At 70.0% G+C, this 55,145-nt stretch carries 53 protein-coding genes and 4 tRNA genes (2 of these 57 cut by a window edge); 16 read left to right on the top strand and 41 right to left on the bottom strand.

Annotated elements, in window-relative coordinates; all coding sequences use genetic code 11:
- From rpoC to trpE, 20 genes are all read right to left on the bottom strand, one after another.
- Positions 1–1,541 carry the 5' portion of a DNA-directed RNA polymerase subunit beta' gene (gene rpoC / locus PE066_RS09970; RefSeq protein WP_271236389.1) on the bottom strand. The gene continues 2,686 nt to the left of window position 1, outside the view, so 1,541 of the gene's 4,227 nt are visible here — the first part of the coding sequence; its start codon is at positions 1,539–1,541; its stop codon lies off the left edge, out of view.
- Between the two features lie 19 nt (positions 1,542–1,560).
- A complete protein-coding gene (rpoB, locus tag PE066_RS09975) occupies positions 1,561–5,673 on the bottom strand; it encodes a DNA-directed RNA polymerase subunit beta (protein WP_271236390.1) in 4,113 nt (1,370 codons plus the stop codon).
- 281 nt (positions 5,674–5,954) lie between these two features.
- Positions 5,955–6,332, bottom strand: a complete 378-nt coding sequence (gene rplL, locus PE066_RS09980; protein ID WP_271236391.1) for a 50S ribosomal protein L7/L12 — start codon at positions 6,330–6,332, stop codon at positions 5,955–5,957.
- Between the two features lie 42 nt (positions 6,333–6,374).
- The gene (gene rplJ / locus PE066_RS09985; RefSeq protein WP_271236392.1) at positions 6,375–6,890 is read right to left on the bottom strand and encodes a 50S ribosomal protein L10; all 516 of its coding nucleotides are present in this window, start codon (positions 6,888–6,890) and stop codon (positions 6,375–6,377) included.
- A 264-nt stretch (positions 6,891–7,154) separates the two neighbouring features.
- Positions 7,155–7,850 carry a 50S ribosomal protein L1 gene (gene rplA, locus PE066_RS09990; protein ID WP_271236393.1) on the bottom strand — a complete coding sequence of 232 codons (696 nt, stop codon included), beginning with the start codon at positions 7,848–7,850 and terminating at the stop codon, positions 7,155–7,157.
- A complete protein-coding gene (gene rplK / locus PE066_RS09995; RefSeq protein ID WP_271236394.1) occupies positions 7,851–8,282 on the bottom strand; it encodes a 50S ribosomal protein L11 in 432 nt (143 codons plus the stop codon).
- A 139-nt stretch (positions 8,283–8,421) separates the two neighbouring features.
- Positions 8,422–9,009 carry a transcription termination/antitermination protein NusG gene (nusG, locus tag PE066_RS10000; protein WP_271236549.1) on the bottom strand — a complete coding sequence of 196 codons (588 nt, stop codon included), beginning with the start codon at positions 9,007–9,009 and terminating at the stop codon, positions 8,422–8,424.
- 18 nt (positions 9,010–9,027) lie between these two features.
- Positions 9,028–9,408 (bottom strand): preprotein translocase subunit SecE, encoded by a 381-nt coding sequence (gene secE, locus PE066_RS10005; RefSeq protein WP_271236395.1) that lies wholly within the window; start codon positions 9,406–9,408, stop codon positions 9,028–9,030.
- A 111-nt stretch (positions 9,409–9,519) separates the two neighbouring features.
- Positions 9,520–9,595: transfer RNA gene (locus PE066_RS10010), tRNA-Trp, on the bottom strand.
- 66 nt (positions 9,596–9,661) lie between these two features.
- On the bottom strand, positions 9,662–10,852 hold the full coding sequence (tuf, locus tag PE066_RS10015; RefSeq protein WP_271232854.1) for an elongation factor Tu: 1,191 nt from the start codon (positions 10,850–10,852) through the stop codon (positions 9,662–9,664).
- Positions 10,853–10,892: 40 nt separating this feature from the next.
- Positions 10,893–10,967 (bottom strand) — tRNA-Thr (locus PE066_RS10020).
- A gap of 30 nt (positions 10,968–10,997) precedes the next feature.
- Positions 10,998–11,071 (bottom strand) — tRNA-Gly (locus PE066_RS10025).
- 110 nt (positions 11,072–11,181) lie between these two features.
- A tRNA-Tyr gene (locus tag PE066_RS10030) sits at positions 11,182–11,267 on the bottom strand.
- Between the two features lie 77 nt (positions 11,268–11,344).
- Positions 11,345–12,103 carry a uracil-DNA glycosylase gene (locus PE066_RS10035; protein WP_440480593.1) on the bottom strand — a complete coding sequence of 253 codons (759 nt, stop codon included), beginning with the start codon at positions 12,101–12,103 and terminating at the stop codon, positions 11,345–11,347.
- A complete protein-coding gene (gene trpC, locus PE066_RS10040; RefSeq protein WP_271236396.1) occupies positions 12,100–12,888 on the bottom strand; it encodes an indole-3-glycerol phosphate synthase TrpC in 789 nt (262 codons plus the stop codon). Before trpC ends, PE066_RS10035 begins: the two co-directional genes overlap by 4 nt.
- A 3-nt stretch (positions 12,889–12,891) precedes the next feature.
- Positions 12,892–13,923 (bottom strand): anthranilate phosphoribosyltransferase, encoded by a 1,032-nt coding sequence (gene trpD / locus PE066_RS10045; protein WP_271236397.1) that lies wholly within the window; start codon positions 13,921–13,923, stop codon positions 12,892–12,894.
- Between the two features lie 31 nt (positions 13,924–13,954).
- Positions 13,955–14,605 carry a LysE family translocator gene (locus tag PE066_RS10050; RefSeq protein WP_271236398.1) on the bottom strand — a complete coding sequence of 217 codons (651 nt, stop codon included), beginning with the start codon at positions 14,603–14,605 and terminating at the stop codon, positions 13,955–13,957.
- An 8-nt stretch (positions 14,606–14,613) separates the two neighbouring features.
- Positions 14,614–15,603, bottom strand: coding sequence for a low-specificity L-threonine aldolase (ltaE, locus tag PE066_RS10055; RefSeq protein WP_271236551.1), 990 nt, complete (start codon positions 15,601–15,603; stop codon positions 14,614–14,616).
- A gap of 53 nt (positions 15,604–15,656) precedes the next feature.
- Entirely contained in the window at positions 15,657–16,229 is a 573-nt protein-coding gene (locus PE066_RS10060) for an anthranilate synthase component II (RefSeq protein WP_271236399.1), read from the bottom strand.
- On the bottom strand, positions 16,226–17,725 hold the full coding sequence (gene trpE / locus PE066_RS10065) for an anthranilate synthase component I (RefSeq protein WP_271236400.1): 1,500 nt from the start codon (positions 17,723–17,725) through the stop codon (positions 16,226–16,228). Before trpE ends, PE066_RS10060 begins: the two co-directional genes overlap by 4 nt.
- A 302-nt stretch (positions 17,726–18,027) precedes the next feature.
- Between trpE and PE066_RS10070 the strand changes: the two genes are divergently transcribed.
- Positions 18,028–18,615 carry a chalcone isomerase family protein gene (locus PE066_RS10070; protein WP_271236401.1) on the top strand — a complete coding sequence of 196 codons (588 nt, stop codon included), beginning with the start codon at positions 18,028–18,030 and terminating at the stop codon, positions 18,613–18,615.
- On the opposite strand, the gene gph is transcribed toward PE066_RS10070, so the two are convergent.
- From gph to rpe, 3 genes are all read right to left on the bottom strand, one after another.
- Entirely contained in the window at positions 18,612–19,274 is a 663-nt protein-coding gene (gene gph / locus PE066_RS10075; RefSeq protein WP_271236402.1) for a phosphoglycolate phosphatase, read from the bottom strand. The genes PE066_RS10070 and gph overlap by 4 nt on opposite strands.
- Positions 19,275–19,312: 38 nt before the next feature.
- Entirely contained in the window at positions 19,313–21,463 is a 2,151-nt protein-coding gene (locus PE066_RS10080; RefSeq protein WP_271236403.1) for a catalase, read from the bottom strand.
- Between the two features lie 367 nt (positions 21,464–21,830).
- Positions 21,831–22,514, bottom strand: a complete 684-nt coding sequence (gene rpe, locus PE066_RS10085; protein ID WP_271236404.1) for a ribulose-phosphate 3-epimerase — start codon at positions 22,512–22,514, stop codon at positions 21,831–21,833.
- 43 nt (positions 22,515–22,557) lie between these two features.
- Here rpe and apaG point away from each other — a divergent pair, with 43 nt between their 5' ends.
- The 3 genes from apaG to PE066_RS10100 are packed head-to-tail and all read left to right on the top strand — an operon-like array spanning position 22,558 to position 25,392.
- Positions 22,558–22,938 (top strand): Co2+/Mg2+ efflux protein ApaG, encoded by a 381-nt coding sequence (apaG, locus tag PE066_RS10090; protein ID WP_271236405.1) that lies wholly within the window; start codon positions 22,558–22,560, stop codon positions 22,936–22,938.
- 29 nt (positions 22,939–22,967) lie between these two features.
- Positions 22,968–24,221, top strand: coding sequence for a cation:proton antiporter (locus PE066_RS10095; protein ID WP_271236406.1), 1,254 nt, complete (start codon positions 22,968–22,970; stop codon positions 24,219–24,221).
- A 55-nt stretch (positions 24,222–24,276) separates the two neighbouring features.
- A complete protein-coding gene (locus tag PE066_RS10100) occupies positions 24,277–25,392 on the top strand; it encodes a YbdK family carboxylate-amine ligase (protein WP_271236552.1) in 1,116 nt (371 codons plus the stop codon).
- Positions 25,393–25,428: 36 nt separating this feature from the next.
- Here the strand turns inward: PE066_RS10100 and PE066_RS10105 are convergent, their stop codons facing one another.
- On the bottom strand, positions 25,429–26,706 hold the full coding sequence (locus tag PE066_RS10105; RefSeq protein ID WP_271236407.1) for a hypothetical protein: 1,278 nt from the start codon (positions 26,704–26,706) through the stop codon (positions 25,429–25,431).
- A gap of 2 nt (positions 26,707–26,708) precedes the next feature.
- Positions 26,709–27,695 carry a Bug family tripartite tricarboxylate transporter substrate binding protein gene (locus tag PE066_RS10110; RefSeq protein WP_271236408.1) on the bottom strand — a complete coding sequence of 329 codons (987 nt, stop codon included), beginning with the start codon at positions 27,693–27,695 and terminating at the stop codon, positions 26,709–26,711.
- 121 nt (positions 27,696–27,816) lie between these two features.
- On the opposite strand from PE066_RS10110, the gene PE066_RS10115 reads away from it, so the two are divergent.
- The 7 genes from PE066_RS10115 (at position 27,817) to PE066_RS10145 (ending at position 32,598) form a co-directional block, all read left to right on the top strand.
- Positions 27,817–28,710, top strand: a complete 894-nt coding sequence (locus PE066_RS10115) for a LysR substrate-binding domain-containing protein (RefSeq protein ID WP_271236409.1) — start codon at positions 27,817–27,819, stop codon at positions 28,708–28,710.
- 107 nt (positions 28,711–28,817) lie between these two features.
- Complete coding sequence (locus PE066_RS10120; RefSeq protein WP_271236410.1) at positions 28,818–29,075, top strand: GlsB/YeaQ/YmgE family stress response membrane protein; 258 nt, start codon at positions 28,818–28,820, stop codon at positions 29,073–29,075.
- Positions 29,076–29,129: 54 nt separating this feature from the next.
- Complete coding sequence (thiL, locus tag PE066_RS10125) at positions 29,130–30,116, top strand: thiamine-phosphate kinase (protein WP_271236411.1); 987 nt, start codon at positions 29,130–29,132, stop codon at positions 30,114–30,116.
- A 49-nt stretch (positions 30,117–30,165) separates the two neighbouring features.
- Positions 30,166–30,666, top strand: coding sequence for a thermonuclease family protein (locus tag PE066_RS10130; RefSeq protein ID WP_271236412.1), 501 nt, complete (start codon positions 30,166–30,168; stop codon positions 30,664–30,666).
- 36 nt (positions 30,667–30,702) lie between these two features.
- The gene (locus PE066_RS10135; protein ID WP_271236413.1) at positions 30,703–31,260 is read left to right on the top strand and encodes a phosphatidylglycerophosphatase A family protein; all 558 of its coding nucleotides are present in this window, start codon (positions 30,703–30,705) and stop codon (positions 31,258–31,260) included.
- On the top strand, positions 31,245–31,733 hold the full coding sequence (locus PE066_RS10140; protein ID WP_271236414.1) for a CinA family protein: 489 nt from the start codon (positions 31,245–31,247) through the stop codon (positions 31,731–31,733). Before PE066_RS10135 ends, PE066_RS10140 begins: the two co-directional genes overlap by 16 nt.
- A gap of 43 nt (positions 31,734–31,776) precedes the next feature.
- Positions 31,777–32,598: an isocitrate lyase/PEP mutase family protein gene (locus tag PE066_RS10145; protein ID WP_271236553.1), complete on the top strand. Its 822-nt coding sequence runs from the start codon at positions 31,777–31,779 to the stop codon at positions 32,596–32,598.
- Here PE066_RS10145 and PE066_RS10150 read toward each other — a convergent pair.
- The 10 genes from PE066_RS10150 to PE066_RS10195 form a co-directional block, all read right to left on the bottom strand.
- Positions 32,544–33,005: a putative toxin-antitoxin system toxin component, PIN family gene (locus PE066_RS10150; protein WP_336298457.1), complete on the bottom strand. Its 462-nt coding sequence runs from the start codon at positions 33,003–33,005 to the stop codon at positions 32,544–32,546. The two genes, PE066_RS10145 and PE066_RS10150, sit on opposite strands and share 55 nt — an antisense overlap.
- Positions 32,998–34,221 (bottom strand): THUMP domain-containing class I SAM-dependent RNA methyltransferase, encoded by a 1,224-nt coding sequence (locus PE066_RS10155; RefSeq protein WP_271236416.1) that lies wholly within the window; start codon positions 34,219–34,221, stop codon positions 32,998–33,000. Before PE066_RS10155 ends, PE066_RS10150 begins: the two co-directional genes overlap by 8 nt.
- Positions 34,222–34,224: 3 nt before the next feature.
- Positions 34,225–35,757: an RNA polymerase factor sigma-54 gene (locus PE066_RS10160; protein ID WP_271236417.1), complete on the bottom strand. Its 1,533-nt coding sequence runs from the start codon at positions 35,755–35,757 to the stop codon at positions 34,225–34,227.
- A 22-nt stretch (positions 35,758–35,779) separates the two neighbouring features.
- Positions 35,780–36,568 carry an LPS export ABC transporter ATP-binding protein gene (gene lptB / locus PE066_RS10165; protein ID WP_271236554.1) on the bottom strand — a complete coding sequence of 263 codons (789 nt, stop codon included), beginning with the start codon at positions 36,566–36,568 and terminating at the stop codon, positions 35,780–35,782.
- Between the two features lie 2 nt (positions 36,569–36,570).
- On the bottom strand, positions 36,571–37,182 hold the full coding sequence (gene lptA, locus PE066_RS10170; protein WP_271236418.1) for a lipopolysaccharide transport periplasmic protein LptA: 612 nt from the start codon (positions 37,180–37,182) through the stop codon (positions 36,571–36,573).
- A gap of 110 nt (positions 37,183–37,292) precedes the next feature.
- Positions 37,293–37,943: a thiol:disulfide interchange protein DsbA/DsbL gene (locus tag PE066_RS10175; protein WP_271236419.1), complete on the bottom strand. Its 651-nt coding sequence runs from the start codon at positions 37,941–37,943 to the stop codon at positions 37,293–37,295.
- 65 nt (positions 37,944–38,008) lie between these two features.
- Positions 38,009–38,614 (bottom strand): SPOR domain-containing protein, encoded by a 606-nt coding sequence (locus PE066_RS10180; RefSeq protein WP_271236420.1) that lies wholly within the window; start codon positions 38,612–38,614, stop codon positions 38,009–38,011.
- Between the two features lie 8 nt (positions 38,615–38,622).
- The gene (argS, locus tag PE066_RS10185) at positions 38,623–40,296 is read right to left on the bottom strand and encodes an arginine--tRNA ligase (RefSeq protein WP_271236421.1); all 1,674 of its coding nucleotides are present in this window, start codon (positions 40,294–40,296) and stop codon (positions 38,623–38,625) included.
- A 57-nt stretch (positions 40,297–40,353) separates the two neighbouring features.
- Positions 40,354–40,806, bottom strand: a complete 453-nt coding sequence (locus tag PE066_RS10190) for a DUF2214 family protein (RefSeq protein ID WP_271236422.1) — start codon at positions 40,804–40,806, stop codon at positions 40,354–40,356.
- A complete protein-coding gene (locus PE066_RS10195; protein ID WP_271236423.1) occupies positions 40,803–41,738 on the bottom strand; it encodes a LysR family transcriptional regulator in 936 nt (311 codons plus the stop codon). Before PE066_RS10195 ends, PE066_RS10190 begins: the two co-directional genes overlap by 4 nt.
- 158 nt (positions 41,739–41,896) lie before the next feature.
- On the opposite strand from PE066_RS10195, the gene PE066_RS10200 reads away from it, so the two are divergent.
- Positions 41,897–44,092, top strand: a complete 2,196-nt coding sequence (locus PE066_RS10200) for a malate synthase G (RefSeq protein WP_271236424.1) — start codon at positions 41,897–41,899, stop codon at positions 44,090–44,092.
- A 148-nt stretch (positions 44,093–44,240) separates the two neighbouring features.
- Here the strand turns inward: PE066_RS10200 and PE066_RS10205 are convergent, their stop codons facing one another.
- From PE066_RS10205 to PE066_RS10225, 5 genes are read right to left on the bottom strand one after another with little or no spacing between them, the layout of a single operon-like run.
- Positions 44,241–44,999: an ABC transporter ATP-binding protein gene (locus PE066_RS10205; RefSeq protein WP_271236425.1), complete on the bottom strand. Its 759-nt coding sequence runs from the start codon at positions 44,997–44,999 to the stop codon at positions 44,241–44,243.
- On the bottom strand, positions 44,996–45,751 hold the full coding sequence (locus tag PE066_RS10210) for an ABC transporter ATP-binding protein (protein WP_271236426.1): 756 nt from the start codon (positions 45,749–45,751) through the stop codon (positions 44,996–44,998). The genes PE066_RS10205 and PE066_RS10210 overlap by 4 nt, the downstream gene beginning before the upstream one ends.
- A gap of 10 nt (positions 45,752–45,761) precedes the next feature.
- Complete coding sequence (locus PE066_RS10215) at positions 45,762–46,982, bottom strand: branched-chain amino acid ABC transporter permease (protein WP_271236427.1); 1,221 nt, start codon at positions 46,980–46,982, stop codon at positions 45,762–45,764.
- Positions 46,983–46,984: 2 nt separating this feature from the next.
- Positions 46,985–48,001: a branched-chain amino acid ABC transporter permease gene (locus PE066_RS10220; protein WP_271236428.1), complete on the bottom strand. Its 1,017-nt coding sequence runs from the start codon at positions 47,999–48,001 to the stop codon at positions 46,985–46,987.
- A gap of 19 nt (positions 48,002–48,020) precedes the next feature.
- Entirely contained in the window at positions 48,021–49,352 is a 1,332-nt protein-coding gene (locus tag PE066_RS10225; RefSeq protein WP_271236429.1) for a substrate-binding protein, read from the bottom strand.
- A 215-nt stretch (positions 49,353–49,567) separates the two neighbouring features.
- Here PE066_RS10225 and PE066_RS10230 point away from each other — a divergent pair, with 215 nt between their 5' ends.
- From PE066_RS10230 to PE066_RS10245, 4 genes are read left to right on the top strand one after another with little or no spacing between them, the layout of a single operon-like run.
- On the top strand, positions 49,568–51,067 hold the full coding sequence (locus PE066_RS10230; RefSeq protein WP_271236430.1) for a helix-turn-helix domain-containing protein: 1,500 nt from the start codon (positions 49,568–49,570) through the stop codon (positions 51,065–51,067).
- 57 nt (positions 51,068–51,124) lie between these two features.
- Positions 51,125–51,490 carry a response regulator transcription factor gene (locus PE066_RS10235; RefSeq protein ID WP_271236431.1) on the top strand — a complete coding sequence of 122 codons (366 nt, stop codon included), beginning with the start codon at positions 51,125–51,127 and terminating at the stop codon, positions 51,488–51,490.
- Positions 51,487–51,723, top strand: coding sequence for a hypothetical protein (locus PE066_RS10240; protein WP_271236432.1), 237 nt, complete (start codon positions 51,487–51,489; stop codon positions 51,721–51,723). The genes PE066_RS10235 and PE066_RS10240 overlap by 4 nt, the downstream gene beginning before the upstream one ends.
- Positions 51,724–51,752: 29 nt before the next feature.
- The gene (locus PE066_RS10245) at positions 51,753–54,509 is read left to right on the top strand and encodes a sensor histidine kinase (protein ID WP_271236433.1); all 2,757 of its coding nucleotides are present in this window, start codon (positions 51,753–51,755) and stop codon (positions 54,507–54,509) included.
- 65 nt (positions 54,510–54,574) lie between these two features.
- Here PE066_RS10245 and PE066_RS10250 read toward each other — a convergent pair whose 3' ends face one another.
- Positions 54,575–55,145, bottom strand: the 3' portion of a protein-coding gene (locus PE066_RS10250) for a phosphopantetheine-binding protein (RefSeq protein WP_271236434.1). It continues 422 nt past the right edge of the window; 571 of the gene's 993 nt are visible here — the last part of the coding sequence; its start codon lies off the right edge, out of view; the stop codon is at positions 54,575–54,577.

Below are 55,145 nucleotides of genomic sequence, written 5' to 3' on the forward strand. Positions count from 1 at the left end.
TCGCGGGTGGTGTAGTACAGGCCCAGCACCACGTCCTGCGACGGCACGATGGACGGCTCGCCGTTGGCCGGGAACAGCACGTTGTTGGAGGCCAGCATCAGGGTGCGGGCTTCCATCTGCGCTTCCACCGACAGCGGCACGTGCACGGCCATCTGGTCGCCGTCGAAGTCGGCGTTGAAGGCGGCGCACACCAGGGGGTGCAGCTGGATCGCCTTGCCCTCGATCAGGATCGGCTCGAACGCCTGGATGCCCAGGCGGTGCAGCGTCGGGGCGCGGTTCAGCAGGACCGGGTGCTCCTTGATCACCTCTTCGAGGATGTCCCACACCACCGGGGTGCCGGATTCCACTTCCTTCTTGGCCGCCTTGATGGTGGTGGCGATGCCCATCGCCTCCAGGCGCGAGAAGATGAACGGCTTGAACAGCTCCAGCGCCATCAGCTTGGGCAGGCCGCACTGGTGCAGCTTCAGGGTCGGGCCCACCGTGATCACGGAGCGGCCCGAGTAGTCGACGCGCTTGCCCAGCAGGTTCTGGCGGAAGCGGCCGCTCTTGCCCTTGATCATGTCGGCCAGCGACTTCAGCGCGCGCTTGTTGGCGCCGGTCATCGCCTTGCCGCGGCGGCCGTTGTCCAGCAGGGAGTCGACGGCTTCCTGCAGCATGCGCTTTTCGTTGCGCGCGATGATCTCGGGGGCCTTGAGCTCCAGCAGGCGCTTGAGGCGCGAGTTGCGGTTGATGACCCGGCGGTACAGGTCGTTCAGGTCGGAGGTGGCGAAACGGCCGCCGTCCAGCGGCACCAGCGGACGCAGGTCCGGCGGCAGCACCGGCAGCACGTCCATCACCATCCACTCGGGCTTGATGCCCGACTTCTTGAAGGCCTCCAGCACCTTCAGGCGCTTGGCGTTCTTCTTGACCTTGACTTCCGAGCCGGTCAGGTCGCCGCGCAGCTTCTCGATCTCGATGTCGAGATCGATGCCCATCAGCAGGTCCTTGATGCCCTCGGCGCCCATCTTGGCGACGAACTCGTCACCGTGCTCCTTGCGCTTGGCCTCGTAGTCGTCCTCGGACATGATGCCGAACTTCTTCAGCGGGGTCATGCCGGGATCGGTGATCACGTAGGCTTCGAAGTACAGCACGCGCTCGATGTCGCGCAGCGTCATGTCCAGCACCAGGCCCAGGCGCGAAGGCAGCGACTTCAGGAACCAGATGTGGGCGCACGGCGCCGCCAGGTCGATGTGGCCCATGCGCTCGCGGCGCACCTTGGTCTGGGTCACTTCGACGCCGCACTTCTCGCAGATCACGCCGCGGTGCTTCAGGCGCTTGTACTTGCCGCACAGGCACTCGTAGTCCTTGATCGGGCCGAAGATCTTGGCGCAGAACAGGCCGTCGCGCTCCGGCTTGAAGGTGCGGTAGTTGATCGTCTCGGGCTTCTTGACTTCACCGAAGGACCAAGAGCGGATCTTCTCCGGCGAGGCCATGCCGATCTTGATGGCATCGAAGTGCTCGTCCGGAGTGAATTGCTTGAACAGGTCGAGTAGCGATTTCATTGCTCTTTACCTTCCCTAATTAAGACCGCTCGAGTTCCATGTCGAGACCCAGCGACCTGATTTCCTTGACCAGGACGTTGAACGACTCCGGCATGCCGGCGTCGATGGCGTGCTCGCCCTTGACGATGGACTCGTACACCTTGGTGCGGCCCTGCACGTCGTCGGACTTGACGGTCAGCATCTCCTGCAGCGTGTAGGCCGCGCCGTAGGCTTCCAGCGCCCACACTTCCATCTCGCCGAAGCGCTGGCCGCCGAACTGCGCCTTGCCGCCCAGCGGCTGCTGCGTGACCAGCGAGTACGGGCCGGTGGAGCGGGCGTGCATCTTGTCGTCCACCAGGTGGTGCAGCTTGAGCACGTGCATGTAGCCGACGGTGACCGGGCGCTCGAAGGCGTCGCCGGTGCGGCCGTCGTACAGGTGCGCCTGGGTGCGCGTGGCGGTCAGGCCCTTGCGCTGGGCCGCCTCGTCCGGGAACGCCAGCTGCAGCATGCTGCGGATCTCGGTCTCGGACGCGCCGTCGAACACCGGCGTGGCGAACGGCACGCCCTTGGCCAGCTCGCCGGCCATCTCCAGTACCTGCTCGTCGGACAGGCTGGCGATGTCCTCCTTGTGGCCGGAGCGGTTGTACAGCTCGTCCAGGAACTTGCGCAGCTCGGCCATTCGGGCCTCCTGCTGCAGCAGGTCGCCGATGCGCTGGCCGATGCCCTTGGCCGCCCAGCCCAGGTGCACTTCCAGCACCTGGCCCACGTTCATGCGCGAAGGCACGCCCAGCGGGTTGAGCACGATGTCGCACGGCGTGCCGTCGGCCATGTAGGGCATGTCTTCGACCGGGACGATCTTGGACACCACGCCCTTGTTGCCGTGGCGGCCGGCCATCTTGTCGCCGGGCTGCAGGCGGCGCTTGACGGCCAGGTACACCTTGACCATCTTGAGCACACCGGCCGGCAGCTCGTCGCCCTGCGTGAGCTTCTTGCGCTTTTCCTCGAAAGCCAGGTCGAAGTTGTGGCGCTGCTGCTCGATCGAGTTCTTGATCGACTCGAGCTGGGCGGCCACGTCATCGTCGGCCGGGCGGATGTCGAACCAGTGGTACTTCTCGATCGACTGCAGGTAGGCCTTGTCGATCGTGCTGCCGCGGGCCAGCTTCTGCGGGCCGCCGTTGGCGACCTTGCCGGCCAGCAGCTTCTCGATCCGGTCGAAGGCGTCGGCCTCGACGATGCGCAGCTGGTCGTTCAGGTCCAGGCGGAAGCGCTTGAGCTCGTCGTCGATGATCTGCTGGGCGCGCTTGTCGCGCTGGATGCCCTCGCGGGTGAACACCTGCACGTCGATCACCGTGCCCTGCGAGCCCTGGTCGACGCGCAGCGACGTGTCCTTCACGTCGGAGGCCTTCTCGCCGAAGATGGCGCGCAGCAGCTTTTCTTCCGGCGTCAGCGTGGTTTCGCCCTTGGGCGTGACCTTGCCCACCAGCGTGTCACCCGGCATGACCTCGGCGCCCACGTAGATGATGCCGCTCTCGTCCAGGCGGTTCAGTTGCTGCTCCGACAGGTTCGGGATGTCGCGGGTGATTTCCTCGGCACCCAGCTTGGTGTCGCGCGCCATCACCACCAGCTCCTCGATGTGGATCGAGGTGTAGCGGTCGTCGGCGACGACCCGCTCGCTGATCAGGATCGAGTCCTCGAAGTTGTAGCCGTTCCAGGGCATGAACGCCACCAGCATGTTCTGGCCGAGCGCGAGCTCGCCCAGGTCGGTGCTGGCGCCGTCGGCGACGACGTCACCCTTGGCGATCTTGTCGCCGCGCTTGACGATCGGCCGCTGGTGGATGTTGGTGTTCTGGTTGGAACGCTGGTACTTGATCAGGTTGTAGATGTCGACGCCGACTTCCCCGGCCTGGGCTTCCGCGTCGTTGACGCGCACCACGATGCGGGTGGCATCGACGTAGTCGACCACGCCGCCCCGGCTGGCCGTGACCACGGTGCCGGAGTCGATCGCGGACACGCGCTCGATGCCGGTGCCGACAAAGGCCTTTTCCGGGCGCAGCACGGGCACCGCCTGGCGCTGCATGTTGGCGCCCATCAGGGCGCGGTTGGCGTCGTCGTGCTCCAGGAACGGCACCAGCGAAGCCGCCACCGAGACGATCTGCGCCGGCGACACGTCCATGTACTGGATGCGGTCGGCCGAAACCAGGATCGATTCGCCGCGCTCGCGGGCCGACACCAGGTCGCCGGTCAGACGGCCCTGCTCGTCCAGCACCGCGTTGGCCTGGGCGATCACGTACTTGCCTTCTTCGATCGCCGACAGGTAGTCGATCTCGTCGGTCACCTTGCCGTCGGCTACGCGGCGGTACGGCGTCTCGATGAAGCCGTACTCGTTCAGGCGGGCGTACAGGGCCAGCGAGTTGATCAGGCCGATGTTCGGGCCTTCCGGCGTCTCGATCGGGCACACCCGTCCGTAGTGCGTGACGTGCACGTCACGCACCTCGAAGCCGGCGCGCTCGCGCGTCAGGCCGCCCGGGCCCAGCGCCGAGACGCGCCGCTTGTGCGTGATCTCGGACAGCGGGTTGGTCTGGTCCATGAACTGCGACAGCTGCGAGGCCCCGAAGAACTCCTTGAGCGCCGCGGAGATCGGCTTGGAGTTGATCAGGTCGTGCGGCATCAGCGGCTCTTGTTCCGCCTGGCCGAGGCGCTCCTTGACGGCCTTCTCGATGCGGGCCAGGCCGGTGCGGTACTGGTTCTCCGCCAGCTCGCCGACGCAGCGCACGCGGCGGTTGCCCAGGTGATCGATGTCGTCGACTTCGCCGCGGCCGTTGCGCAGGTCCACCAGGATCTTGACCACCGCGAGGATGTCCTCGTTGGTCAGCACCATCGGGCCGGTGCTCTCGTCGCGGCCGACCTTGGCGTTGAACTTCATGCGGCCCACGCGCGACAGGTCGTAGGTATCCGGGTTGTAGAACAGGCGCTGGAACAGGGCCTGCACCGCGTCCTCGGTGGGCGGCTCGCCGGGGCGCATCATGCGGTAGATGGCCACGCGCGCCTGGAATTCGTCGGCGGTCTCGTCGATGCGCAGGGTCTGGCTGATGTACGGGCCCTGGTCGAGCTCGTTGGTGTAGATCACCTGCAGGTCCTGCACGTGGGCGCTGCGCAGCTTCTTGAGCAGGGCCTCGGTCAGCTCGTCGTTGGCCTTGGCGATGATCTCGCCGGTGTCGGGGTCGACGACGGCGCGGGCCACCACGCGGCCGATCAGGAAGTCCTCCGGCACGCTGATGTGAGTGGTGCCGGACTGCTCCAGCTCACGGGTGTGGCGCGCGGTGACGCGCTTGTCCTTGGCGACGACGACCTTGCCGGCCTTGTCGGTGATGTCGAAGCGGGCCACCTCGCCGCGCAGGCGCTCGGGCACGAACTCCATCTGCGCGCCGCTGTCCATCAGGCGGAAGTTGTCGTTGACGAAGAAGTTCGCCAGGATCGACTCGGGCGTCAGGCCGATCGCCTTGAGCAGGATCGTCACCGGCATCTTGCGGCGGCGGTCGACGCGGAAGTACAGGATGTCCTTGGGGTCGAACTCGAAGTCGAGCCAGGAGCCGCGGTAGGGAATGATGCGGGCCGAGAACAGCAGCTTGCCCGAGCTGTGCGTCTTGCCCTTGTCGTGCTCGAAGAACACGCCCGGCGAGCGGTGCAGCTGCGACACGATCACGCGCTCGGTGCCGTTGATGATGAAGGAGCCCTTGTCGGTCATGAGCGGCACTTCGCCCATGTAGACCTCCTGCTCCTTGACTTCCTTGACCACCTTGGACTGCGGCGTGGAGGACTCGCGGTCGTAGATGATCAACTGGACCCGAGCGCGCACGGCCGAGGCGTAGGTCAGGCCGCGGGTCTGGCACTCGCGCACGTCGAACGCGGGCTTGGCCAGGTTGTATTCGATGAACTTCATCTCGACAAAGCCGTTGTGCGAGACGATCGGGAAGGCCGCGTCGAAGGCGGCCTGCAGGCCCTCGACGGTGCGCTTCGAAGGCGCAGCGTCGGCTTGGAGGAAGGCGGTGTACGCGTCCTTCTGCATCTGCAGCAGGTACGGCACGTCCAGCACGCTGTCGCGTTTGCCGAAGCTCTTGCGGATGCGCTTGCGTTCGGTATAAGAATAGGCCATGAGATCTCCGGGCTATTGAGCTCTTGCGCAACTGACGCGCCCGGCCCTGCGAGGGGACGGGCGTTGCTTGGCCGGTTGGCCACTACCAACCATGGCGGACGGCCGTGCATTGCACACGGCCCGAACCAAGGCATCTTCTGCAGTCGGGGTCAGAAGACACTCGAAAAAACTGGCGAACCCTCAATTAGGCCAGCTCTTTCGGGTGCATTCAGGCCACGCCTCAATAAGCACCAAAGGCTGGAGGCCCTTTGGGAGCCTCCAGCCTCGGCAGGTGGACGCAATTACTTGAGTTCGACCTTGGCGCCGGCTTCTTCCAGCTTCTTCTTGGCGGCCTCGGCGTCGGCCTTGGCAATGCCTTCCTTGACAGCCTTCGGCGCGCCATCGACCAGGTCCTTGGCTTCCTTCAGGCCCAGGCCGGTCAGCTCGCGCACCGCCTTGATGACCGACACCTTGTTGGCGCCGGCTTCCAGCAGCTGCACGGTGAACTCGGTCTTCTCTTCGGCGGCCGGGGCGGCAGCGCCGCCACCGCCGGCAGCAGGCGCGGCCATGGCGGCAGCGCTCACGCCGAACTTCTCTTCGATCGCCTTGACCAGGTCGTTGAGTTCCATGACCGTCATGCTGTCCAGCGCGGTCAGGAATGCGTCTTTGTCGAATGCCATTTGATGTGTTCCTTCAGAAAATGGGGTTGGTTCGCTGGCCGATCAGGCCGCCGCCGGGGCTGCTTCGTCGCCGCCGCCCTTCTTGGCGGCCAGCGCGCCCAGCACCACGGCCGTGCGCGAGATCGGCGACATCAGCAGGCCGCACAGCTGGGCCAGCAGCACTTCCTTGCTCGGGATGCTCGCCAGTTGCTTGACGCCGTTGACGTCCAGGGCCTTGCCTCCGAAGGCGCCGCCGCGGATGACCAGCTTGTCGTTGGTCTTCGCGAAATCGGCCACCACCTTGGCGGCGGCCACGGCATCCACGGAGAAGCCATAGATCAGCGGGCCGGTCATCTGGTCGGCCACCACTTCGAAGCTGCTGCCGCTCACCGCACGGCGGGCCAGCGTGTTCTTCAGAACACTCAGGCTCACGCCCTGCTTGCGCGCGTCGCTGCGCAGCCTCGTCATGTCGGCGACCGTGATGCCGCGGTACTCCGCCAACACCAGCGTCTGGGCCTGGGCGGCGAGACCGGTCACCTCTTCGACGACCGCTTGCTTCTCACTGCGATTCAGACTCAAGGTCTACTCCTTCCAATTGCGCCGCTTCGGCGGTTTTGCCGGCGCGGCGCGCCTTTGCTGCAGCGACCAAACCCAGAGGGAACTTCTCAACTCTCTCTCGGCGGGATCGCCATCTGCGCTGGCCCGGCTGCCGGGTTGCCCCGGCGGCCGCCGATTAAGCGCATTGCTGCGCGCCAGCGGTCTTGGATGGCCTGCCGGACTTCGCTTGCGCGGGGCCGGCAGCCCACCATGCCGGCCGGTCCTTTCGGCCCGGCCGGAATCTCTTTAGCTCGCGATGGTCTGGGTGTCGACCCGGACGCCCACGCCCATGGTCGAGGACACCGCCACCTTGCGCAGGTACACGCCCTTGCTGGAGGCCGGCTTGGCCTTGTTCAGCGCGTCGATCAGCGCGGCCAGGTTGCCCTGCAGCTTGTCGGCGTCGAACGAGCGGCGGCCGATCGTGCCGTGGATGATCCCGGCCTTGTCGACGCGGAACTGCACCTGGCCGGCCTTGGCGTTCTTCACCGCCGTGGCGACGTCGGGGGTCACCGTGCCGACCTTGGGGTTGGGCATCAGGCCACGCGGACCGAGGATCTGGCCCAGCGTGCCGACCACGCGCATCGCGTCGGGGGCCGCGATCACCACGTCGAACGGCATGTCGCCGGCCTTGACGCGCGCCGCCAGGTCGTCCATGCCGACCACGTCGGCGCCGGCCGCCTTGGCTTCCTCGGCCTTGGCGCCCTGGGCGAACACGGCCACGCGCTTGGTCTTGCCGGTGCCATTGGGCATGACGACGGCGCCGCGCACCACCTGGTCGGACTTCTTGGCGTCGATGCCCAGTTGCACGGCCACGTCGATCGACTCATCGAACTTGGCGGTGGCGGCCTCCTTGACGATGGCCAGGGCCTCGCCCAGCGGATACAGCTTGGTGCTGTCCACCTTGCCCTGCAGGGCTTTTTGCTTCTTGGTCAGCTTGGCCATTTACACGCCCTCCACGGTGACGCCCATCGAGCGGGCCGAGCCCGCCAGGGTCTTGATCGCGCCTTCCAGGTCGGCCGCGTTCATGTCCTTCAGCTTGGTCTTGGCGATCTCCTCGAGCTGGGCGCGGGTGATCTTGCCGACCTTGTCGGAATGCGCCTTGGCCGAGCCCTTGTCCAGCTTGATCGCCTTCTTGATCAGCACAGTCGCCGGCGGCGTCTTGATGACAAAGGTGAAGCTCTTGTCCGCGTAGGCGGTGATCACCACCGGCAGCGGCAGGCCCGGCTCGACACCCTGGGTCTGGGCGTTGAACGCCTTGCAGAACTCCATGATGTTCAGGCCGCGCTGGCCCAGCGCGGGGCCGATCGGGGGCGACGGGTTGGCCTTGCCAGCCGGCACTTGCAGCTTGACAAAACCGACGATCTTCTTCGCCATGGTTCAGGTACTCCTTGCGGGTGCAAACGCCTGGACGCGAACGCCTCGGCTCCCCGGGGTTGACGGCTCGGTACTGCTTGACCGTGGCGGCGAGCCGGAGGGCCGCCACGCGAAGGCGCCGGGGCAGCCCCGGCCTGCCTCAGGTTTTTTCGACTTGCGAGAACTCGAGCTCGACCGGCGTGGCACGGCCGAAGATGGTGACGGACACCCGCACCTTGCTCTTCTCGTAGTTGACTTCCTCGACGGTCCCGTTGAAGTCGGTGAACGGGCCGTCCTTGACGCGCACGTACTCGCCGACCACGAACTCGACCTTGTGGCGCGGCTTTTCCACGCCCTCTTCCATCTGGCCGAGGATCTTGGCGACCTCGTCCTCGGAGATCGGGGCCGGGCGGTTCTTGGCACCGCCGACGAAGCCGGTCACCTTGTTGGTGTGCTTGACCAGGTGCCAGGTGTCGTCGTTCATCACCATCTGCACCAGCACGTAGCCGGGGTAGAAGCGGCGCTCGGACGTGCGCTTCTGGCCGTTCTTGATCTCGACCACTTCCTCGGTGGGCACCAGGATCTCGCCGAACATGTCCTGCATGCCGGCGCGGTTGATGCGCTCGCGGATGTTGCGCTCGACGGATTTCTCCATGCCCGAGTAGGCATGGACGACGTACCAGCGCAAGTCGGGGTTGACCGGCTTGGCGGGCGGCGCGGCCGGCTCGGCGGCGTCGTTGCGGGGCATTTCGGTTTCGCTCATCTCTTACCTCCAGCCCAGGACCAGGTCGAAAATCGCCCACTCGAGGGACTTGTCGGTCAGCCACAGGAAGGCCGCCATGAGCACGACGAAGCCGAACACGTAGGCGGTCATCTGGATGGATTCCTTGCGGGTGGGCCAGACGACCTTCTTGACTTCCTTCCACGAATCGCGGCCGAACGCGGCGAAAGCCTTGCCCGATTCGGAGGTCATGAAGATCACGAACGCCGCAGCCAGGCCCAGCACCAGCGCGCCCCATTGGGCGACGGCGCCCTGGCGGCCCAGCAGGTAGTAGCCGGCCAGCCCGGCAATCACCAGGGCGACGGCCGCACCGAGCCGGGCCTTGTCGGCGCCAGTGGTGACGGTTTCAACTTGCGAAGAAGCCATGAAGGCGTGTTCCTGCTTGTGATTTCCACCGCTCTACGAACGGTGAAGCCCGTCACTTCGGACGGGCTTGGTTCGGGTCAGACCCGGAGGGCTTTGGCCGCCACCCTCAGGTGGCAGGGGCAGAGGGAATCGAACCCCCAACCTTCGGTTTTGGAGACCGACGCTCTGCCAATTGAGCTATACCCCTTCCGCGTCTTCCAGTCGGTCGAGGACCGGGCACTCGCTGCGCTTCGTGACCAGCCCCAACACACATTTACTCCATGATCTTGGCGACGACGCCGGCGCCGACGGTCTTGCCGCCCTCGCGGATGGCAAAGCGCAGGCCTTCTTCCATGGCAATCGGGGCGATCAGCTTGACGGTGATCGTCACGTTGTCGCCGGGCATCACCATTTCCTTGTCCTTGGGCAGCTCGATCGAGCCGGTCACGTCCGTCGTGCGGAAGTAGAACTGCGGGCGGTAGTTGTTGAAGAACGGCGTGTGGCGGCCGCCCTCGTCCTTGCTCAGCACGTACACCTCGGCCGAGAAGTGCGTGTGCGGCTTGATCGAGCCGGGCTTGCACAGCACCTGGCCGCGCTCGACGTCCTCGCGCTTGGTGCCGCGCAGCAGGATGCCGACGTTGTCGCCGGCCTGGCCCTGGTCGAGCAGCTTGCGGAACATCTCCACGCCCGTGCAGGTGGTCTTTTGCGTGGCCTTGATGCCCACGATCTCGATTTCCTCGCCGACCTTGACGATGCCGCGCTCCACGCGGCCGGTCACCACCGTGCCGCGCCCGGAGATGGAGAACACGTCCTCCACCGGCATCAGGAAGGCGCCGTCGACGGCCCGCTCGGGCGTCGGGATGTAGGTGTCCAGCGCCTCGGCCAGCTTCAGCACGGCCTGCTCGCCCAGCTCGCCCTTGTCGCCTTCCAGCGCCAGCTTGGCCGAGCCCTTGATGATCGGGGTGTCGTCGCCAGGGAAGTCGTACTTGCTCAGCAGCTCGCGCACTTCCATCTCCACCAGCTCCAGCAGCTCGGCGTCATCGACCATGTCGCACTTGTTGAGGAACACGATGATGTAGGGCACGCCCACCTGGCGCGCCAGCAGGATGTGCTCGCGCGTCTGGGGCATCGGGCCGTCGGCGGCCGAGCACACCAGAATGGCGCCGTCCATCTGGGCAGCGCCGGTGATCATGTTCTTGACGTAGTCGGCGTGGCCCGGGCAGTCCACGTGCGCATAGTGGCGCGCCGCCGTCTCGTACTCGACGTGCGAGGTGTTGATCGTGATGCCGCGCGCCTTTTCTTCCGGCGCCGCGTCGATCTGGTCGTAGGCCTTGGCTTCGCCGCCGAACTTGGCCGACAGCACCGTCGCGATCGCCGCCGTCAGCGTCGTCTTGCCGTGGTCCACGTGGCCGATCGTGCCCACGTTGACGTGCGGCTTGGTGCGCTCGAATTTACCTTTTGCCATTTTTTCGCCTTCCGAAAAAAGAACTGACGATCACTTCAACTGGTGCCCTTGGCGGGAATCGGACCCGCGACCTCTCCCTTACCAAGGGAGTGCTCTACCACTGAGCCACAAGGGCGAAATCTTTTCGCCGGCACAAGCCGATCGGTGGAGCGGGAGACGGGAATCGAACCCGCGTCATTAGCTTGGAAGGCTAAGGTTCTACCATTGAACTACTCCCGCAACGGGCGTGGTCCCTAGGCCCTGGCGGTGCCACCGGCCGAGCCGGTGGACGCTCCTTCTTCGCTGCCACTTCGATCACTTGCACTATCGCCGGGCTTCTCATCGAAGCCTGGTGGAGGAGGTTGGATTCGAACCAACGTAGGCGTAAGCCAACAGATTTACAGTCTGCCCCCTTTAGCCACTCGGGCACCCCTCCGGCGAACCGTCGAATATACCATGTTTCGGTTGCGCCAGCGCCTTCGACGCCTCGGCGATGGCGCAGATTGTCGCGTATCAGCCGAAGAAGCCGGGCTGGCCGCGCCGGGCCAGCCATTCGCGCGCCTGCGCGAAGTGGCCGCAGCCGAGGAACGGCACCGGCGGCCGGGCGGCCGACAGCGGCGATGGATGGTTGGCCTGCAGCAGCAGGGCCTCCCGGCCGTGGGCCCGTGCCGTGCGCTCGATCAGCCCGGCCTTGGCCTGGGCGTGAGCGCCCCAGAGCAGGTAGGCGCAGGGGCTGGCGGTGGCCGCCACCAGCGCCAGCAGCTCATCCGTCAGGAGTTCCCAGCCCTGGCGGGCATGGCTGCCCGGCTGGCCGTCCTCGACGGTCAGCGCCGCGTTGAGTAGCAGGACGCCGTGTTCGGCCCAGTGCACGAGCGAGCCGCTGACCGGCTGCGGCCGCTCGCTGCCGCAGCCCAGTTCCTTGAAGATGTTGCGCAGCGAAGGCGGGATGCGCACCCCCGCCGGCACCGAAAAAGCCAGCCCCTCGGCCTGTCCCACGCCGTGATAAGGGTCCTGGCCCAGGATCACGGCGTGCACCCGGTCGAGCGGGGTGGTCTCGAGCGCCCGCAGGGGCCGGGGCGGATAGATGGCCGCGCCCGCCGCCAGCCGCTGGCGGAGGAAAGCCGAAAGCTTGCGCCCGCTGTCGCCGGCAAAGAAGCGATCGACCACCGGCCGCCAGCCCGGCGCCAGCGCGAGGGTCGAGGGGTCCCAGTCGAGCAGCCGGGACGCCGGCTGGGGGGTCAGCGGCAGGGCCGCCTGGCGGCCCGCGCTCACGAGCCGAACAGCGCCGCCAGCGCCTCGCCCGGCTCCGGCGCGCGCATGAAGGCCTCGCCGACCAGGAAGGCATGGACGCCGGCGGCGCGCATGCGTTGCACGTCGGCCGGCGCCAGGATGCCGGACTCGGTGACCAGCAGCCGCTCCGGCGGCACCTGCGGCAACAGCGCCAGCGTGGTGTCGAGCGACACCTCGAAGCTGCGCAGGTTGCGGTTGTTGATGCCCACCAGCGGCGTCTTCAGCTTCAGGGCGCGCTCCAGCTCGGCGCCATCGTGCACCTCGACCAGCACCGCCATGTCCAGGCCGCGGGCGATCTGCTCCAGCTCGGCCATCGTGCCGTCGTCGAGGCAGGCCGCGATCAGCAGGATGCAGTCGGCCCCCATGGCGCGCGATTCATACACCTGGTACGGATCGACCATGAAGTCCTTGCGCAACACCGGCAGGTCGCACGAGGCCCGGGCCTGCTTGAGGTAGTCGGGGTGGCCCTGGAAGAACTGGCGGTCGGTCAGCACCGACAGGCAGGCCGCGCCATGCCCGGCATAGCTCTGTGCGATGTCGGCCGGCACGAAGTCGGGCCGCAGCACGCCCTTGCTGGGGCTGGCCTTCTTGACCTCGGCGATCACGGCGCTGGCGCCGGCGGCGATCTTGCGGCGCAGCGCGTCTTCGAAGTTGCGCGTGAGCACGCGGCTTTCCGCATCCGCGCGCATGGCCTCGAATGGCAGCTTCTTCTTCGCCGCCGCGACCTCTTCGCGCTTGACGGCAACGATCTTCTCGAGGATGTCCATGCGTCAGCCGCCCAGTTGGTGCGACAGCGCCACCAGTCGCTCGAGCTTGGCCTTGGCCGCACCCGAGGCGATCGCAGCGCGCGCGCGCCCGATGCCGTCTTGGATGCTGGCCACCACGTCGGCGGCGTACAGCGCCACCCCGGCATTGAACACCACGATGTCGCTGGCGGCGCCCGGCTGGCCGTCCAGCACGCCCAGCAGCATGGCGCGCGACTGCTCCGGCGTCTCCACCTTGAGCGCCCGGTTGCTGGCCATCGGCAGGCCGAAGTCCTCGGGATGGATCTCGTACTCCGTCACCTGCCCGTCCTTGAGTTCACCCACCAGGGTGGCGGCGCCTAGGCTGACCTCGTCCATGCCGTCGCGGCCATAGACCACCAGCGCGTGCTCGGCGCCCAGCCGCTGCAGCGCCCGCACCTGGATGCCCACCAGGTCGGGGTGGAACACCCCCATCAGGATGTTCGGCGCGCCGGCCGGGTTGGTCAGCGGCCCCAGGATGTTGAAGATGGTGCGCACGCCCAGCTCCTTGCGCACCGGCGCCACGTTCTTCATCGCCGGATGGTGGTTGGGCGCGAACATGAAGCCGATGCCAACGTCCTGCACGCAGCGTGCGATCGCCTCCGGCTTCAGGTTGATCTGCACGCCCAGGCTCTCCAGCACGTCGGCGCTGCCGGACTTGCTGCTGACGCTGCGGCCGCCATGCTTGCTGACCTTGGCGCCCGCTGCGGCGGCCACGAACATCGAGCAGGTCGAGATGTTGAAGGTGTGCGAGCCGTCGCCGCCGGTGCCCACGATGTCGACCAGGTTCATGCGGTCGGCGATGTGGACTTTGGTGGAGAACTCGCGCATCACCTCGGCGGCCGCGGTGATCTCGCCGATGGTTTCCTTCTTCACGCGCAGGCCGGTGATCAGCGCGGCGGTCATGACCGGCGACAGCTCGCCGCTCATGATCAGCCGCACGATCTTGAGCATCTCGTCGTGGAAGATCTCGCGGTGCTCGATGGTGCGCTGCAGCGCTTCCTGGGGGGTGATGGACATGGGGGCTCCTGAGAGGGGCGAAGGGCTGGGTTCAGGCGCTGCGCGGGGCGTCGGTGAGTGCCAGGCGCAGCCCGAAGGCAACGAACATGACGCCGGCGGCGCGGTCCAGCCAGTGCAGGCTGCGCTGGATCGACTGGCGGCGCGCCATCCAGGCAGCCGCCAGCGCCCAGCCGCTGTTGACCGGGATGCTGTTGAGGTTGAAGAGCACGCCCAGCAACACGAAGGCCCAGGCCTTGTGCGCGGCATCGGGCGCGATGAACTGCGGCACGAAGGCCAGGAAGAAGATCGCCACCTTGGGGTTGAGCACGTTGGTCCAGAAGCCGCCGAGGAAGACCGCGCGCAGGCTGGCCGGCTGCGACCGGGCCAGCGCCGCCAGGTCGGCCGTCGCCTGTGGCGCGCGGGCCAGCAGCAGCCGCGCGCCGATCCACAGCAGGTAGGCCGCACCCATCCATTTCAGCACGGCGAAGGCGGTGGCCGAGGCCGCCAGCAGCGCGCCCACGCCCACCGCCGCCGCGAACACGTGCACGAAGCAGCCGGCGGTGATGCCCAGGCCGGCGACGATGCCGGCGCGCGCACCGGAGCGCAGCGCGTTGCTGACGATGTAGAGCACGTCCGGCCCCGGGGTGAGGTTGAGCAGCCAGCCGGCGGCGATGAACAGCAGGAGGTGTTGCAGATCGGGCACGGAAGTCCTCAGCCGGCAAGGAAGCGGCGGACCGCGGCGGCGGCACGGTCGACGGCGGCCGCGTCCACGTCCAGGTGGGTGACGAAGCGCAGGCGGTACAGGCCCGTCGCCAGGACGCCTTCGGCTCGCAGCGCGGCCAGCAGGTCGGCCGAACGCTCGCGCGCGGCCCCCACCAGGTCGGCGAAAACCATGTTCGTTTGCGGCGGCTCCACCTGCAGGCCCTTGATGCCGGCCAGTCCCGCGGCCAGGCGCCGCGCCAGCGCGTGGTCCTGCGCCAGCCGCTCGACGTGGTGGTCCAGTGCATGGGAGGCGGCTGCGGCCAGCATCCCGGCCTGCCGCATTGCACCACCGGCCATCTTGCGGATGCGGCGGGCGCGGACAATCAGATCCTTCGAGCCGCACAGCGTCGACCCCGCGGGCGCACCCAGCCCCTTGCTGAAGCACACCGAGACCGAATCGAAGCGGCTGGCGATGCCGCGCGCCGCTGCCCGCGCATCCCCGCCTTCGCCGGCCATGGCGACCGCCGCATTGAACAGGCGCGCGCCATCCAGGTGCGTCGCCAGACCCCTGCTTCGCGCCAGCGCCGTCGCCCGCTCGATGTAATCCAGCGGTATCACCTTGCCGCCCAGCGTGTTCTCCAGCGCCAGCAGCCGGGTGCGGGCAAAGTGCGGATCGTCCGGCTTGATGGCGGCCTCGATGCCGGCCAGCGCCAGGGTGCCGTCGGCCTGATGCTCCAGCGGCTGCGGCTGCACGCTGCCGAACACGGCGGCGCCGCCGCCTTCCCAGCGGTAGCAGTGCTGCTGCTGGCCGACCAGGTACTCGTCGCCACGCTGGCAGTGGGCCAGCACGGCGCACAGGTTGGACTGGGTGCCGGTCGGCACGAACAGCGCAGCCTCGAACCCCAGCATCGACGCGATCTGTTCCTGCAGGGCATTGACGCTCGGATCGTCGCCGAACACGTCGTCGCCCAGCGGCGCGGTCGCCATCGCCTGGCGCATGGCCGCGGTCGGCCGCGTGACCGTGTCGCTGCGCAGGTCGACGACCGGGCGGTTCACGCGGCCTGCTCCAGGAAGTTCTTCAGCATCGCGTGGCCGTGCTCGGTGAGGATCGATTCGGGGTGGAACTGCACCCCCTGGATCGGCAGTTCGCGGTGCCGCACGCCCATGATCTCGCCGTCGCCGGTCCAGGCCGTGATGCGCAGCGATTCGGGACAGCCCTCCCGGGCGATCGACAGCGAGTGGTAACGGTTGACGGTGAAGCGCTCCGGCAAGCCGGCGAACACGCCTTCGCGGGTGGTCGTGATCTCGCTGGTCTTGCCGTGCATCAGCTGCGCGGCGCGCACGATGCGGCCACCGAAGGCCGCCCCGATGCTCTGGTGTCCCAGGCACACCCCCAGGATCGGCAGCTTGCCAGCGAAGTGCCGGATCGCCTCCACCGAGATCCCGGCCTCGGCCGGCGAACAGGGGCCGGGCGAGATCACCAGCCGGTCGGGCGCGCGCGCCGCCACGCCTTCGATCGTGATCTCGTCGTTGCGGAACACCTCCACCTGCGCCCCCAGCTCACCGAAGTACTGCACCAGGTTGTAGGTGAAGCTGTCGTAGTTGTCGATCATCAGCAGCTTCATTCCAGGCCCTCCTCGACCAGCTCGCTGGCGCGCAGCAGCGCGCGCGCCTTGGCTTCGGTCTCCTTCCATTCCAGCTCGGGCACCGAGTCGGCGACCACGCCGGCGGCGGCCTGCACGTACAAAGTCTGGTCCTTGACAATGCCGGTGCGGATGGCGATCGCGACGTCCATGTCGCCGGCGTAGCTGAGGTAGCCGCAGGCGCCGCCGTACAGGCCGCGCTTGCTCGGCTCGAGCTGGTCGATCAGCTCCATCGCATGCACCTTGGGCGCGCCGGTCAGGGTGCCGGCCGGGAAGGTGGCCTTGAGCACGTCGATGCTGCTCATGCCCTCCTCGAGCAGGCCTTCGACGTTGCTGACGATGTGCATCACGTGGCTGTAGCGTTCGACTGCGAAGGCCTCGGTCACCTTGACGCTGCCGACCTGGGCGATGCGGCCGATGTCGTTGCGGGCCAGGTCGATCAGCATCACGTGCTCGGCCCGCTCCTTCGGATCATTGACCAGCTCCTGCTCGATCGCCTTGTCCTGCTCCGGCGTGGCGCCGCGCGGCCGGGTGCCGGCCAGCGGCCGGATGGTGATCTTGCGGCCCTGCTCGACCTGCTCCTGCCGCACCAGGATCTCCGGCGAGGCGCCCACCACCTGGAACTCGCCAAAGTCGTAGTAGTACATGTAGGGGCTGGGATTGAGCGAGCGCAGCGCCCGGTACAGCGATAGCGGCGACTCCGTGTAGCGCTTCTTGATGCGCTGGCCGACCTGCACCTGCATGAAGTCGCCGGCGGCGATCAGCTCCTTGGCGCGCTCCACCGCCTTGAGGTAGTCGGCCTTGGCGAACTCGCGCTCGGCCGGAAAGCCCGCCGAGGGCCGCACCGGCGGCGCGCTGACCGAGTACTTGAGCTGCTCCTTGAGCTCGCGCAGCCGCTTCTTGCCATTGCTGAAGGCTTCCGGGCGGGCCGGGTCGGCATAGACGATCAGGTACAGCTTGCCCGACAGGTTGTCGATGACCGCCAGCTCCTCGCACTGCAGCAGCAGGATGTCGGGGCAGCCCAGGGTGTCGGGCGGACAGGTCTTCTCCAGCTTCTTTTCGATGTGGCGCACCACGTCGTAGCCGAAATAGCCAGCCAGCCCGCCGCAAAAGCGCGGCAACCCGGGCCGCAGCGCCACCTTGAAGCGCTGCTGGTAGGCCGCGACGAAATCGAGCGGATTGCCGCGGGCGCGCTCGACCACGTTGCCGTCGGTGACCACCTCGGTGATCGCGTCGGCGCCGAAGCCGCTGGCGCGCAGCAGCGTGCGCGCGGGCAGGCCGATGAAGCTGTAGCGGCCGAAGCGCTCGCCGCCGACAACCGACTCCAGCAGGAAGCTGTGGCGGCCGTTGCCGCGCCCGTGGGCCAGCTTCAGGTACAGCGACAGCGGGGTTTCGAGGTCGGCGAACGCTTCCGCAATGAGGGGGATGCGGTTGTAGCCCTGCAATGCAAGGCTCTTGAACTCAAGTTCGGTGATCACGGGGTGAGCCTCCACAAGCTCGCGCGGCACGGGGCCGCTTTTCCATTCGGGGGTTGTCCCAGCGGGTGGGACAGCGGGGGCACGGGGAGTGCCCCGTGCAGATCAGGAACGCACGTTGACTGGCTTGCGCCAGGGCCAGGCTCCCCGGCCGGAGCTGCCTGTCAGAAGGGTGCGGTGGATGGACATTGCGGGCCAGTGTAGCAAAGCCCTTTCACCGCAGAAACCCTGTTGCCCCGGCTCGAACCCGGTTGCAACAATCGGTTAACCAAAACGAACGATCGTTCTTTTCAAGGAGAAACGCCATGAAAGTCTTCCGGTCGCTCGCCGCCGTCCTGGCGGCACTCGTGCTCTGCGCGGTGGCGCAGGCCGAACCCGTGACCCTGTCGGGCGTGAAGTACGAAGACAGCGCCGAGCTGCGGGGCGCGAAGCTGCAGCTCAATGGCGCCGGGGTGCGCTACAAGGCCGTCTTCAAGGTGTACACGGCCGGGCTGTACCTGCCGAAGAAGGCCGCCAGCACCGACGAGGTGCTGGCCATGCCGGGCGCCAAGCGCATGAGCATCACCATGCTGCGCGAGATCGACTCGGGCGAGCTGGGCAAGCTGTTCTCGCGCGGCATGGAGGACAACATGGACAAGACCGCGTTCTCCCGGCTGATCCCCGGGGTGATGCGCATGAGCCAGATCTTCAGCGAGCACAAGAAGCTCAACCCCGGCGAGAGCTTCATGATCGACTGGATTCCCGGCACCGGCGCCGTCGTCACGGTCAAGGGCGTCCCCCAGGGCGAGCCGTTCAAGGAGCAGGAGTTCTTCAACGCGCTGCTGCGCATCTGGCTGGGGCCCAACCCGGCCGACTGGAAGCTCAAGGAAGCCTTGCTGGGCAAGCCTGCCTAGAGCCAGGCGCCGATTTCGGCCAGCGAGTCGAGGAAGCCGTCGGCATCGACGGCGCGCACCGGCTGGCCATGGTTGTAGCCATAGCCGACCAGCAGCACCGGGCAGCCGGCCGCCCGCGCCGCGGCGGCATCGTTGCTCGAATCGCCGATCACCAGCGTGCGCGCCGGCGCCGAGCCGAGCGCGCGGCAAGCCTCCAGCAGCGGCAGCGGATCGGGCTTCTTGCGCTCGAAGGCGTCGCCGCCGAACACCGGCCCGAAGAACGCCAGCAGCTCCTTCTGCCGCAGCAGCTCGCGGGCGAAGCCGGTCGGCTTGTTGGTCACGCAAGCCAGGCGCAGGCCGGCATCACGCAACTGCTGCAGGCCCTGCCGCACGCCGGCATACACCGCCGCATGGCGGCCATTGATCCGGGCGTAGTGGCGCTGGTAGGCACTCCAGGCGGCTTCGTAGAGCGCCGGCTCGCCGCCGGCTTCGCGCAGGGCCGACCGCACCAGGTGCTCGGAACCCTTGCCGACCAGCCGCTCGACGGCGGCGGCAGGCAGCGCAGGCAACTCCAGTTCCGCCAGCGCGCCATTCAGGGCCACCGTGAAGTCACCCAGCGTGTCGATCAGGGTGCCGTCCAGGTCGACGATCGCGGCCTGCCATCCGGTGCGTGAGGTCATGCGGGCGAGTGTGCCGCATGGCTTGCTGCTCCTGCCGCTCAGGCCGGCACCGCCTCCAGTCGCGCGCGGCCCCAATGCCGGTGCTGGGCGATGGCGCCGATGAAGGCCTGTGCCAGCGGCACCCGCTCGGCCGGCTCTCCCTTGGCGATCAGCACGCCATCGGCCGACGGCGATCCCGGCCCCAGCCCCACCGGCCGCAGCAGTTCCGCCGCATCGCCGATCAGGCAGAGCGGCTTGCAGTGGCGGTAGGCTTCCAGCACGAAGTGCAGGGCACGGCCATCCTGCGCCAGCGCCCGGGCGTGCGCGGCCCCGCCCGGCACCAGCACCGCATCGAACGCCAGCGACGAGGTGGTCAGCAGGCACTGGTCAACCGGCAACTGCTGCCCGGACGAAGTGGACACCACGCCCAGGTGCGCCGCCACCACCTTCACGCTCACCTGCTGCTCGGCGAGGGCCTGCTGGATGATCTTGAGCGCGCCGATCTCGACGCCGGCCGCCACCAGAACCGCGACCCGGCGGGTGGCCACCGGGTTGTCGGCGCGCTCCATGCTGAGCGAGGGCGACGACTCCAGCGGCAGGCGGCCGCGCCGCTCGCGGAACCCGGCCCGGCCGGCGGCGGCCCGGGCGTCGGCCACCAGGCCCAGCGGCTCAGCCACCTTGCGCGCGAGCCGCGGATCGACGTGCGCCAGGTTGTCGACCAACCGCTGGCGGATCGCCGGCGTGTCCACGCGCGACAACTCGTACTGGAACGCGGCCACGATGTGGTCCTTCTCCGCCGCACCCTGGCTGTTCCAGAACAGGGCGGCCTGGCTGAAGTGGTCCTCGAAGCTGGCTGGCCGGCGCCGCTGCTTGGGCGATTCGATCGCCTCGGCGTGGCTCTGGAAGCCTTGCTGGCTGCCATCGACCCGGAATTCGGCCCCGCTGGCCAGCGTGTTGGGCTCATAGGCCACCGGGCCGGCCGGGATTTCGGCGCGATGCCGGCCATCGCGCTGGAAGTTGTGGAAGGGGCACAGGCTGCGGTTGATCGGCAGTTCGTGGAAGTTGGGCCCGCCCAAGCGGCCGACCTGGCTGTCGAGGTAGGCGAACAGCCGGCCCTGCAGCAGCGGGTCGCTGCTGAAGTCGATGCCCGGCACCAGGTGGGCCGGGTTGAAGGCCACCTGCTCGGCCTCGCAGAAGAAGTTCTCCGGGTTGCGGTTGAGGACCAGCTTGCCGACCCATTGCACCGGCACCAGCTCCTCCGGAATCAGCTTGGTGCAGTCCAGCAGGTCGATCCCCAGCGCGTCGGCCTTGCCCTCCTCCACCAGCTGCAGGCCGAGCTCCCATTCCGGAAAGGCGCCCTGCGCGATGGCTTCCCACAGGTCGCGCCGGTGGAAGTCGGGGTCCTCGCCGGCCAGGCGCCGGGCCTCGTCCGAGGCCAGCGCGTGGCAACCGAGCCGCGGGCGCCAGCGGAACTTGACGAAGTGCGCCGCCCCGTGCGCATTGACGAAGCGGAAGCTGTGCACGCCGAAGCCGTCCATCATCCGCCAGCTGCGCGGCACCGCCCGGTCCGACATCAGCCACATCAGCGCATGGGTGGTCTCCGGCGCCAGCGAGACGAAGTCCCAGAAGCTGTCGTGCGCACTGGACGCCTGCGGCATGCCGTGGTGCGGCTCGGGCCGCAGCGCATGCACGAAGTCGGGGAACTTCATCGCGTCCTGCACGAAGAACACCGGCGCGCTCGCGCCCACCAGGTCGTAGTTGCCCTCGCGCGTGTAGAACTTGACGGCGAAACCGCGCAGGTCGCGCACGGTGTCGGGCGAGCCGCGCTCGCCGGTCATGCCGCAAAAGCGCACGAACACCGGCGTGCGCAGCCCGGCTTCCTGCAGGAAGTCGGCGCTGGTGAACGGGCGCAAGGACTTGTACAGCTCGAAGAAGCCATGGGCACCGGCGCCGCGTGCGCCCACCACCCGCTCCGGAATCCGCTCGTGGTCGAAATGGGTGAGCTTCTCGCGCAGCTGGAAATCTTCCAGCAGCGTCGGCCCGCGCGCGCCGGCGCGCAGCGAATTGTGGTTGTCGGGAACCACCACCCCCTGGCTGGTGGTGAGCAGGCCCTCGGTCGGGCGAATGAAGGATTCGAGCTGCCTGTGCTTGGCGTTGGCGGCGTCGCCATTGCGGGATCGGCGCTGGGCGTCCGCCTTGGACTGGGCCATGGTTGCTCCTGGCTGCCGCATCCCCGCGCAGGAACGCAGGTGCGCACGGGTGTGTTCGGCTCAGGTATCGAGGTCGAGGGCGGCTTCGATCGTGTTGACGACCACCGCCAACGCGACCGCGGCGGCCCCGCCCGCGGCGCACCAAACCAGCCAGTCCGGCATTGCGGCGATCACTTCCACGGCTGCCTCCTTCCGACCCGCGTTCGAGGCCCCCCACTCTGCCAAGCTCATGGGGATCGGCCCGTAGCCCGGCAGCGGGCCGCTTCGTCCGACAGGGCCGGCAGCGAGCGTAGGAGCGAGCCGACAGCCGGACGGCGACAGCGCGGGCGGGCGCGGTCCTGAGAGGAAGGCGCCTGGCCTGGCCGGCTCAGCCGCCCAGCGCGCGGCGCATCGCGTCGATGACCGCGCGGTAGTCGGGCTGGCCAAAGATGGCGCTGCCGGCCACGAAGGTGTCGGCGCCGGCGGCTGCCACCCGCGCGATGTTGTCGGTCTTGATACCGCCATCGACCTCCAGCCGGATGTCCTTGCCGCAGGCCTCGATGCGCCGGCGCGCCTGTTCGACCTTGCGCAGGGCCGAGTCGATGAAGCCCTGGCCGCCGAAACCGGGGTTGACGCTCATGATCAGGATGAGGTCGATGTCGTCGATCAGCCAGTCCAGCACGTCCAGCGGCGCCGCCGGGTTGAACACCAGCCCGGCCTTGCATCCGCGCGCCCGGATCGCCTGCACGCTGCGGTGCGGGTGTGCGGTCGCGTCCGGGTGGAAGCTGATGTAGTCAGCGCCCGCTTCGGCGAAGGCCTGCGCCAGCGCATCGACCGGCTGCACCATCAGGTGCACATCCACCGGCACGGGCGTGCCGTCGGCCCGCTGCGCATGCGGCTTGAGCGCGGCGCACACCATCGGACCGAAGGTGAGGTTGGGCACGTAATGGTTGTCCATCACGTCGAAATGGATCCAGTCGGCGCCGGCGGCGATGACGTCGCGCACTTCCTGGCCCAGGCGCGCGAAATCCGCCGACAGGATGGACGGGGCGATGCGATGCGGGGTGCTCATGGCCCGATTCTCGCAGCCGCGACCCGCCGGGTACCATCGGGCGATGCCGCGGTACGAGTTCCGAGTGGAGGTGCAGCCCGACTACCTGCCCGAGCAATCGGCGCCGGAGCAGGGCGTGTTCAGCTTCTCCTACACCATCACCATCACCAACACCGGCGAAGTGGCGGCCCAGCTCATTTCGCGGCATTGGGTGATCACCGATGCCGCCGGGCAGGTGCAGGAAGTCAAGGGCCTGGGGGTGGTCGGCCACCAGCCGCTGCTGCAGCCCGGCCAGTCGTTCCAGTACACCAGCGGCTGCCGCCTGCGCACGCCCACCGGGAGCATGCAGGGCAGCTACTTCTGCGTCGCCGAGGACGGCGAACGCTTCGACACTGAAATCGCGCCCTTCCTGCTGGACGACGGCGCCAAGCGCGTGCTGCACTGAGGCGGCACGCCTTCCTGACGGGAGACGAATTGAACGAGATCACGGCCTTCTGGGGCGAGTGGCTGCGGCCCTCCGCCGGCCTGCCCACCGTGCAATGGTCGCTGCTGCTGGCGGTGGCCGCCGCCGCCGGCCACCTGGTGCAGCGGCACCTGGCCCTGCCCAAGGTGGTGGGCTATTCGGCGGTCGGCGCGATCGCCGGCCTGCTCGGCTTTCCCGGCGCCGCCTGGCCGCTGCAGGGCATCGGCCTGTTCCTGCTGGAGCTGGGCGTGTCGGTGGTGCTGTTCGAGACCGGCGGCCGCATCGCCTTGCGCTGGTTCCGGCACAACCCGATGGTGCTGCTGCAAAGCCTGCTGGAAGCGGCGCTGACCTACGCGGCGGTCTACTTCACCCTGCTGTGGCTCGGCGTGCGGCCCTCGGTGGCCGACGCGCTGGCCCTGATCTCGATCGCCTCCTCGCCGGCCGTGCTCAGCCGCGTGTTCGGCGACATGCGGGCGGCCGGGCCGGTGACCGAGCGCGTGATCGTGCTGGCCACGCTCGGCGCGCTGTACGCGCTGACGCTGGTGGCGGCGCGTGCCGGCATGATGCACAGCGAGGAAACCAACCTGCTGGCCCTGCTGTTCCCGGTGGCCGTGGTGCTGGGCCTGTCGGTGGTGGTCGGCGCCGGGCTGGCGCTGGTGCTGCGCACCGCGCTGCGCTTCATGATCCCGACCAGCGAGAACACCTCCATCCTGCTGATCACCAGCATCGCCGCCGGCACCGCGCTGGCCTCGCACTTCGGCGGCTCGGCGCCGCTGGCGGCGCTGCTGGCCGGCCTGCTGCTCAAGCAGCTCAATCCGCGCCCCTGGGCCTGGCCGCGCCAGCTCGGCACCGCCGCCTCGCTGCTGGTGATGCTGAGCTTCGTGCTGGTCTCGGTGGTCGCCGCCCAGGCCGACTGGAACCCGGCGGTGACCGGGCTGGTGCTGGCGCTGGTGGCTGCACGCGGGCTGGCCAAGATATTCGGCGCGCTGCTTGCCAACCCCGGCAGCGGCACCAGCTGGAAGCAGGCGCTGATGACCGGTGCGGCGATGTCGCCGATGTCCTCGCTAGCGCTGCTGCTGGTGGCGCAATTTACCGCCGCCTCCCCCTCGCTGGGGCCGCGCATCGCCAGCATCGCCCTGCCGGCGATCCTGCTGGTGGAAGTGCTGGGCGCGATCGTCGCCACCTTCGTGATCCAGCGCGCCGGCGAAGGCACGCGCCCGGAGCCGACCGCGGGCACCCCCGCCTCGGGGGTGCAGCGTGCCTGAACCCGTGCTGCACGACCTCACCCCCGCCGGCGACTCGGCGCACGACGCGCCGGAGCTGGAGCCGTTCCGCCGGTCCGCGCCGCTGACACTGGGCGTGGAGCTGGAGCTGCAGCTGGTCAACACCCACGACTACGACCTGGCGCCCTACTCCGACGAGATGCTGCGCCTGATGCGCAAGCTGGAGCTGCCCGGCTCGGTGGTGCCCGAGATGACCTCGAGCATGATCGAGATCTCCACCGGCGTGTGCGACTCCACCGCGCACGTGCTGGGCGAGCTGAGCCAGCTGCGCGACGCACTGGTGCGCTGCGCCGACAAGCTCAACATCGCGGTGGTGGGCGGCGGCACCCACCCGTTCCAGCAGTGGCACCAGCAGCGCATCTACGACCGGCCGCGCTTTCGCGAGCTGTCCGAGCTGTACGGCTACCTGTCCAAGCAGTTCACCATCTTCGGCCAGCACGTGCACGTGGGCTGCCCCGGCGCCGACGAGGCGCTGCTGATGCTGCACCGGATGTCGCGCTACATCCCGCACTTCATCGCGCTGTCGGCCTCGTCTCCCTACGTGCAGGGCCAGGACACCCAGTTCGATTCGGCCCGGCTGAATTCGGTGTTCGCCTTCCCGATGTCGGGCCGGGCGCCGTTCACGCTGTCTTGGGACGGCTTCGAGGCCTTCTTCGCCAAGACCACCCGCACCGGCGTGGTCAAGAGCATGAAGGACTTCTACTGGGACATCCGGCCCAAGCCCGAGTACGGCACGATCGAGATCCGGGTGTTCGACACGCCGCTGACCATCGAGCGGGCCGCCGCGCTGGCCGGGCTGGTGCAGTCGCTGGCGTCGTGGTTCCTGCACGACCAGCCCTTCATGCCGGCCGAGGACGACTACATGGTCTACACCTACAACCGCTTCCAGGCCTGCCGCTTCGGACTGGAGGCGGTGTACGTGGACCCGGTCAGCGGCCGCCACATGCCGCTGCGCGAGCACATCCAGCTCACGCTGCAGCAGATCGCGCCGCACGCCCAGCGGCTGGGCGCCTGGCCGGCCATCGAGCAGGTGGTGCAGGAGGCCGGCAAGAGCCTGAACGACGCCCGCTGGCTGCGCCGCCAGCAGATGCGCGAGCGCCTGCTGGCCGAGGTGGTGCGCCAGGCCGGCGAGCGCTTCAAGGGCCGGGGCTGAGGCGGCCGGCCGCGCGGCCGGCCGGCACGAAGGGGCTCAGCCGACGATGCGGCTGACGTCCACCAGGTACATCTGGCGGTCGCCCTCGTGGACCGAATCGATGCACACCTGGCGGCCGTCGCGGCTCCAGCGCGGGTGCAGGTCGCAGCGGTTCTCCTTGCTCAGCTTCGGGTCGGCGTAGAAGCTGCCCAGGTCGTGCCGCACGCCGGTCTCGACGTCGTACAGGAACAGGATGCGCTCGTGCGTCGAGGCGTCGGGGTAGGTGTCGCTCAGCAGCCAGCGCTTGTTCACCGGCGAGAAGGTCATGTGGCCGTTCTCGGTCAGCACATCGGTGCCCACGGCCCGCACCGCGCCGCCGTCGGCATCCTCGTAGAGCTGGTAGTGGATCTCGCCGGCGTGCGGGCCCCAGACGACGATCTCGCGGTCGGTGCGCCACAGCGGGTGCGAGATCTGGTACTCCGACTTCTCGTAGTCGAAGGTGCCCACCGCCGACGGATCGAAATCCGCCGCCAGCTGCGGCAGCGGGTGGTCCGAGCACTCCAGCAGGCGCAGGTCCGAGCCGTCGGGGTTCATGGTGATCAGGCGGTGCAGGAAGCAGGTCTCGTCCTGCACCCGCTCGGTCCAGCGGTGCAGGAACAGCACGCGCGAGGACGCCGGGTTGATCTCGATGTGGCTGACCCAGTGCAGCGCCCGCTCCATCGACGCGCGCGGATGGAACTCGCGCAGCTGCCGGTAGCTGACCACCAGCCGGGCCTCTCCCGTGGCCAGGTCCATGTGGTGGATGCCGTCGTCGGCCGGCGCGAGCGGCAGCTCGAAGCGGCCGCCGTGCTCGCTGTAGCCGATGGTCTCGTGCGTCACGTACAGCCGCCGGTAGTCCACGCACAGGGCGTAGCGGCTGTCGGGCGCGACCACGTACACCGGCAGCGGCAGCTCGCGGCGCGCGCCGCTGTCCACATCGACGATCACGCTGCCGAAGCCCGGGTAGCGGCCGTTGGCACCGTCGCGCCGCTCGTTGTGGATCAGCTTGAGCCCCGGGGCGGCGTCCAGCCACTGCAGCTGGCTGCCCATCTGCCAGTTCCAGGCGCGCGTCTCGCCCACGCGCACGAAACGATCGCCCTGGGCCAGGTCGAAGTAGCCGATGCCGGCGGCCAGTTCGGGCGTCAGCCGCGCGTCCTTCCACGGCACCTGCTGTGCCAGCAGGTAGCGCCCGCTGCGATCCCAGTTGGTCTTGTTGTAGTAGCCGAAGAAGTGGTGCTGGGCGCCATCGCCCACCCGTCGCACCGGGCAGGGCGACTTCACGATTCCATGTTGCATGCTCAATCCGCGGCCAGTCCGGCTTTCTGGATGACGGCATCCCAGCGCTGCTTCTCCGCGGCGATGAACCGGGTCGCCGCCTCGCGGCTGTTGGCCACCGGCGTCATGCCCTGGGCCGCCAGCGCCTCCACGAATTCGGGGCTGGTGATGATCTTGCGGATGTCGGCGCTCAGGCGGTCGGCGATCGCATCGGGCACCTTGGCGCCCACGGCCACCGTGGTCCACGAGGTCGCCTCGAAGCCGGGCAGGCCGGACTCGGCCACCGTCGGCACCTCGGGCAGCGCGGCCGAGCGCGCCTTGCCGGTGATGGCCAGCGCCTTGAGCTTGCCGGCGCGCACGTGCGGCAGGGTGGTCGGGGGGTTCTCGAACATCAGCTGGATCTGCCCGCCCAGCAGGTCGTTCAGGGCCGCCGAGCTGCCCTTGTAGGGCACGTGCGTCATCGGCGCCTCGGCCGTGAACCGGAACAGCTCGCCGATCATGTGGACCGAGGAGCCGATGCCGGCCGAGCCGAAGTTGATCGCGCCCGGCTCGCGTCGCGCCAGTGCCACCAGCTCCTTGACGTTGGCCGCAGGCAGCGCCGGGTTGGCCACGATCACGTGCGGCATCTCGGCCAGCACGGTCAGCACCTTGAAGTCGGTCGACGGGTTGTAGGGCAGCTTCTTGTAGACGCCATAGGTGGCATGCAGGCCGATCGAGCCGAGCATCAGCGTGTAGCCGTCGGCCGGTGCATCCACCACCGCCTTGCCGCCGATGTGGCCGCCGGCGCCCGGCCGGTTGTCCACCACCACCGACTGCTTGTACACGCGCGACAGGCGCTCGGCCAGCATGCGGGCCTGCACGTCGGAGCTGCCGCCGGCGGTGAAGGGCACGACGATGCGCAGGCCCCGGTTGGGGAAGTCCTGCTGCGCGAGTGCCTGCGCCGGCACGGCGAGCGTGGCGAGTACGGCAGCGGCGCAGACGAAGCCGCGGCGGCTGGTGCGAGCGTTCATTGGAGTCTCCTCGGAAAGCCCCGCCATCGGGGCCATGGGAAAAGTCTAGGGTGCGCAGACCAGTCCATAAAATGCTTTGTTCCCAACACCCCATGCAGATCCGATATACCCCGCGCACCCCATGACCCGCCCGCTGCAGTTCCGCCAGATCGAAGCCTTCCGCGCGGTCATGCAGACCGGCACGACCACCGCCGCCGCCACCGTGCTGCACACCACCCAGCCCTCGGTGAGCCGGCTGCTGGGCCAGATGGCGGCCGCCACCGGGCTGAAGCTGTTCGAGGCCGAGCGCGGGCGCTTGCGGCCCACCCGGGAGGCGCGCGACCTGTTCGAGGTGATCGAGCGCAACTTCCTCGGGCTGGCCCGGATCGAGCAGCGCGTGGCCGTGCTGCGCCACGCCGGCGCCGGCACGCTGCGCATCGGCAGCACGCCGGCGCTGGGCCTGAGCGTGCTGCCGCGCACGGTCGCGGCACTGCGCCGCCAGCACCCCGAGGTGCACGTCAGCCTGCACACCCGCGGCGGGCTCCAGCTGTGGGAAGGCCTGCACGGCGGCGCCTTCGACCTGGTGCTGTCCACCATGCCCTCCAGCATGGCGCCGGCCTCGGCCACGGTGCTGCACCGGGCCGCCGTGGTGTGCGTCATGCACCCGGACCACCCGCTGGCCGGGCGGCAGCGCCTGCACGTGCGCGACCTGCGCCAGCAGACGCTGCTGACGCTGCCCGCCGACGACGACCTGCAGCTGCAGCTGCAGCGGCTGCTGCACGAGTACGGCGTGCAGCCCGTGGGCGGCATCGAGACCAGCTATTCGTTCACCATCTGCCGGCTGGCCGCCGAGGGCGCCGGCGTCGGGGTGGTGAACCCGTACGTGGCCTCGGTGTTCGCGCGCGACCTGCGCATCGTGCCGCTGCTGCCGCGGCGCGACGTGCAGGTGGTGCTGGGCCATGCCCCGCACCTGGCGCCCTCGCGCATGGCCGACGCGTTCGTGGCCCTGGTGGCGGCCGAGTTGAAACGGATCTAGTCGGCCGCCCCGGCGGCGCCGCCACCGTCCTACAGCCGCGCCGCTGCGGCCCTCCCAGAATGCCCCCAGCACCCGATCCGCGGGTGCCCGGACCGGAGGCTTGCCAGATGTCGATCATCGGAACCATCGTCGTCGGTTTCATCGTCGGGCTGCTGGCCCGCGCCCTCAAGCCCGGCGACGACAAGCTGGGGCTGGTCATGACCACCCTGCTGGGCATTGCCGGCGCCTTCCTCGCGCGCTACGCCGGCATGGCGCTGGGCTGGTACCGCGAGGGCGAGCCGGCCGGCTGGATCGCCTCCATCGTCGGCGCCATCGTGCTGCTGGTGATCTACGGCCTGGTGCGCGGCAGCTCGCGCCGCACCTGATCCCACCGTGGGCGGCCAGCCGCCGCGCAGCGGGCGGTTATCCTCGCCCGACCCATGGGTGAATTCGAGCTGATCGACCGCTTCTTCCTGCGCCGCGGGCGGCCCGCCTCTGCGCAGGTGCCGCTGGGCGTCGGCGACGACTGCGCGCTGCTGGCGCCTTCGCCCGGCCACGAACTGGCGGTCTCGTGCGACATGCTGCTGGAAGGGCGGCACTTCCTGTCCACCGTGGACCCGCGGCGCCTGGGCCACAAGGCGCTGGCGGTCAACCTGAGCGACCTGGCCGCCTGCGGCGCTCGGCCGCTCGCCTTCACGCTGGCGCTGGCGCTGCCGGCGGCCGACGAGGCCTGGCTGGCGGCGTTCTCGCAGGGCCTGTTCGCGCTGGCCGATGCCCATGGCTGCGAGTTGGCCGGGGGCGACACCACGCGCGGCCCGCTGGCCATCTGCATCACGGTGTTCGGCGAGGTGCCGCGCGGGCAGGCGCTGCTGCGCTCGGGCGCGCGCGCCGGCGACGACGTCTGGGTCAGCGGCTCGCTCGGCGATGCGCGGCTGGCGCTCGAGGTGTTCCGCGGCACGCTGTCGCTGCCGCCGGCGCTGTTCGAACCGGCGCGCGAGCGCATGGAGCGGCCCACGCCCCGCGTGGCGCTGGGGCAGGCGCTGCGCGGCATCGCGAGCGCCGCGATCGACGTCAGCGACGGGCTGCTGGGCGACCTGGGCCACCTGCTGCGGCGCTCCGGCGCCGGCGCCACCCTCGAGGCGGCGGCCGCCCTGGAACTGCTGGCCGTGCGCCGGCCGGCCGCGGCCGCCGGGAGCCTGCCGGACCCGCAAGTCCAGCTGGACTGCGTGCTGGCCGGCGGCGACGACTACGAACTGGCCTTCACCGCGCCGCCCCAGCACCGCGCCGCCGTGGAAGCCGCGGGCGCGGCCAGCGGCACGCCGGTCACCCGCATCGGCCGCGTCGATGCCGAGCCCGGCCTGCGCCTGCTCGATGCCGCCGGCCAAGCGCTCGAGCGCCCCTTGCGCTCCTACGACCATTTCGCCTGAAGGCCGCGCCTGTCCGCGCCCGCGGCAGGCAGGCCGTTGTGGAAGGCACATGCTGCACCGCCTGCTGCTCCTCGCCGCCCTCTGGCTGCCGCTGGCGGCGCTGCCGCAGCCGCGCAGCTACCTGGCCACCGTGGTCCACGTCACCGACGGCGACACGGTCTGGGTGCGCCCTTCCTGGGGCGGGCCGGCCATCCAGGTGCGCATCCAGGGCATCGACGCGCCCGAGTCCTGCCAGCGCTTCGGCCTGCAGGCGCGGATGGCGCTGCAGCAGCGCCTGCTGCGCCAGCCGGTGCGGGTCGACGAGCGCGGCCGCGACGACTACCGGCGCACGCTGGCGCGCCTGCAGTGGTCGGGGCACGACGTGGGCAGCTGGCTGGTGTTCAGCGGGCTGGCCTGGTCCTATCGCTACCGGCGCGATCCCGGCCCCTACGCCGGCCTACAGGCGCAGGCGCGCCAGGCCCGCCGCGGGCTGTGGAGCGACAGCCAACCCGTCGAGCCGGCGCGGTTTCGCAAGCTGCACGGCCCCTGCGCGCCGCCCGACCCGCGCTGAGCGCAGGCGCCACCGGCCCCCGCTACCATTGGCCGCATGAGCGTGCCGCTGCCTTCGTCCCTGGAAGCACCCCTGCGAACCGTGGGCGGGCGACCCAGCGCGCACTTCATGTTGTCGCACCCAGCCCATCTCATCGCACTGGGATTCGGCTGCGGGCTCAGCCCGGTGGCCCCCGGCACCGTCGGCACGCTGTGGGCCTGGGTCTCGTTCGGCGTGCTGCAGGCCTGGCTGTCGCCGGCCGCGCTCGGCTGGGCGGTGCTGGCCAGCGTGCCGGTGGGCTGGTGGGCCAGCACCGTCACCGCGCGCAGCCTGGGCGTGGCCGACCCCGGCGCCATCGTGGTCGACGAGATCATGTCGTTCTGGCTGGTGCTGTGGCTGCTGACGCCGGCCGGCTGGCTGGCGCAGCTGCTCGCGTTCGCACTGTTCCGATACTTCGACGCGGCCAAGCCCGGTCCGGTCGGCTGGGCCGACCGCCTGTTCCATGGCTTTGGCTGGCGCGGCGGGCTCGGCGTGATCGTCGACGACCTGGTCGCCGCCTTCTGCACGCTGCTGGTGCTGGCCCTGGGGGTTCGATTCGCATGGATGCTCGCCTGAACGCCTTGTGCGAGGAACTGGCGCAGGTTTTGCGCGGCCGCGGCTGGATGCTGGCCAGCGCCGAGAGCTGCACCGGCGGCCTGATCGCCGCCGCCTGCACCGCGCTGCCGGGCTCGAGCAACTGGTTCGAACGGGGCTTCGTCACCTACTCCAACGCGGCCAAGACCGAGCTGCTGGGCGTGGACGAGCAGGCCATCGCCAGCCACGGCGCGGTCAGCGAAGTGGTGGCGCGCGCCATGGCGTTCGGCGCCCTGCGCCGCTCGCGCGCGCAGGCGGCGGTCGCGGTCACCGGCATCGCCGGGCCGGACGGCGGCAGCGCCGACAAGCCGGTCGGCACCGTCTGGTTCGGCTTCTCGGTGGACGGCCACCTGTCGAGCGAGACCGTCCGGTTCGACGGCGATCGACAAGCCATCCGGGAAGCCACCGTGCAGCATGCACTCGCGCGCCTGCTGGCGCTGCTCCAGGGAGCCTGACATGAACGAACCCGACGCAATTGGCCAAAACAGCGGACGCGCCCTGGCATCGCAGCACGACAAGGCGCAGCGAATGGTGCAACTGCATGCGCAACCGGGCTGCTTCGTGATCCCGAACTTCTGGGACGTGGGCTCGGCCCGGCTGCTGGAGTCGCTGGGCTTCCAGGCGCTCGCCAGCAGCAGCGCCGGCTTCGCCTTCTCGCGCGGGCTGCCCGACATGGGCGTGACGCGCCAGGCCAAGCTGCAGCACCTGCGCGAGGTCTGCGCCGCCACTTCGCTGCCGGTCAGCGCCGACCTGCAGAACGGCTTCGGCCACCGGCCGGAAGACGCGGCCGAAACCATCCGCCTGGCGGCGCAAGCGGGCGTGGTCGGCGGCTCGATCGAGGACTGCCGCGGACCGGTGGACGACCCGATCTACGAGCTGTCGCTGGCGCGCGAGCGCGTGCAGGCCGCGGCCGAGGCGGCCCGCGCGCTGCCGTTCCCGTTCACCCTGACCGCCCGTGCCGAGAACCACCTGTGGGGGCGCGACGACCTGGACGACACGATCCGCCGGCTGCAGGCCTACGAAGCCGCCGGCGCCGACGTGCTGTTCGCCCCGGGACTGAAGACGGCCGGGCAGATCCGCGCCGTGCTGGCGGCCGTGACCAAGCCGGTCAACGTGATCATGGGCGCGCCCGGCATGGGGCTGGACCTCGCGCAGCTGCAGGCGATGGGCGTGCGCCGCATCAGCGTGGGCGGCTCGCTGGCGCGCACCGCCTATGCCGCGCTGCTGGCGGCCGGCCGCGAGATGCGCGACCAGGGCACCTTCGGCTATGCGCGCGAGGTGCCGTCCACCGACTGGTTCAACGACGCCTTCGGCGGCTGATCGCCGCCGGCCCGGCCCAGGGCCGGTGCGGCGTGCACGCCCAGTTGCGCCAGCCGCCGGGCCAGCGCCAGCACCGCCCGGTCCTTGCTCAGCAGCGTGCAGCGCTGCTGCACCGCCAGGTCGATGAACATCTGGTCGTCGGGGTCGCGGCAGCACAGTGGCGCCCGCGGCGCCGCCGGCAGCGGCTGCGCGTACCGGTCGAAAGCGGCGAGCACGTCGTGCGGCGCCACCCGCGTGTTGGCCAGCCAGGGCACCAGCTGCGGATAGTCCAGCACCCGCTGCAGTTCCTCGCGCATGGCCGCCGTGGCCAGCCAGTGCAGTTGCCCGGCGACCAATCCGTCATGCAGCGGCCGTGCGGCCGGGTCGCCGAACAGGAAGGCGTCCAGCACGATGTTGGTGTCAAGCACCAGCCGCTGCATCGCCTTCCTTCGCCCGGGCCGAACCGGCCACCATGTCGAAGCGGAACAGCCGGCACTCGATCGGGCCGTTCCACAGGGGCACGCGGCGCGATTCCTTCAGCCGCATGCGCGAGGGCAGCTTCAGGTCCGGTGTCAGCACCCAGGCCGTCCAGCCGGCGTAGTGCCGCTTCCAGTGCGCCGCCAGCGCCGCGAAGAAGTCCTGGCCATCCTCGGCCTGCGGCCGCTCGCGCCCGCGCTGGGCCCGGCCGGCCACGCCGGCGGTCTCGATGCGCTCGCCGTAGGGCGGGTTGAGCAGCATCAGCCCGGGCGCCTCGCACGGCGGCAGGCGCTGCAGCGCATCGCCGCCGCGCAACTCGATGGCGGCGGCGACGCCGGCGCGCTCGGCGTTGCGGCGCGCGAAATCGACCATGCGGAAGGCGACGTCGCTGCCGAACACGGGCGCGGTGGCCGGGTGCTGCGCGGCCCGCGCCTCATCCTTCAGCTGCTGCCAGACGTGCGGCTGGAACGGCAGCAGGCGCTCGAAGCCGAAGCGCCGCAGGCTGCCCGGCGCGATGCCGCAGGCCAGCTGCGCCGCCTCGATCGCCACCGTGCCACTGCCGCAGCAGGGGTCGTACAGCGGCCGGTCGGCCTGCCAGCCGCTGGCGGCGATCATGGCGGCCGCCAGCGTCTCCTTCAACGGCGCCTCGCCCTTGTCCTCGCGCCAGCCGCGCTTGAACAGCGGCTCGCCGCTGGTGTCGATGTAGAGCGTGCAGTGGCTGGCCGTGAGGTGCGCGAACAGGCGCACATCGGGCCGCTGCGTGTCCACGTCCGGCCGGCTGCCGGCCTTGGCGCGGAACCGGTCGGCCACCGCGTCCTTGATCTTCAGCGCGGCGAAATTGAGGCTCTTGAGCGGGCTGTGCTGCGCCGTGATCTCCACCTTGAAGCTCTGGCGCGGCGTGAACCAGGCCTCCCAGCCGACCACCGCCGCGGCTTCGTACAGGTCGGGCTCGGATCGGTAGGGGGTGTGCGACAGCTGCACCAGCACGCGCTGCGCCAGCCGGCTGTGCAGGTTCAGCCGCAGCGCCTCGCGCCAGCCGCTGCGCGCGATCACGCCGCCGCGTCCGACCAGCAGGTCCTCGCCAACCAGTCCGGTCAGTGCATGCACCTCGTCGGCCAGCAAGTCCTCGACACCTGCCGCGCAGGGCAGGAACAATTGAAGGTTCATGGGTTACAGCGCCTTGCGCAGGTTGGCGGGCGCGATTCGCAGCGCCTCGCGGTACTTGGCCACCGTACGGCGCGCGCACTCGATGCCCTGCTCCTTGAGCATGTCCGAAATGCGGCTGTCCGACAGCGGCCGGGCGGCGTCCTCGGCGGCCACCAGCTGCCGGATCAGGGCCCGCACCGCCGTCGACGAAGCGTTGCCGCCGGTCTCGGTGCCCAGGGCGGAGCCGAAGAAGTACTTGAGCTCGAAGGTGCCCAGCGGGGTGGCCATGTACTTGGCGGTGGTCACGCGCGAGATGGTGGATTCGTGCAGCCCCAGCTCGTCGGCGATCTCGCGCAGCACCAGCGGGCGCATGGCCAGTTCGCCGTGCACGAAGAAGTTCTTCTGCCGCTCGACGATCGCGGTGGACACCCGCAGGATGGTGTCGAAGCGCTGCTGGATGTTCCGGATGAACCAGCGCGCCTCCTGCAGCCGCTGCTGCAGCGCCTGGTGGCCCTCGCCGCGATGGGCCTTGAGCGCGCCGGCATAGGCGTCGTGCACCCGCAGGCGCGGCAGCACGTCGGGGTTGAGCTGCACCCGGAAGCGGAACGGGCTGCCGGCCGCGGCCGGGCTGACCAGCACGTCGGGCACCACGATGTTGCGCTCGACGTCGGCGAAGCGGCGGCCCGGCTTGGGTTCGAGCCGGGTGACCAGCGCGATGCCGGCCTTGACCTGTGCCTCGGACAGACCGCACAACTGCGCCAGGCGCCGGACGTCGCGCCGCGCCAGCAGGTCCATCGGCTGGGCGCAGAGCGCCAGCGCGGCATCGCAGGCCTCGGGGTCGGCGATCTCGCCGCGCCGGGCCTGCAGTTGCAGCTGCAGGCATTCGGCCAGCGAACGGGCACCCACGCCGGGTGGATCGAGGTGCTGCAGCAGGCGCAGCGCCACCGTGAAGCGGTGGACCAGCTCTTCCTGCTGCGGCAGGTCGCCGGGCGCCAGGGCCGCGGCCAGGGCTTCGGGCGGATCCTCCAGGTAGCCGTCATCGTCGAGCGACTCGATCAGGAAGCGCAGCGCCGCCTGGTCCTCCGGCGCCAGCCGCAGCAGCAGCGCCTGCCGGTGCAGGTGGTCCTGCAGCGACTCGTGCCGGCGCGCCAGCTCGATCGCGTCGCCGCCGTCCTCGCCGCCAGCATCATTGCGGCGCGCGGGCGCCTCGCCACCCCACTCGCCATCGTCGGGCACCAGCTCGATGCTGCCGTCGCCATCCCAGTCGTGCGGTTGCGCCGTCTCCGCGTCGCCGACCGGCGCGGCATCCAGCGCGGCGGCCTCGTACGCCGCCTCTTCGCGCTCGGTCGCCGGTGGCGGGGTGTCGGCCTGCGCGATCCCGAATTCCTCGCGCGGCGCCTCCTCGGGCGCGACTTCGAGGAACGGGTTGTCGCCGAGCATCTGCTCGACCTCCTGGGCCAGCTCGAGCGTGGAAAGCTGCAGCAGGCGGATCGACTGCTGCAGCTGCGGCGTCAGCGCGAGGTGCTGCGAGACCCGAAGCGACAGCCCCTGCTTCATGGGTGCCCCCGGCGCGCCATGGCTACATTCGGAAGTGCTCGCCGAGGTAGACCCGGCGCACGTCGGCGTTGTCGACGATCTCCGAAGGCGTGCCCTGCGCCAGCACCTCGCCCTCGCTGATGATGTAGGCGTGGTCGCAGATGCCCAGCGTCTCGCGCACGTTGTGGTCGGTGATCAGCACGCCGATGCCGCGCGACTTGAGGAAACCGATGATGCGCTGGATCTCGATGACGGCGATCGGGTCGATGCCGGCGAACGGCTCGTCCAGCAGGATGAAGCGCGGCTGGGTGGCCAGCGCCCGCGCGATCTCGACCCGGCGGCGCTCGCCGCCGGACAGCGCCGGTGCCGGCGAGTCGCGCAGGTGGTCGACCCGCAGGTCCTGCAGCAGCGCGCTCAGGCGCTCCTCGATCGCCTCCGGCGCCAGCGGCTGGCCGTCCGGGCCGCGCTGCAGCTCCAGCACCGCGCGCACGTTCTCCGCCACGTTGAGCTTGCGGAAGATCGATGCCTCCTGCGGCAGGTAGGACAGGCCCAGCCGCGAGCGCCGGTGGATCGGCATGTGCTCCACGGCCCGGCCATCGATCGAGATCTCGCCGGCATCGGCGCGCACCAGGCCGACGATCATGTAGAAGGAGGTGGTCTTGCCGGCGCCGTTCGGGCCCAGCAGGCCGACCACCTCGCCGTTGTCCACGCCCAGCGACACGTCCTTGACCACCGCCCGGCTGCCGTAGGTCTTGCGCAGGTGGCGCGCCTCCAGCCGGCTGCGCCCGGCCGGCACCTGCGGCGTGGCCAGCGCCGCTTCGGCCAGGTCCATCTTCACCGCGCGTCCCCGCGCAGCGTCGTGCTCGGCCGCAGCTGGGCCGGCGGTGCGGCCGGCCGGGCGCCGGCCGCCGGCGCCGAGGCCGCATCGCGCGGCGCCAGCACCGCGCGCACGCGGCCACCGGGCGTGGGCGAGCTCGGGCCGCCGTCGACGGTGAACACGTCGGTGGTGTTGTCGTAGGTGATCAGGCTGCCGCTGGTCTCGTCGGCCAGGGTGGCGCCGCGGTAGCGCCGCATCTCGGCGCGGCGGATGAACTTGACGCGATCGGCCTTGCCGTCGTACTCGATCACCTCGCCTTCGCCCTCGATGTACTCGTCGACCCCCTCGCGCTTCTGGCGGAAGAAGGCCCGCTCGCCCGGCGCCGCCGTCACCACGCCGTGCTGGTAGCCCTCGGGGTCCTGCCGCACGTCGACTCGCGCGCCCCGGACCAGGATGGTGCCCTTGGTCAGCACCACCCGGCCGGTGAACACGCTGGTCTGGTTCAGGTCGTCGTAGCGCAGCGCGTCGGCCTCGACGTTCATGGGCTGGTTGCGGTCGGCCCGTTCCGCATGGACCGGCAGCGCCAGGGCGCTCAGCGCGACGACAAGGGCGGGAAGAAGGATCTTCATAAAGGCACGAATCTTGCTGGCCATTGTACGGGCGACCTTGGCCGGGTTCCGCCACAAACGAAAGGCCCGCCGAAGCGGGCCGGTGCGGCGGACAGGCAGGCGCCGGCCGATCAGCGCGCCTTGCGGGCCTCGGCGATCAGGAACTCGGCGACCTGCACGGCGCGCGGCATGCTGCCGGCCATGGAGCCGTCGGTGTACCAGCGGCCGGCGACGCCGAGCGCGGGCACGCCCTCGACCTTGTACGCGTCCTGCAGCTGGGCGGCCTTGCGCGCCTTGGTCGAGACGCCGAAGGAGTTGTAGGTCTCCTGGAACTTCGCCTTGTCCAGGCCGTTCTTGGCCGCCCAGTCGAGGATCGGGCCTTCCTTGTCCAGCGGCTGGCGCTCGACGTGGATGGCGTGGAACACCTTGCGATGCAGCTGGTCGAGCTTGCTCATGGCTTCCAGCGTGTAGAACAGGCGCTGCTGCGGCACGAAGCTGTCGCGGAAGGCGACCGGCACCCGGCGCAGCACCACGTCCGCCGGCAGGCGCTTCTGCCAGGCCTCCAGCTGCGGCTCGAAGGCATTGCAGTGCGGGCAGGCGTACCAGAAGAATTCCACCACCTCGACCTTGCCGGTGGGCGCTTCGGTCGACGCGCGCTTGTCCAGCGTCTTGTAGTCGGCGCCGTCCTCCGGCTTCTGCTGGGCCCAGGCCAGCGGCGCCAGGCCCAGGCCGGCGGCGGCAACGGCGCAGGCGGCGCCCGCGGAGAACTCACGTCGGTTCATGTCGGTCTTTCACTCCTTGAGTTGGGCTCAGAGCGCGGCGCCCGGGACTTGGTTCCCGCCGGCCGTCAGCGCTGCACGCGCACCAGGGCCGTCTCCAGGCCGACGGCATCGAGCTTTTCCTTGCTGCGGTCGGCGTCGTCCTTGCGCTCGAACGGACCGACCCGCACGCGGAACACCTGGCGGCCGGACTGCTCGCGCTCGGTGACGCGCGCCTCGACCCCCATCAGCGACAGCTTGGCGCGCTGGGTCTCGGCGTCCTCGGCGGTGCGGAAGGCACCCACCTGCACGAAATAGAGGAAGGGGTCGGCCGCCGGAGCGGCCGAGCGGGCAGCGGCGAAGTCGCCCAGCGGGTCGGCCGAACCGGACGCGCCGGGCGCGGGCTTGCCCGTCACCGCCGGCGGCGCGGAGACCGGGCCCGCATCGGCCGGCGCCGCCGGCGCTGCCGGCGGCAGCGGCTTGGCCGGGTTCTTGCCGTACAACGGCGCGTTCGGATCCCAGTCCTTGTTCTTCTTGGTCTCGGCCGCGTCCTGCTCGGCCGTGCGGCCGGTGTGCTTGCTGACGAAGGGTACCGGCACCTTGGTGACGTAGACCGCCACCGCCAGCGCGGCGCCCAGCCCGATCAGGACCCCGATCACGAGGCCGACCAGCAGATTGCCGCGCTGTCTTTTCAATTTCCTGCTCACATCTTCTCCGGGGCGCCGACGCCGAGCAGCGCCAGCCCGTTGCGCAGCACCTGCGCGGTGGCTGCCACCAGCGCCAGCCGCGCCCGCTTCAGCGACTCGTCATCCACCAGGATGCGCTCGGCATCATAGTAGGAGTGGTAGCTGCTCGCGAGCTCGCGCAGGTAGAAGGTCACGTCGTGCGGCGCGAAGTCGGCCGCGGCGGCGGCCAGCATGTCGGGGTACTTCGCCAGCGCCAGCATCAGGGACAGCGCCGCCGGGCTGTCCAGCGCCGACAGGTCGGCGCCGGCCAGCGTCGCCGCGTCGCCCCCCCACGCCGCCAGCACCGAGCAGATGCGGGCATGGGCGTACTGCACGTAATAGACCGGGTTGTCGTTGTTCTGCGCCAGCGCCAGGTCGACGTCGAACACGTATTCGGTGTCGGGCTTGCGCGACAGCAGGAAGAAGCGCACCGCGTCCTTGCTGGTCCACTCGATCAGGTCGCGCAACGTCACGTAGCTGCCGGCGCGCTTGGAGATCTTGACCTCCTGGCCGCCGCGCATGACGCGCACCATGGTGTGCAGCACGTAGTCCGGGTAGCCGGCCGGGATGCCGGCGCCGGCCGCCTGCAGGCCGGCGCGCACCCGCGCGATGGTGCCGTGGTGGTCGGTGCCCTGAATGTTCACTGCCTTGCGGAAGCCCCGCTCCCACTTGCTGATGTGGTAGGCCACGTCCGGCACGAAGTAGGTGAAGCTGCCGTCGGACTTGCGCATCACGCGGTCCTTGTCGTCGCCGTAGTCGGTCGACTTCAGCCACAGCGCGCCGTCCTGCTCGTAGGTCTTGCCGGCCTCCTGCAGCCGGCGCACCGTGGCATCGACCTTGCCGCTGGTGTACAGGCTCGACTCCAGGTAGTAGTGGTCGAACTTGACGGCGAAGGCCTGCAGGTCCAGGTCCTGCTCGTGGCGCAGGTAGGCCACCGCGAACTGGCGCATGCCGTCCAGGTCGTCGACGTCGCCGGAGGCGGTGAATTCGCGGTCGTCCGCCTTCACGGTCTTGCCCGCCAGGAAGTCCTGCGCGATGTCGGCGATGTAGTCGCCGTTGTAGGCGGACTCGGGCCAGCCGGCATCGCCGGGCTTCAGGCCGCGCGCGCGCGACTGCACGGACAGCGCCAGGGTGGCGATCTGCACGCCGGCGTCGTTGTAGTAGAACTCGCGCCAGACGTCCCAGCCCTGGCTGGCGTACAGGTTGCAGATCGCGTCGCCCAGCGCGGCCTGGCGGCCGTGACCCACGTGCAGCGGGCCGGTGGGATTGGCCGAGACGAACTCCACCATCATGCGCTGGCCGCTGGCCGGCCGCTGGCCGAAGCGGGCGCCGGCCTGCAGCACCTCGCGCACCACCTGCTGCTTGGCGGCGGGCTTGAGGCGGATGTTCAGGAAGCCGGGCCCGGCGATCTCGACTGCATCGACCCAGCGCTGGAAAGCGGGCGACGGCAGCAGTTCGGCCTTGAGGCTCTCGGCCACCTGCCGCGGGTTGAGCTTGAGCGGCTTGGCCAGTTGCATGGCCGCGGTGCACGCCAGGTCGCCGTGCGCCGCCGCCTTGGGCGACTCGAACGCAGCCTTCGCGCCGGCGCCCGGCGACAGGCGGTCCAGCCCGGACGCGAGTGCGCCGAGCAATTCTTCTTTCACAAGGAGCATCGAGGGATTCTAAGGAGGCAGGCGATCCGACGCCCCGCGCCGGCCGGCCCCCGGCGGTCAGCCGCCGTACCCGCGCGCCAGGAACACCGCGGGCAGCGGGATGAAGGGCACGATGTGGGCCTGCCACATCACCCAACGCCGCACCGCCCGCACCTCCTCGGCCGCCGGCAGGCTGCCGTCGGCGCGCAGCGCCTTGCGCCAGGCCAGGAAGCGCAGGGTCGGCCGGATCGACATCAGGCCGACGGTCGCGAACAGGCCGACCTTGGTCCACAGCAGCCAGTTGCCGCCGTACCAGGCGGCGCCCTTGGCGCCCAGGAAGATGCGCGCCAGCCCGGTGGCCAGCACGGCGAGCGCGGCGATGCCGTAGATGCGGTCCACGGTCACCAGCCGCTCGACCACGGTGGCGTTGAACCATTCGGGACGGCACAGCGCCGTCTCGCTGGTCAGGAACACCACCAGGGCCAGGAAGGCCGAGATGTGCAGGTAGGCGAGCAGGGCTTCGAGGGTCATGGTGGGGTCGGGGCGCCTTCGCGCCAGAAGTCGGGCCGGCTGAAATGCTGCTTGAGGAACTCGATCCACAGCCGCACCCGCACCGGCAGGTGCTTGCGCTGCGGGAAAACGGCGTAGATGCCGTTGGGCGGGGCGGCGTAGTCGGCCAGCACCTCGACCAGCCGGCCGGCCTGCAGGTCCTCCTCGACCTCCCAGGTGCTGCGCCAGGCGATGCCCCAGCCGCGCAGGCACCAGTCGTGCAGCACCTGGCCGTCGGAGCAGTCGAGCGGGCCGCCGGGACGGAAGTGGACGACCTCGCGGCCGTCGCCCTTGGGCACTGTGAATGCCCAGCCGCGCACTTGCGAAGCCTCGCTCGACAGCAGCAGGCAGTGGAAGCGCGCCAGGTCGCTGGGCTGCTGCGGCGTGCCGTGGCGCGCCAGGTAGCCGGGGGTGGCGACGCACAGGCGCCGGTTGTCGGCCATGCGCACGCTCACCAGCGAGGAGTCGGGCAGGTCGCCCACCCGCACGGCGCAGTCGTAGCCCTCGCCCGCCAGGTCGACCACCCGGTCGCTGAGGTTGAGCGAGATGGTCACGTCCTGGTGCAGTTCGCGAAAGCGCGGCACCAGCGGCGCCACGTGGCGGCGGCCGAAGCCGGCCGGCGCGGTGATGCGCAGGTGGCCGCTGGCCTTGACGCCGCCCGCGCTGACGCTGGCCTCGGCGTTGGCCAGATCGGCCAGCAGGCGCTGGCAATCCTCAAGGAAGGCGCTGCCCTCATGCGTCAACGTCAGGCGCCGGGTGGTGCGCACCAGCAGCTTGACGCCCAGCCGTTCCTCCAGCCCGTCGAGCCGCCGGCCCATGATGGCCGGCGCCACGCCCTCGGCCTTGGCGGCGGCCGTCAGGCTGCCGCGGGTGGCGACCGAGACGAAGGACTCGAGTTGCTTGAGCTTGTCCATCCCCGTCCATTATGGGCGGATTAGCTGCGCTCAGGTCATGAATCAAATCACTTGTCGGGCTCTAAACCTTCGGCGCAGGTTGGAATAAATTCGACGCATGGTCGCGCGGCTGCCCGCGGGCCGTCCCCTTGCCACCCCACGACAGGAGAGTTTTGTCCATGAACGCCCGCACGTCCGCCCACCGCCTGCAGGTCGCCACCGAGCTGCACCGCTTCATCGAGGACCAGGTGCTGCCGGGCACCGGCGTCGATGCCGCCGCGTTCTGGCAGGGCTTCGATGCGCTGGTGCACGACCTGGCGCCGAAGAACCAGGCGCTGCTGGCCGAGCGCGACCGGCTGCAGGCCGAGCTGGACCAATGGCACCGGGCGCACCCGGGCCCGGTGCAGGACGTCCAGGCCTACCGCGCCTTCCTCGAGCAGATCGGCTACCTGGTGCCGCAGCCGGCCGGCGTGCAGGCCAGCACCGCCAACGTCGATGCCGAGCTGGCGCTGCAGGCCGGCCCGCAATTGGTGGTGCCGATCCTGAACGCGCGCTACGCGTTGAATGCCGCCAACGCCCGCTGGGGTTCACTCTACGACGCGCTGTACGGCACCGACGCCATTCCCGAGAGCGGCGGCGCCGAGAAGGGCCCGGGCTACAACGAGGTGCGCGGCGCCCGGGTGATCGACTACGCGCGCGGCGTGCTGGACCAGGCCGCGCCGCTGGCCCAGGGCTCGCACCGCGACGCCACCGGCTATCGCGTCGAGGGCGGCGCGCTGGTGGTCGCACTGAAGGGCGGCGCCAGCACCGGGCTGAAGGATGCCGCCCAGTTCGCCGGCTACCAGGGCGAAGCCGGCTCGCCCTCCTCCGTGCTGCTCAAGCACCACGGCATCCACCTGGACATCCTGATCGACCGCAGCACGCCGATCGGCCGCGGCGACGCCGCCGGCATCACCGACGTGGTGCTGGAGGCGGCGCTGTCCACCATCCTGGACCTGGAGGACTCGGTCGCCGTCGTCGATGCGCAGGACAAGGTGCTGGCCTACCGCAACTGGCTGGGCATCCTCAAGGGCGACCTGACCGAGCAGGTGAGCAAGGGCGGACGCACCTTCACCCGCGGCCTGAACGCCGACCGCGTGTACACCGCGCCGGACGGCCGCGGCACGGTGGCGCTGCACGGCCGCTCGCTGCTGTTCGTGCGCAACGTCGGCCACCTGATGACGAACCCCGCCATCCTGTGGGGCGACGGCCAGGAGATCCCGGAGGGCATCCTCGATGCGGTGGTGACCACGGCGATTGCCGTGCACGACCTCAAGGGCCACGGCGTCAACGGGATCCGCAACTCGCGCACCGGCTCGGTCTACATCGTCAAGCCCAAGATGCACGGACCGCGCGAAGTGGCGTTCGCCAGCGAACTGTTCGGCCGGGTCGAGCAACTGCTCGGGCTGCCCGCCAACACCGTCAAGCTGGGCATCATGGACGAGGAGCGCCGCACCAGCGTCAACCTGCAGGCCTGCATCGCCGAGGCGTCGGCGCGCGTGGCCTTCATCAACACGGGCTTCCTCGATCGCACCGGCGACGAGATGCACACCGCCATGCTGGCCGGCCCGATGTTCCGCAAGGGCGACATGAAGTCGAGCGCCTGGATCCAGGCCTACGAGAAGAACAACGTGCTGGTGGGATTGGCCTGCGGCCTGCGCGGCCGGGCCCAGATCGGCAAGGGCATGTGGGCCATGCCGGACCTGATGGCCGCCATGCTGGAGCAGAAGGTCGGCCACCCCAAGGCCGGCGCCAACACCGCCTGGGTGCCCTCGCCCACCGCCGCCACGCTGCACGCCCTGCACTACCACCAGGTCGACGTCGCTGCGGTGCAGCGCGAGCTGGAAAAGATCGACGCCGCCGGCGAGCGCGAGGCCCTGCTGGCTGGACTGCTGCAGGTGCCGGTGGCACCGGAAGCGAAATGGACGGCCGAAGAGCGCCAGCAGGAGCTGGACAACAACGTGCAGGGCATCCTGGGCTACGTGGTGCGCTGGATCGACCAGGGCGTGGGCTGCTCCAAGGTGCCCGACATCCACAACGTCGGCCTGATGGAAGACCGCGCCACCCTGCGCATCTCCAGCCAGCACATCGCCAACTGGCTGCTGCACGGCGTGGTCAGCGAGCAGCAGGTGCGCGAGACCTTCCAGCGCATGGCCGCCGTGGTCGACCAGCAGAACGCCGGCGACCCGCTGTACCTGCCGATGGCCGGCAACTGGGACACCTCGTACGCCTACCGCGCCGCGCTCGACCTCGTGTTCAAGGGCAAGGAGCAGCCCTCCGGCTACACCGAGCCGCTGCTGCATGCCTGGCGGCTGAAGGTGAAAGCCAGTCGTTGAAGAATCGCTACGCGATTCTTCAACGGGTACCTCGATCAGTGTGAAGAGGCCCGGCAAAGCCGGATCCTCTTCACAGGAAAGACCGCGCTGCATGCTATTCCGCGCGGTCCGCTAGCGGCGCAGGAGCGCCGCCATCTTCACGGCCGCATCAAATCGCCAGGTACTGGTGGCGCAACTCGGCGTTGTCGATCACGTCGCGCGCGGTGCCGTCGAACACCACCTCGCCCATGTCCAGGATCACCGCCCGGTTGGCCAGGTGCAGCGCCGCGATCGCGTTCTGCTCGACGATGATGGTGGTCAGCCCCAGCGCCTTGATCTCCTGCAGGATCTTCTCGATCTCCTGCACGATCACCGGCGCCAGCCCCTCGTAGGGCTCGTCCAGCAGCAGCAGCTTGACCTCGCGCGCCAGCGCGCGCGCCACGGCCAGCATTTGCTGCTCGCCGCCGGACAGGGTCACGGCTTCCTGCCGGCGCCGCTCGGCCAGGCGCGGGAAGTGGCTGTAGATGCGCTCGAGCGACCAGCCGCGCGGCGGCTCGATCCGGGCCAGCTGCAGGTTCTCCTCCACCGTCAGCCCGCCGATGATGCGGCGGTCCTCCGGCACCAGCCCGACGCCCAGGCGAGCCGCCTGCCAGGCCGCCAGCGGGTGCAGCGCCTGGCCGGCCAGCCAGACCTCGCCGCTGCGCAGCTGCGGGTCGGCCAGCCGGGCGATGGTGCGCAGGGTCGAGGTCTTGCCGGCGCCGTTGCGCCCCAGCAGGGCCACGATCTCGCCCTCGTGGACGTCGAAACCGACGCCCTGCACCACGTAGCTCTGCCCGTAGAAGGCGTGCAGGTTGCGGCAGGAGAAGAAGGCCGGCGGCGAAACCGCGGCGGCCGCCGCCTCGCGCTCGGGGGTGGTGACCGCGTTCACAGGTGGGCGCCTCCCAGGTAAGCCTGCTTGACCCGCTCGTCGCCCTTGATGGCCAGCGGATCACCTTCGGCGATGACGGTGCCCTGCGCCATCACGCTGATGCGCCGGGCCAGCGAGAACACCACGTGCATGTCGTGCTCGATGATGACCTTGGTGACCTTGCCGTGGCCCACGCGCTGCAGCAGGTCGATGGTGTTGTTGGTGTCGGCGCGCGACATGCCTGCGGTCGGCTCGTCCATCAGCAGCAGGCGCGGCTCCTGCACCAGGCACATGGCCAGTTCCAGCCGGCGCTTGTCGCCGCGCGACAGGTTGCCGGCAACCGCGCGGCGCTTGCCAACCAGGCCGACGTCCTCGAGCGCCGCTTCGGCCCGCTCCAGCACCTCGGCCTGGGTGTCTGCGCGCGGCCAGGCGTTGAAGGCGAAGGCGCCGTCGCGCCGCGCCAGCGCCGGGATCACCACGTTCTCCAGCACGCTCAGGTCGCCGAAGATCTCGGGCGTCTGGAACACGCGCGCCACGCCGGTCTGGTTGATCTCGTGCGGCGCCAGCCCGACCAGCGACTTGCCGTCGAAGGTGACCGAGCCGCTGTCGGGCGCGAGGCGGCCGACGAAGCAGTTGAGCAGCGTGGACTTGCCGGCGCCGTTGGGTCCGATGATGGCGTGCACGCTGCCTTCCTCGACCGCGAGGTTGACGTCGTTCAGCGCCTTCAGCCCGGCGAAGCTCTTGCTCACGCCCTTGACGTGGAGGATGGCCACGGCTTGCCTCCTAGGCGGCGCCGCGCGCGTGCTGCGCGGCCGGGTTGCGGGAGCCGGCGGCGGCCGGGTTTGGCTGCGGCGCAGCGCCGTGCGCGGGACCGGCGGGGGCCGCCGCGGCGGCCTGCGCGCCATCGCTGCGCCGGCGGCGCAGCAGCCGGCCGACGCGCTCGATGCCTTCCATGATGCCGCCGGGCAGGAAGACCACCACGATCATGAACAGCACGCCCAGCGTCAGCTGCCAGCCCTCGCCGACGAACAGGCCGAGCAGGCCGACCACCGCGTTCTCCACCGGATCGGGCAGGAACGAGAACAGGTGGTGCAGGGTCTGGGCGTTGAAGGCCGAGAAGATGTTCTCGAAGTACTTGATCACCGCCGCGCCCAGCACCGGGCCCAGCATCGTGCCGACCCCGCCCAGGATGGTCATCAGCACCACTTCGCCGGAGGCGGTCCACTGCATGCGCTCGGCGCCGGCCAGCGGATCGGTCACCGCCAGCAGCGAGCCGGCCAGCCCGGCGTAGACGCCGGAGATCACGAATGCGGCCAGCGCGTAGGGGCGCGAGTGCACGCCCGTGAAGTTGAGCCGGTTCTGGTTGGACCGGATGGCCCGCAGCATGGTGCCGAACGGCGAGCGGCTGATGCGCAGGGCCACCCAGAAGGCGGCGATCAGCAGCACGGCGCAGAAGTAGAAGCCGCTGTAGCCGCTCATCGGGATGCCGAACAGGTGGGTGGAGGGAATGACCGGGCTGGCCCCGTGCAGCCAGGTGTCGATCAGCCGCGGATCGGTGCGCGCCATCTGCAGCCCGGTCTCGCCGTTGGTCACCGGCGTGAGCACCGAGTAGGCGAGGTTGTAGGACATCTGGGCGAACGCCAGGGTGAGGATGGCGAAGTAGATGCCCGAGCGGCGCAGGCTCACGTAGCCGATCACCAGCGCGAACAGGCCGGCCACCACCATGCCGCACAGCACCGCCGGCAGCACGTTCACCGTCAGCAGCTTGAAGCACCAGACGGCGGTGTACGAGCCCACGCCCAGGAAGGCCGCGTGGCCGAACGACAGATAGCCGGTCAGCCCGAACAGGATGTTGAAGCCGATGGCGAAGATGCCGTAGATCGCGAAGCGCTGCAGCAGGTCGGGGTAGCCGGCGCCCAGCGGCGCCGCCCACAGCGGCAGCGCCAGCACGGCGGCGGCGAAGCCGGCCACCAGCAGCAGGTCGTTGCGGCGGTTGCTTGTCATGATCAGGTTTCCATCAGGCCCTTGCGGCCCAGCAGCCCGCGCGGGCGCACCAGCAGGATCGCCACCGCGACCAGGTAGATGATCACCTGGTCGATGCCGGGCACCAGCGCCTTGACCTCGTTCATCGAGGCGAACGACTGCAGGATGCCGAGCAAGAAACCGGCCAGCACCGCCCCGCCGAGCGAGCCCATGCCGCCGACCACCACCACCACGAAGGACAGCACCAGGAATTCCATGCCCATGTGGTAGTCGGGCGCCAGGATCGGCGTGTACATGGCGCCGGCCACGCCGGCCACCACCACCGCGATGCCGAACACCACCGTGAAGCGGCGCTGGATGTTGATGCCGAACAGGCCCACGGTTTCGCGGTCGCGCATGCCGGCGCGCACCACCATGCCAAAGGTGGTGAAGCGCAGGAAGGCGAACACCGCGCCGATCACCCCCAGCGAGAACAGGAAGTACACCAGCCGCCACCACGGGTACGTGATCGAGCCGCCCAGCCCGAACCAGGCGCCGATGTCGGCGCTGCCGGTCAGCGCGTCGGGCGTGGGCACCGGGATCGGGTTGGCGCCGAAGTACGCCTTGACCAGCTCCTGCAGCACGATGGCCAGGCCGAAGGTCACCAGGATCTGGTCGGCGTGCGGACGGCGGTAGAAATGCCGGATCAGCCCGCGCTCGAAGGCGATGCCCAGCACCAGCATCACGGGAATCGCCAGCAGCACCGACAGCGGCACCGCGTAGTCGATCACCCGGGCGCCGGCCTCGCCGAACCACAGCGTCAGGTAGGGCACCTCCTTGTACGAGTCGAAGAAGGTCACGGAGGTGTCCTTGACCATCTTCGAGATCGTCAACAGCTTGTGCAGCACCACCGCACAGAAGCCGCCCAGCATGAACAGCGCCCCGTGGGCGAAGTTCACCACCCCCAGCGTGCCGAAGATCAGCGTCAGGCCCAGGGCGATGAGCGCGTAGGCCCCGCCCTTGTCCAGGCCGTTGAGCAGTTGCAGCAGGAGGGCGTCCATCGCCGGGGCTCCCCTGCGGTCAGACCTTGTACGGGCCGAGCTCGCCGCCGCCCATCTTGGGGTCGTAGTCGATCTGGGCGCGCGGCACCACCTTGACCACCTCCAGCAGGCCGAAGCGGCTCTTGGGCTTCTCGGCCCCGCGCATCACCAGCACGTCATGCATGCACTGGTGGTCGCCGGCGCGGTACTCGGTCGGGCCGTTGCCCAGGCCGTCGAACTTGAAGCCTTCCAGCGCCTTGATCACCTCCGGCGGGTAGAAGGTGCCGGCCTTTTCCACCGCGTTGGCGTACAGCAGCGTCTGCACGTAGGCCGTGTGGGCGGCCTGCGAGGGCGGCTCGCCGTACTCCTGGCCGAACGACTTGGTAAACACCTTGGTCGCCTCGTTCTCCAGGGTCCAGTGCCAGTTGGCCGTGCCCAGGATGCCCTTGACCGCCTCGCCGGCGCCTTGCGCCATCAGGCGCGAGTACAGCGGCACCACGATCTCGAAGTTCTTGCCGCCCACCTGCTTGTCGCGCAGGCCGAACTGCACCGCCTGGCGCAGCGAGTTCACCATGTCCTTGCCGTAGTGGTTCAGGATCAGCACGTCGGCGCCGGAGTTGAGCACCGGCGTGATGTACTGCGAGAAGTCGCCCGATCCCAGCGGGGTGCGCACCGCGTTGACGGTCTTCCAGCCCAGCTTCTCGGTGGCGTTCTTGAGCGACTCTTCCTGGCTCCAGCCCCAGTTGTAGTCGGCCGTCAGGTGGTAGGCCTTGCGCTCCTTGCCCATCTCCTGGGCGAGCACCGGCGCCAGCGCCTGGCCCGACATGTAGGCGTTGAAGAAGTGCCGGAAGCCGTAGCGGCGCCGGTCCTTCATGGTGGTGTCGTTGGCGTGGGACAGGCCGACCATGAAGATCACCCCCATCTCCTGCGCCAGCGCCTGCGCGGCGACCGCGACCGCCGAGGACGAGCCGCCGGTGAACATGACCACGCCGTCCTTCTCGATCATGCGCTTGGCCGAGGCGCGCGCCGCGTCGGCCTTGGTCTGGGTGTCGCCGGTGACGTAGGCGACCTTCTTGCCCAGGATGCCGTTGCCCTTGAGCGAGGACGGCTTGAAGGTCTTCATCATGCCGCCATCGCCCTCGCCGTTGAGGTGCTTGACGGCCAGCTTGTAGGCCTTGAGCTCGTCGTTGCCTTCGTCGGCGTAGGGGCCGCTCTGGGGCACGTTGAAGCCCAGGGTCACGGTCTTGGCGTTCCCCGGGTTGTTGCGGAACTCCTGCGCCCAGGCATTGCGCATGAAGAACGTGGGCGCCGCGATGCCGGCCCCCACCGCGCCCATGCCCTTGAGTACGTTGCGTCGAACCTTGTCTTCCATGGTGGACCTCGTCGATCGGGTTGGAGGGAAACGAATGCGCCGCCCGATGAAAGCTGCGCGGCACCGGCGAAACATCTCACGCGCTTGTCAACGATTCAATAAACGATTGACGACAAAGGACTTTCTCGTAAATATCCGTTGTCATACCGGGCTGGCGCGGTGAAGGATTGACAGCCTTGCCGGCGCTCTTGCGGGTTTTCACGGAGGCCTTTGCCATGGCACGCACCCTGATCGGCCAGCGCATCCGCGACCAGCGCCGCGCCCAGGGCGTGACCCAGGCCGCGCTGGCCCAGCGCGTGGGCATCTCGCCGTCCTACCTGAACCTGATCGAGAGCGACCGCCGCAACATCGCCGGGGCGCTGCTGCACCGCATCGCGCAGGCGCTCGGCCGGCCGCTGGAGGAGTTCGACGGCGCCGCCGAGCGGCGCCTGCTGGACGAGCTGGCGGAAGTCGCGGCCGACCCGCTGCTGTCGTCGCTGCGGCTCGATGCGCCTTCGGCGGCCGAGCTGGTGGCGCGCCAGCCGCACTGGGGCCGCGCGGTGGTCGCGCTGCACCGCGCCGGCATCGCGCAGCGGCAGGTGGTGGCCGCCCTGTCCGATCGCCTGAGCCAGGACCCGTTCGTGGCCGAGGCGGTGCATGCGCTGCTCACGCGCCTGACGTCGATCCGCTCGGCCTCGGAGATCCTGGAGGGCGCGCCGCCGCTCGAGGCGGCACAGCAGCGCCGCTTCGTGTCCATCGTGGCGCAGGACAGCCGGCGGCTGTCGGAGGTGGCGCAGGCGCTGGCCGCCTTCCTCGGCCGCGACCTCGCCGCGCGTCCACCGAGCACGCCGGCGGCCGAGGTCGACGACTACCTGTTCGATCGGGGCAACCATTTCCCGCAGCTGGAAGTGGCCGCGCAGGCGCTGGCGGCCGACCTGGGCGGGGCGGCGCCGGACACGCCGGCGCTGGAGCACTGGCTGCGCGAGCGCCAGGCCATGCCGGACGTTCCCACCCTGGCCAGCCCGGCCAGCCGCCGGTTCGCGCTGGCGCGCGCCGCCTGCGAACTCGCCTGCGCTGCCGCGGTGGACGCGGAACTGGCGCAGGCGCAAGGCGTGCTCGCCACCGCGGCCGCTCAGCAGCGCGCGCGCCGCGCCCTGTTCGGCTACGCCGCCGCAGCCCTCCTCATGCCATACGAGGACTTCCACGCCGCCGCGGTGGCGGGCCGCTACGACGTTGAGCTGCTGGCGCGTCGCTTCGGCACCAGCTTCGAGCAGGTGGGCCATCGCCTGGCCAGCCTGCGCCGGCCCGCCGCCGAGGGCATCCCGTTCGGCTTCATGCGCACCGACCCCTCCGGCCACGTCAGCAAGCGCCTGCCGCTGCCGCGCCTGCCGCTGCCGCGCTGGGGCGATGCCTGTCCGCTGTGGGCGGTGCACGCCGCCTTCCGCACGCCCGGCAGCGTGGTGCGGCAGCTGGCCGAATTCCCCGGCGGCGACCGCTACCTGATGGTGGCGCGCACGGTGGAGAAGGACGGCGCCGGCTTCGGCGCGCCGCAGCGCCTGCTGTCGGTCATGCTGTTCTGCGACGCGCTGCATGCCGACCGCACCGTCTATGGCGACGGCCTGGACCTGTCGCCGCAGGCGCCGGCCACCCCGGTGGGCCAGGCCTGCCGCGTCTGCGTGCGGCGCGGCTGCGACTGGCGCCAGGAAGAGCCCCTCTTCGATGCGGGCATCTCCTGAGGCTGGCGCAGCGCCCCGTCGCTAGACTGGTGCGCTCCACCACGCGGACGGGCAGCCATGGCGGCAAGCGTTCTGATCGCCGAGGACGAGGCGAACATCTCCGAATCGCTGAGCTTCATCCTCAGCCGCGAAGGCCACTCGGTGTCCACCGTCGCCGACGGCGAGGCCGCCCTGCAGCAGCTGCGCCGCGCCCTGCCCGACCTGCTGATCCTCGACGTGATGCTGCCCGGGCGCAACGGCTTCGAGGTGCTCAAGGCGATCAAGGCCGATGCGCGCCTGCAGGCGCTGCCGGTGATCGTGCTGACCGCCAGGACCCAGCAGCGCGACCGCGAGCTGGCCGAATCGATCGGCGCCTCGGCCTTCCTCACCAAGCCGTTCGCCAACCGCGACCTGGTCGAGCAGGTGCGGCGGCTCACCGCGTGAAGCCGGTCGAGCGCCTGTCGCGCCAGCGCCTGCGCAGCGCCGCGGTGGTGCTGCCGTTCCTGGGTGCCTTCCTGCTGCTGCCGCCGTTCCTGCCGCTGTTCACCGCCCGGGTGCAGGTGCTGGGCATCCCGCTGATCGTGGTCTACCTCTTCGGCACCTGGGCCGCCCTGATCGCGCTGGCCTGGGCCCTGGCGCAGCGCATCGGCGGCGAGCCCGAGCCGCCCGCCGGGTAAGGCCGGCGTCCGCACCGCAGGCCCGCGCCATGCTGTCGGCCAACCTGGTCCTCGCCGCGGCGCTGCTGTACGTCGCGGCGCTGTTCGGCATCGCCTTCCTGGGCGACAGCCATGCCCGCCAGGGGCGCCTGGGCTGGCTGCAGTCGCCGGTCACCTACACGCTGTCGATCTCGGTCTACTGCACCTCCTGGACCTTCTACGGCGCGGTCGGCTCGGCCGCGCGCAGCGGGCTGGAGTACGTGACGATCTACCTCGGCCCGACGCTGGTGTTCATCGGCTGGTGGCTGTTCCTGCGCAAGCTGGTGCGCATCGGCCAGCGCCACCGCATCACCTCGATCGCTGACATGCTGTCCTCGCGCTATGGCAAGAGCGCCGGGCTGGCCGCGCTGGTCACGGTGATCGTGGTGGCCGCCTCCACCCCCTACATCGCGCTGCAGCTCAAGGCCGTCACCACCAGCTTCCAGGTGGTCAGCGGCTCCGGGCCGGCGGCGCTGTCGGGCTTCTACAGCGCCCGGCCCAATTTCCAGCTGGCGTTCTGGATCGCCGCCGGCATGGCGCTGTTCACCATCCTCTTCGGCACCCGCAACATCGACGCCAGCGAGCGGCACCCCGGCGTGGTGGCTGCGATCGCCACCGAGGCGGTGGTCAAGCTGGTGGCCATGCTGGCCGTCGGCCTGCTGGTGGTGTTCGGCATCGGCGCCGGGCCGGCCGACCTGTTTGCCCGCATGCCGCCCGACATGCTGCACGCCCAGGAGGCGTTCGGCCCGCGCTGGGTGACGCTGTGCTTCCTGTCGGCCACCGCGGTGATCTGCCTGCCGCGCCAGTTCCAGGTGACGGTGGTGGAGATCGGCGACGAGCGCCACCTGCGCACCGCCGCCTGGCTGTTCCCGCTGTACCTGTTCCTGATCAGCCTGTTCATCCTGCCGATCGCCGGCGCCGGCCTGGCCTTCCTGCCGCGCGGCGCCAACCCCGACATGTTCATGCTGACGCTGCCGATGTGGGCCGGGCGGCAGGAGGTCGCCATGCTGGCCTTCCTGGGCGGCTTCTCGGCGGCGACCTCGATGGTGATCGTGGCGGCGATCGCACTCTCCACCATGGTGTCCAACCACATCATCCTGCCGCTGGCGCTGCGGCTGCCGTGGGTGGCGCTCAACGCCAGCGGCGACGTGCGCCGCCTGCTGCTGCGCAGCCGCCGCGTGAGCATCTGCCTGATCCTGCTGCTGGCCTTCGCCTACTTCCGGCTGAGCGCCCGCTTCAATCCGCTGGCGTCGATCGGCCTGACCGCCTTCGCCGGGGCCGCACAACTGCTGCCGTGCCTGGTCGGCGGCTTGTTCTGGCGCCATGCCACCGCACGCGGCGCCGTCGCCGGCCTGGCGGTGGGCGCGGCGATGTGGGCCTATACGCTGCTGCTGCCGAGCTTCCAGGGCGCCTGGCTGCTGTCGCCGGCCGACATCGCCGAAGGCCCGTTCGGGCTGCCCTGGCTGCGGCCGCAGCAGCTGTTCGGCATGCAGGGGGTGGACCCGCTGGTGCACTCGGTGTTCTGGAGCCTGACCTTCAACACCGCCGTCTTCGTCGGCGTCTCGCTGCTGCGCGAGCCGCGCCCGCTGGAGCACCTGCAGGCCACGCTGTTCGTCGACGTGTTCCGCCAGGGCAGCGCCGACACCTCGCGCTTCGTCAGCCGCTCGGCCGACACCTACGACCTGAACGTGCTGGCGCAGCGGCTGATCGGCGTCGACGAAGCGCGCCGCCTGTTCGCCGCCGGCGGCCACGGCGCCAACCCGGCGCCGGGCGACCCGGCCGCGGGCGACGTGCTGATCACCGAGCTGGAGCGCAAGCTGGCCGGCAGCGTCGGCGCGGCCACCGCGCGTGCCATGGTGTCGCAGGTGGTCACCGGCGAGACCATCAGCCTGGCCGGGCTGGTGCAGATCGCCGACGAGACCCAGCGCGTGCGCGACTACAGCCGGCGGCTCGAAACGCAGTCGCGGGAACTGGCCGCCACCGCGCAGGAACTGCGTCAGGCCAACGAGCGGCTCAAGGCGCTGGACAGCCAGAAGGACGACTTCCTCAGCCAGGTCAGCCACGAGGTGCGCACGCCCATGACCTCGATCCGCTCGTTCTCCGAGATCCTGCTGCAGGCACCGGAGCTGGAGCGCGCCCAGTCCGAGCGCTTCCTGCGCATCATCCACGACGAGAGCATCCGCATGACGCGCCTGCTCGACGACATCCTGGAGCTGAGCGTGCTGGAGCGCGGCCACAGCACCTGGTCGCTGCGCCCCATCGACCCCGACCTGGCGCTGGACAACGCGGTGAACATCTGCCGCGGCCTGTCCGGCGCGGCCCGGCTCGAGGTGGTGCGCACGCAGCGCGACAAGGGCGCCTGCGTGATGGCCGACCCGGACCGGCTGAGCCAGGTCTTCATCAACCTGATCTCCAATGCGATCCGCCACAACACCGACCCGCGGCCGCACGTGCGCATCGCCAGCGCGCTGGCCGACGGCCGCTACGAACTGACGGTGCAGGACAACGGCCCCGGCATCGCGCCCGAGGTGCAGCAGCGGCTGTTCGCCCGCTTCTCGCGCGGCGGCGCCGCCCGCCTGCCGGGCATGCAGGGCGCCGGGCTGGGCCTGGCGATCAGCTGGCAGATCGTGCGCCGTCTCGGCGGCACGCTGGAGCTGGTGCCGGGCTCCGGACCGGGCGCCTGCTTCCGCCTGCGGCTGCAGCGCATCGACCCGCCTGCCGGGGCTGCACCGGCACCGGCCGCGCCGAGGGGCGCCCCGGCCGGATGACCGCCGGGCCGCCGGTGTTCAGTGCAGGACGAGGCTGGGCGGCCTTGCCGCTGGCCCGGCCTGGTTCATCGCCAGCGCCGCATCGCCGCCCGCTGCCGCGCCTGGCTCAAGGCCGAGCCGTCCGAGACGCCGCCGTAGTGGGCGGCGAGCGCGGCGACCGTCGGGAAGCGGAACACGTCCAGTGCGTCGGCCGCGATGCCGCAGCGTTCACCGATCCGGCGGCTCAGCTGGATGGCCTTGAGCGAGGTGCCGCCGAGGTCGAAGAAATTGCCGCCACGGGGCACGTCCGCGAGCGACAGCAGCTCGCGCATGGCTGCGGCGATGTCGGATTCGAGCGTCGCCGTGTCCACGGGCGAGCCCGCTCTGCCGGCAGGGGCGCTGGCTGGGGCAGCCTTGACGGCCGCGGCCATCGTGCCGGCCCCGGCGGCTTGCATCAGCGTGGCCGGCACCCCCAGCGCGGTGGCGCCGGCCGGCACATCGGCGAGCACCAGCGTGTTGGCGGCGATGGTGGCTCCGGCGCCGATGCGCAAGTCGGGCAGGATGCTGGCGTTCGAGCCCAAGTACACCCCGTCGTCCAGCACCACGCGGGCGTTGATGACGGCGTTGGGGGCCACCACGCAGCCCTGGCCCAGCCGG

Source organism: Ramlibacter tataouinensis, from assembly GCF_027941915.1.
Taxonomy (GTDB): Bacteria; Pseudomonadota; Gammaproteobacteria; order Burkholderiales; family Burkholderiaceae_C; genus Ramlibacter; species Ramlibacter tataouinensis_C.

Excerpts from the sequence above, each read along its gene's own strand:
- PE066_RS10115 (WP_271236409.1), top strand. The coding sequence starts at position 27,817 with ATGACCCGCCCGCTGCAGTTCCGCCAGATCGAAGCCTTCCGCGCGGTC.
- ltaE (WP_271236551.1), bottom strand. The coding sequence starts at position 15,603 with ATGCGCCAGGCGATGGCGACCGCGCCGCTGGGCGACGACGTGTTCGGC.
- PE066_RS10135 (WP_271236413.1), top strand. The coding sequence starts at position 30,703 with ATGAGCGTGCCGCTGCCTTCGTCCCTGGAAGCACCCCTGCGAACCGTG.
- PE066_RS10195 (WP_271236423.1), bottom strand. The coding sequence starts at position 41,738 with ATGGACAAGCTCAAGCAACTCGAGTCCTTCGTCTCGGTCGCCACCCGC.
- PE066_RS10190 (WP_271236422.1), bottom strand. The coding sequence starts at position 40,806 with ATGACCCTCGAAGCCCTGCTCGCCTACCTGCACATCTCGGCCTTCCTG.
- lptA (WP_271236418.1), bottom strand. The coding sequence starts at position 37,182 with ATGAAGATCCTTCTTCCCGCCCTTGTCGTCGCGCTGAGCGCCCTGGCG.
- trpD (WP_271236397.1), bottom strand. The coding sequence starts at position 13,923 with ATGTCCATCACCCCCCAGGAAGCGCTGCAGCGCACCATCGAGCACCGC.
- tuf (WP_271232854.1), bottom strand. The coding sequence starts at position 10,852 with ATGGCAAAAGGTAAATTCGAGCGCACCAAGCCGCACGTCAACGTGGGC.
- PE066_RS10175 (WP_271236419.1), bottom strand. The coding sequence starts at position 37,943 with ATGAACCGACGTGAGTTCTCCGCGGGCGCCGCCTGCGCCGTTGCCGCC.
- PE066_RS10140 (WP_271236414.1), top strand. The coding sequence starts at position 31,245 with ATGGATGCTCGCCTGAACGCCTTGTGCGAGGAACTGGCGCAGGTTTTG.
- PE066_RS10215 (WP_271236427.1), bottom strand. The coding sequence starts at position 46,982 with ATGACAAGCAACCGCCGCAACGACCTGCTGCTGGTGGCCGGCTTCGCC.
- rplA (WP_271236393.1), bottom strand. The coding sequence starts at position 7,850 with ATGGCCAAGCTGACCAAGAAGCAAAAAGCCCTGCAGGGCAAGGTGGAC.
- nusG (WP_271236549.1), bottom strand. The coding sequence starts at position 9,009 with ATGCCCCGCAACGACGCCGCCGAGCCGGCCGCGCCGCCCGCCAAGCCG.
- PE066_RS10105 (WP_271236407.1), bottom strand. The coding sequence starts at position 26,706 with ATGCAACATGGAATCGTGAAGTCGCCCTGCCCGGTGCGACGGGTGGGC.
- trpC (WP_271236396.1), bottom strand. The coding sequence starts at position 12,888 with ATGGACATCCTCGAGAAGATCGTTGCCGTCAAGCGCGAAGAGGTCGCG.
- PE066_RS10130 (WP_271236412.1), top strand. The coding sequence starts at position 30,166 with ATGCTGCACCGCCTGCTGCTCCTCGCCGCCCTCTGGCTGCCGCTGGCG.
- rpe (WP_271236404.1), bottom strand. The coding sequence starts at position 22,514 with ATGAGCACCCCGCATCGCATCGCCCCGTCCATCCTGTCGGCGGATTTC.
- PE066_RS10235 (WP_271236431.1), top strand. The coding sequence starts at position 51,125 with ATGGCGGCAAGCGTTCTGATCGCCGAGGACGAGGCGAACATCTCCGAA.
- PE066_RS10200 (WP_271236424.1), top strand. The coding sequence starts at position 41,897 with ATGAACGCCCGCACGTCCGCCCACCGCCTGCAGGTCGCCACCGAGCTG.
- PE066_RS10230 (WP_271236430.1), top strand. The coding sequence starts at position 49,568 with ATGGCACGCACCCTGATCGGCCAGCGCATCCGCGACCAGCGCCGCGCC.
- PE066_RS10155 (WP_271236416.1), bottom strand. The coding sequence starts at position 34,221 with ATGAACCTTCAATTGTTCCTGCCCTGCGCGGCAGGTGTCGAGGACTTG.
- PE066_RS10110 (WP_271236408.1), bottom strand. The coding sequence starts at position 27,695 with ATGAACGCTCGCACCAGCCGCCGCGGCTTCGTCTGCGCCGCTGCCGTA.
- PE066_RS10245 (WP_271236433.1), top strand. The coding sequence starts at position 51,753 with ATGCTGTCGGCCAACCTGGTCCTCGCCGCGGCGCTGCTGTACGTCGCG.
- rplK (WP_271236394.1), bottom strand. The coding sequence starts at position 8,282 with ATGGCGAAGAAGATCGTCGGTTTTGTCAAGCTGCAAGTGCCGGCTGGC.
- PE066_RS10220 (WP_271236428.1), bottom strand. The coding sequence starts at position 48,001 with ATGGACGCCCTCCTGCTGCAACTGCTCAACGGCCTGGACAAGGGCGGG.
- gph (WP_271236402.1), bottom strand. The coding sequence starts at position 19,274 with ATGACCTCACGCACCGGATGGCAGGCCGCGATCGTCGACCTGGACGGC.
- rpoB (WP_271236390.1), bottom strand. The coding sequence starts at position 5,673 with ATGGCCTATTCTTATACCGAACGCAAGCGCATCCGCAAGAGCTTCGGC.
- PE066_RS10120 (WP_271236410.1), top strand. The coding sequence starts at position 28,818 with ATGTCGATCATCGGAACCATCGTCGTCGGTTTCATCGTCGGGCTGCTG.
- thiL (WP_271236411.1), top strand. The coding sequence starts at position 29,130 with ATGGGTGAATTCGAGCTGATCGACCGCTTCTTCCTGCGCCGCGGGCGG.
- PE066_RS10070 (WP_271236401.1), top strand. The coding sequence starts at position 18,028 with ATGAAAGTCTTCCGGTCGCTCGCCGCCGTCCTGGCGGCACTCGTGCTC.
- rplL (WP_271236391.1), bottom strand. The coding sequence starts at position 6,332 with ATGGCATTCGACAAAGACGCATTCCTGACCGCGCTGGACAGCATGACG.
- apaG (WP_271236405.1), top strand. The coding sequence starts at position 22,558 with ATGCCGCGGTACGAGTTCCGAGTGGAGGTGCAGCCCGACTACCTGCCC.
- argS (WP_271236421.1), bottom strand. The coding sequence starts at position 40,296 with ATGCTCCTTGTGAAAGAAGAATTGCTCGGCGCACTCGCGTCCGGGCTG.
- PE066_RS10060 (WP_271236399.1), bottom strand. The coding sequence starts at position 16,229 with ATGAAGCTGCTGATGATCGACAACTACGACAGCTTCACCTACAACCTG.
- PE066_RS10225 (WP_271236429.1), bottom strand. The coding sequence starts at position 49,352 with ATGGAAGACAAGGTTCGACGCAACGTACTCAAGGGCATGGGCGCGGTG.
- secE (WP_271236395.1), bottom strand. The coding sequence starts at position 9,408 with ATGGCTTCTTCGCAAGTTGAAACCGTCACCACTGGCGCCGACAAGGCC.
- PE066_RS10160 (WP_271236417.1), bottom strand. The coding sequence starts at position 35,757 with ATGAAGCAGGGGCTGTCGCTTCGGGTCTCGCAGCACCTCGCGCTGACG.
- PE066_RS10080 (WP_271236403.1), bottom strand. The coding sequence starts at position 21,463 with ATGGCCCAGTCCAAGGCGGACGCCCAGCGCCGATCCCGCAATGGCGAC.
- lptB (WP_271236554.1), bottom strand. The coding sequence starts at position 36,568 with ATGGACCTGGCCGAAGCGGCGCTGGCCACGCCGCAGGTGCCGGCCGGG.